The organism is Collinsella sp. CLA-ER-H9, assembly GCF_040092295.1.
Lineage (GTDB): Bacteria > Actinomycetota > Coriobacteriia > Coriobacteriales > Coriobacteriaceae > Collinsella.
In genome coordinates, this window is the sequence record NZ_JBBNLV010000018.1 from 1 (window position 1) to 41,058 (window position 41,058).

Sequence of the window (41,058 nt, forward strand, 5' to 3'; positions counted from 1 at the left end):
CTCCCTCCATCGCGGGCCGGGGGATTCCGGCCCCTCTGGGGTTGCCTACCCGGATTCGCGACTCAGGACTCAGCGCAACGCGTTGCGCTGAGTCCTGAGGCTGTTGCAATGAAGATGAGAATCAAGGCGCCGACACTCGCGAAAATTTTTCCAAAATTGTCCTTGCATCGTGGTCCGAGTTCCCGTATAGTACTTCTTCGCACGGGGGCGTAGCTCAGCTGGGAGAGCGCTTGACTGGCAGTCAAGAGGTCAGGGGTTCGATCCCCCTCGTCTCCACCCGAGCATTGAATGAGGCTCCAACGCAAGTTGGGGCCTTTTTTCATATAGGCACACAAGGTCAAAGGCGGCAGCATGATCCTCCTGGTCGACAAGATCGAAAAAAGCTTCGGCGCGCGCGTCCTCTTTAGCGGCGCGTCCTTCCAGATCAACCCCGGCGAGCGCTTCGCGCTCGTGGGCCCTAACGGCGCCGGCAAAACCACCATGCTCAAAATCATCATGGGCATCGACAGCCCCGACGCCGGCCAGGTCCAGTACGCCAAGGACTGCCAGGTGGGCTACCTAGAGCAGGAAACTAATCTGGAGCACAAGGACACCACCATCCTTGCCGAGGTCATGGCCGCCGCCAAGGAAATCCGCCGCATGGGCGAGCGCGCTAACGAGCTGCAGGCCCAGATCACCGAGCTCTCCGAGCAGGGCAAGGACGTCGACGCACTCCTTAACGAGTACGGCCAGGTCCAGGACCGCTTTGAGCACCTGGGCGGCTACGAGCTCGAGAGCAACGCCCGCAAAATCCTTTCCGGCCTGGGCTTTAAGGTCACCGACTTTGAGCGCCCGTGCTCCGAGTTCTCGGGCGGCTGGCAGATGCGCATCGCGCTCGCCAAGCTCTTCCTGCGCCACCCCGACCTGCTGCTGCTGGACGAGCCCACCAACCACCTGGACCTCGAAAGCGTCCAGTGGCTGCGCGGCTTTATCGCCAACTACGACGGCGCCGTCCTCATCGTCAGCCACGACCGCGCCTTCATGGACGCCTGCGTCGACCACGTCGCCGCCCTCGAGAACCGCCGCGTGACCACCTACACCGGCAACTACAGCAGCTACCTCAAGCAGCGCGAGGACAACCTGGAGCAGATGCGCGCCAAGCGCGCCGCCCAGGAGCGCGACATCGCCCACATGCAGGTCTTCGTCGACAAGTTCCGCTACAAGCCCACCAAGGCAGCCCAGGCCCAGGAGCGCATCCGCAAGATCGAGCAGATCAAAAAGGAGCTTGTCATCCTACCCGAGGGCCACAAGCACATCGACTTTAAGTTCCCCGACCCGCCGCGCTCTGGCGACATGGTCGTGGGCCTGGAGGGCGTCTCCAAGTCCTACGGCAACAAGCACATCTACAGCGACATCGACCTCAAGCTCTACCGCGGCGAGCACGTGGCGCTCGTCGGCCCCAACGGCGCTGGCAAGTCCACGCTCATGAAGATCCTCGCCGGCCTGGAGCCGCCCACCACCGGCACCCGGGACCTGGGCACCAACGTGGGCGTGGCCTACTACGCCCAGCACGCGCTCGAGGGCATGACCGAGTCCAACACCGTCTTGCAAGAGATCGACACCGTCACGCCCAAGTGGACCGTGCCGCAGCAGCGTAGCCTGCTGGGCGCCTTCCTGTTTAGCGACAACGACGCAATTGAAAAGCAGGTCCGCGTGCTCTCCGGCGGCGAAAAGGCGCGTTTGGCCCTGGCCAAGATGCTCGTGGCCCCCGAGGCGCTCCTGTGCCTGGACGAGCCCACCAACCACCTGGATATCGACTCGGTGGACATGCTCGAAAACGCCCTGCAAAACTTCCCCGGCACCATCGTGCTGATCAGCCACGACGAGCACCTGGTGCGCGCCGTGGCGAACCGCGTGATCGACATCCGTGACGGCAAGGTCACGGTCTACGACGGCGACTACGACTACTACCTCTTCAAGCGCGAGGACCTCGCAGCCCGAGCCGCCGCCGAGGCGGCAGGGGAGAGCGCGCCGGCGGCGAGCAAGACAACCAAAGCCAACGACGCCCAGACCAGCAGTCCCGCCGCGGCCCCCAAGCCGGCCGAGGGCAAAAAGACCAAGGAGCAAAAGCGCGCCGAGGCCCAGGCTCGCGCCGCGCTCAACAAAAAGCTCAAGGGCGTGCGCAACCAGCTCAAGAAGATCGAGACCGAGCTTGACAAAAAGCGCGCCCGCTATGACGAGCTTATGGAATTGATGGCAAGCGAAGAGCTTTATGCCGATCAGGACAAGTTCAACGCCGCGCTGGGGGAATATAACGGGCTTAAGCAAGAGCTGCCCAAGCTCGAGGACGAATGGCTCGAGCTTTCCACCCAGATCGAAGAGGAGACCGCGCGTGAACTCTCGTAAGGCCGCTGCCGTGGCGATGAGCATCATCGCCATCGCCTGTCGCATCTGCGGCGTCTTTATGAGCGCGATGACCGTGCTACTGTGCTTTAGTGGCCTCACCGCCAAGCTGCAGATCGTGGGCTTTGTCGTCGAGCTCTCGCGCGCCCTGCCGAGCGCCATTGCCGGCTACGGCGTCATCACGTCGCCTTTTGGCGGTGTGTTCCGTCTGGATTACGCCATCGTGGCCGTCATTTTGTTTGTGGCCGATTACCTGCTCACGCGCGCCTCGCGCCGCGTCCGCTAGGGGAGCGCCATGTCCAGCAGCCACCTCATAAACCTGCTTGCCAGCGCCATTGCCGTCATCGTGGGTATTGTCATCCACGAGAGTGCGCACGCTGCCGCGGCCTGGGCACTCGGAGACAAGACGGCCCGCTCCCGTGGCCGCGTCTCGCTGAACCCGCTCAACCATATCGACCCGTTTGGCACCATCATCCTGCCGCTGCTCATGCTTGCCGCCGGCGGCCCGGTATTCGCCTTCGCCAAGCCGGTGCCCGTCTACCTCAACAACCTCAAGCACCCCAAGCGCGACGAGGTCCTGGTGAGCGCAGCCGGCCCTGCATCGAACATCGCACTCGCGTGTCTCGCGGCCGCCCTCATGCACGCGACATACGGCAATCTCTACACCAGCATGTCCTTTGCCGTGGCGTCCCAAATCATGAACTTTGGCGCCACGTTTATCGTGGTCAACCTGTCGCTCGCGTTCTTTAATCTCATCCCGATCCCGCCGCTCGACGGCTCGTCGATTATCGTCCCATTCCTCAAGGGAAAGGCGCTCGCCAACTACTACCGCCTGCAGCAATACGCCATGCCCATCCTTATCATCGTGCTGTACTTGCTGCCCATGTGGACCGGCATCGACGTGATCGGCCGCTATTTCGACGTTACCGTGTATCCGCTGGCTGAGCGGCTGCTCGACTTCGCAATCGCCGGCATCTAAGGTAAACTTACAGGTCGACCGTGCAAAACGGTCGCAACATGCACCCAAACCGCGCCGCGAAGGCGCCGTCAAAGGAGGTCGAAGATGTCGTATCGCGTGTCGACGCAGGTCTACAGCGGACCGTTCGACCTGCTGCTGCAGCTGGTAACCCGCCAAAAAGTTGATATCGGCGCCATCTCAATCAGCGAGGTGGCCGAGCAATACCTTGCCGAGGTCGAGCGCATCGAGGCGCTGGACCTGAACGTGGCGAGCGACTTTTTGCTGGTCGCTGCAACCCTTTTGGACATCAAGGCCGCCTCGCTGGTGCCCCAGGAGGCCCCGAGCAAAACCGTCGACGATGACGAGGACGACGATGACCTCGAGGAACTCAGTGCGCTCGACGGCGACGCCCTGCGCGAGGTCCTGATCCAGCGCCTGATCGCTTACAAGCAGTTTAAGGGTGCGGCGGCGGCCCTTGGCGCGCGCATGCAGGCTGAAAGCCGCATGCATCCGCGCGTGGCCGGCCCCGACCCCGAGTTTCTGGGCCTTATGCCCGACTACCTGGCTGGCATCACTCTGCGCGGCCTCGCCGTCATCTGCGCCGACCTGGACGGCAAGCGCCAGACCTTCCTGTTGGAGGCCGAGCACGTGGCACCGCATCGCGTGCCGCTCGACCTGACGGTGGCCTCGGTCGACCGCTTTACCATGGCGCACCAAAGCTGCACCTTCCGCGAGCTGCTGGACGGCGACGCCACCACCGAGCAGCTCGTCGTTACCTTCCTGGCCATGCTCGAGCTCACCAAGCGCGGCTCGCTCACGCTGAGCCAGGACGAGATCTTCGGAACCATTCAAATCAACCGCTTCGAGAGCGCCGAGGCATACGTGCCCGGCGAGGGCCCCGAGCTCACCGAATAGGAGCGCCAACCATGTCAACCCTTTCCACGCTGGAGGCAAACAGCCTCAAAGGCGCCCTCGAGGCGCTGCTGCTGGTGTCGAGCGACCCCGTGAGCGCACCCGCGCTGGCAGGTGCGCTGGATATCGCCCCGGGCGAGTGCGCGTCGCTTTTGGCCGAGCTCAAGGTTGAGTACGAGGAAGCCAACCGCGGCTTTCAGCTGCGCGAGGTCGCCGGTGGCTGGCGCCTGTTTACACACCCCGCCTACCACGACGTGGTCGAGGCCTATGTGCTGAGCTGGGACACGCAAAAGCTGTCGCAGGCGGCGCTCGAGACCCTGGCCGTCATCGCCTATCACCAGCCCGTCACGCGCGAGGTGGTCAAGGGCATCCGCGGCGTCAACTCCGACGGCGTCATCGCGTCGCTCGTGGACAAAGGCCTAGTGCGCGAGCTCGGCCGCGACCCCGAGCGCGGTCAGGCCATCATCTACGGCACGACCAACGCCTTCTTGGAAAAGTTCGGCCTGCGCTCCACTCGCGACCTGCCCGATCTGGAGCAGTTTGCTCCCGACGAGCAGTCGCGCCAGTTTATCCGCGAGCGTCTGAGCGGCCGCAGCATTCAGTCCACGCTCGAGGAGCAGGCCGAAGATCTGGACGAAGAGCGCGAACTGATCGATACCGATGTTGAGGACACCGATGGCGATGAGCTTCTGCCCACCGGTGACACCTCGGAGGATATGCATGACGAGGACTAACGAAGCAGGGGAGGCGCGCACCGCAAGTGCCACGGGCGCCACAACGCCCGTAGGCGACGCCCAGCCTGTCTACCCGCACACCATGCGTCTGCAGCGCTTTTTGGCGCGCGCGGGCGTGGCGAGCCGCCGCGGCTCTGAGGACCTGATGACCGCCGGCCGCGTGACCGTCAACGGCCAGGTCGCGACCGAGCTGGGTACCAAGGTCGACGTCGACCGCGACCATATCGAGGTCGACGGCATGCCCGTTAAGCTCAACCAGGGCGCCGTGTACCTGATGCTCTACAAGCCGTCCGGCTACCTCACCACTATGAGTGATCCGCAGGAGCGCCCTTGTGTGGCCGACCTGGTTCCCCGCGACCGTTTTCCGGGCCTGTTCCCGGTGGGCCGTTTGGACCGCGACACCACGGGCCTATTGCTCTTTACCACCGACGGCGACCTGTCGCAGGACCTGCTGCATCCCAGCAAGCACGTCTACAAGACCTACCAGGCACTCGTGGACGGCTACCTGACCGATCGCGACTTGGAACCACTCCGCCGCGGCATCGAGCTCGACGATGGCCTGTGCCAGCCGGCGATCTGCCGCATCATCAACGCGCGCGAGGCCGAGGCCGTGGCCCCGCAGGGCATCAAGCCCGGCACCACCGCCGTGGAGGTCATCATCCGCGAGGGACGCAAGAACCAGGTCAAGCGCATGCTGAGCAAGATCCACCATCCGGTGATCCGCCTGCACCGCTGCAACTTTGCCGGCCTGGAGCTCAAAGACGTGGTCAAGGGCTCATGGCGCGAGCTCACCGACCGCGAAGTGCAGATCCTGAAGGCCGGCGGTATCCCGCCCAAGCAGGCCGGCTCCAAGCGCGGCGCCGCGCCGGCGACTAACACCGCGAGTCGCACGCGTCACCACGGCAGCCACGGCTCCGCGCCCAAGCGCAACACCTACCGCGAGCGCTACACGAGCTAGGCAACCCGCCAAGCCCCAGCGCCCGCGTCCCATACCAGAACGTCAACCACCGAAAGGAAGCATTGCATGATCGTTGCCATCGACGGCCCCGCCGGTTCCGGCAAGTCCACCATCGCCAAGGAGATCGCCCGCCAGCTGGGCTTTAACAAGCTCGACACGGGCGCCATGTATCGCGCCGTCACCTTCGCCGCGCTCGACCGCGGCATCGACCTGGACGACGAGGCGGCCATCGAAGCCCTCGCCGAGCAGATCGAGATTCGCTTTACCAACGGCACCGGCGAGGACACGCGCCTGACCATCGACGGTGCGGACGCCTCGGCTGCCATCCGCACCCCGCAGGTCGACGCCAACGTGTCCAAGGTCTCGGCCTACCCAGGCGTGCGCGCCGCCATGCTCATCCACCAGCGCCGCGCCGCCGAGGACCGCGACATCGTCGCCGAGGGCCGTGACATCGGCACCGTCGTGTTCCCCAATGCGCAGGTCAAGGTGTTCCTGACCGCCGACCCGCGCGAGCGCGCCCGTCGCCGCGTGCTGCAGCGCCACCAAAACAACGCCCAGCCGCTCACCGAAGAGCAGCTCGAGGCCGAGGTCGACGAGACCCTCGACGCCCTCAAGCAGCGCGATAAGCTTGACAGTAGCCGCGAGGTCGCACCGCTCGTTCCCGCCGAGGACGCGGTACATGTCGACTCCACCGCTCACACCATCGACGAGGTCGTCTCGATCATCGAGGACCTCATCAACCAAAGGAGGTAGCCCATGCGCCTGTTTAAGCAGACGCCCGAGGATTACTACAACGCCCCCTACGACGAGTTTCCGGCGCTCATCCGCGGCGCCGTCGCCGTGGTCATGGGCATCCTGTGGGTCTTCTCCAAGCTCATGTGGCGCTGGAAGGTCGAGGACAGCGACCTGCTGTTTGAGCGCCAGGAAGGCCGCGGCAGTGTGGTCATCTGCAACCACACCTCAATGGCCGAGTTGCTGGCCGTGGAGACGGCGTTGTTCTTTGGCGGCCGCCGCATCCGCCCGATCTTTAAATCCGAGTTTGCCAAGACCAAGATTGTGCGCTGGGCCTTTAGCCGCGTGGGCGGCATTCCCGTCGAGCGTGGCACTGCAGACATGAAGTGTCTGCGTGCCGCCCAGCATGCGCTGCAGCGCGGCGAGGACGTCTTGATCTTCCCCGAGGGCACGCGCATCCGCTCGCGCGAGATCAAACCCGAAGTCCACGGCGGCTTTGCGCTCATCGCTCAGATGGGCAAGGCGCCCGTCAACCCACTCGCCATTTGTGGTTGGTCCGATATTACGCCTAAGGGCAAAAAGCTCATGCGCCCCAAAAAATGCTGGATCCGTGCCGGCAAGGCCATCTCGCTTTCCGATGCTCCGGCCGAGCTCAAGCGCAAGGAACGCCTGGCATGGTTTGAGTCCGAAGCCATGAGTCGCGTCTACGCCATGCGCGATGACCTGTGCGCCGAGCACCCGGGAAGGTTCTAGCCATGGGCGAGTATGTCATGAACACTGCCGAGGCTGTGACCGGCAAGGCAGACGCCCCCACCATCGAAATCGCCGCCCACGCTGGCACCTGCTACGGCGTGCAGCGTGCGCTCGATATGGCCCTGGCGGCCGCCCCGCAGGCGGGGGAGAACGCTCAGGTCCACACCCTGGGCCCGCTCATCCATAATCCCATCGTGGTGCGCGAGCTTTCCGAGGCAGGCGTCGGTCTGGCCGAGACCCTAGACGACGCCGCATCGGGCACCGTGATCATCCGCGCGCACGGCGTGGTGCCGCAGGTGATCGAGGCCGCTCGCGAGCGCGGTCTCGACGTGGTCGATGCCACCTGCCCCTACGTGAAAAAAGTCCACGTGGCGGCGGAGCGCCTGGTACGCGAGGGCTACCGCGTGATCGTCGTGGGCGAGCCGGGCCACCCCGAGGTTGAGGGCATCCTGGGCCATGCCGGCGATGACGCTCAAGTCGTGAGCTGCGCCGCCGATGCGGACGCGCTGCCGCTCAAGGGCAAGGTTGGGCTCGTCGTGCAGACCACCCAGACCGCGCAGAACCTGGCCGAGGTCGTGGCTGCCATCACGCCGCGCGTGCAGGAACTGCGCGTGATCAACACCATCTGCGCCGCCACGAGTGAGCGTCAACAGGCAGCAGCCGCACTTGCCAACCGCTGCGACTGCATGGTCGTGGTGGGCGGCAAGAACTCGGGCAACACCCGCCGCCTGGCGCAGATTTGCGCAAACGCCTGCGAGCGTACGTATCACATCGAGGAAGCTTCCGAGCTTCAGGCCGCGTGGTTTACCGACGCTCACCACATCGGCATCACCGCCGGAGCCTCCACCCCGCAAGAACACATCGAACGCGCCGTCGAGCGCATCAAGGAGCTTTGCCGCTAATCATGGACCAGACCGTACCCGCATACGCCGCTGAGGTGGCCGATTACGGGCGCAGCCGCGACCCCGAGCCGGGTGAGGGCGCGCTCGTTAAAAACGTGCGCCCCGAATCGCCCGCATGGGATGTGGGTATCGAGCCGGGCATGCGCGTGCTCACGGTCAACGGCGAGCAACTGACCGATATGATCGTGTGGCTCTGGGAGGCAGATGACGACACTGTCGAGCTGGAGGTATTCGACCCGCGCGACGACACCGTCACCCCCGTCGAGCTTGACCGCTTTCCCGGCGAGGACTGGGGTCTGGAGTTCGATGGCCCTATCTTCGATGGCATGCGTACCTGCGTAAATGCCTGCGTGTTCTGCTTTATGACCATGCTGCCCAAGGGCGGTCGCTCCACGCTCTACATTCGCGATGATGACTACCGCTTGAGCTTTTTGCAGGGCAACTTTGTCACGCTCACGAACCTCACCGACGAAGATGTTCAAAACGTCATCCAACGCAACATGAGCCCCATGAACGTGTCGGTCCACGCCGTGAGCCCCGACATCCGTCGCCGCATGATGGGCCGCAACGCCCAGCGCGGCATGGACGTGCTCGAGGCCATCATGGCCGCCGGCATCGAGATTCACGCGCAGATCGTGCTGTGCCCCGGCATGAACGACGGCGAGGAGCTGGAAAAGACTCTGCGCTTTTGCGAGGAGCACGAGCAAATCACGAGCCTGGGCATTGTGCCGCTTGGATTTACCAAGCATCAGAACCGTTTTAGCTGGTCCTACAGTGACAAGCCCGAGCTGGCGCGCGAGACTATCGCCATGATCCGGCCCTTCCAGGACCGTGCCTTCGAGCGCTTTGGCCGCCATACCTTCCAGATGAGCGACGAGTTCTACCTGGATGCCGGCATCGAGCCGCCTGAGGCGGACTTTTACGACGGCTACCCGCAGTACTACGACGGCATCGGTATGATTCGCTCCTATCTGGACGAGACCGACAACGTGCTCGCCGCCGATGCCGAGCGCCTGCGCCGCGTTCGCGAGGCAATCGCCGCCCGTGACCAGCGCCTGCTGTGCCTTTCGGGCGCCAGCGCGCGCGATACGGTAGCGCGTTTTGTGGAATCGCCGCAGGGCCTTGCCGGTACCGTCACGGCCATCAAAAACCGCTACTTTGGCGGCAACGTGGACGTGACCGGCCTCATCGTCGCCTGCGACATCTTGGAGCAACTGCCACAGGACCTATCGGGGGTTATGCTCTTTGTGCCTAAGCTCATGTTCAACGCCGACGGCATGACCCTTGACGAGTATCATCGTGACGAATTACTCGCAAGCCTTACCGGTCGCGGCGCCGAGGTTCATGTGGTATCGACCATGCCGCACGAGCTGCTCGATACCCTGGAGCACATCCTTGGCATAACGCCCGCCAATTCAACTATTCCCGCTGACCCTACCCATTAAAGGAGAGCAGATGAAACCTATCGTCGCCGTCGTCGGACGCCCCAACGTGGGCAAGTCCACGCTCGTCAACCGCCTGGCCCAGACCTCGGACGCCATCGTCCACGAGTCCCGCGGCGTCACGCGCGACCGCTCGTATCACACGGCCGATTGGAACGGCCGCGAGTTCACCATCGTCGACACGGGTGGCATCGAGCCGCTCAAGAGCGATGACGTCTTTGCCACGTCCATCCGCGACCAGGCCCTTGCTGCCGCCGAGGAAGCAGCCGTCATTCTGTTTGTGGTCGATGGCCGCACCGGCGTCACCGAGGAGGACGAGTCGGTCGCCCGCATGCTCAAGCGCTGCGATAAGCCGGTCTTTCTGCTGGTGAACAAGCTTGACAACCCCGACCGCGAAAACGACAACATTTGGGAGTTCTATTCGCTCGGCATCGGTGAGCCCACGCCGCTCTCGGCCCTGCATGGCCACGGCACGGGCGACCTGCTCGACGACATCGTGGCCCTGTTGCCCGAGGAGGAGGACGAGGTCGCCGACGAGTTCCCCGATGCGCTGAACGTGGCTATCATCGGCCGCCCCAACGCCGGTAAGTCCTCGCTGTTCAACCGCATCCTGGGCGCCGATCGCTCCATCGTGTCCAACATCGCCGGCACCACGCGCGATGCCATCGACACCGTCGTCGAGCGCGACGGCAAGCACTACCGCATGGTCGACACCGCGGGCATTCGCAAGAAGAGCACCGTGTACGAGAATATCGAGTACTACTCCATGGTCCGCGGCCTGCGCGCCATCGACCGCGCCGACGTGGCGCTGCTCGTCGTCGACGCCTCCGTGGGCGTCACCGAGCAGGATCAGAAGGTTATGGGCTTGGCCATCGAGCGCGGCTGCGCCATCGTGGTTCTGCTCAACAAGTGGGATCTGCTCGACGATGACCGCAAGCGCGAGGCCTGCATGGAGACCGTCGACCGCCGTCTGGGCGTTATGGCTCCCTGGGCCCAGTACCTGCGCATCTCGGCCCTGACCGGCCGTAGCGTCGAGAAGATCTGGGCGATGGTCGACGCAGCCGAGAAGACGCGCTCGCAAAAGATCACCACCTCGCGCCTCAACACCTTCCTCACCGACCTGCGCGAGTTTGGCCACACCGTGGTGGACGGCAAGCGTCGCCTGCGCATGCACTACGTGACCCAGACGGGCGTCAACCCGCCGACGTTTACGTTCTTCGTCAACCACAGCGACCTGGTCAACGACACCTACCAGCGCTACGTGGAGAACCGCATGCGCTCGACCTTCGATTTTTCCGGCACGCCCATTCGACTCTTCTTTAGGAAGAAGGAGCAAAAGGATGCATAATCCGATTCTGCTGACCGCCAGCTGCGCCGTGGTCTCGTTCTTTATCGGAGCGATTCCGTTTGGCTTGATCCTGGGCCGCGTGTTCAACCACACCGACATTCGCAAGGCGGGCTCCGGCAACATCGGCACCACCAACGCCCTGCGCGTGGCCGGCCCCAAGGTGGCCGCGCTCACGCTGCTGCTCGACTGCCTTAAGGGCGCCATCTGCGTCCTTATCGCCCGTCCGCTTATCGCGGGCGTTGGCTATGGCTTCCCTGTGAGCATCATGGCGCCTGGAGCTCCCGGCGACTGGATGCTCGGCGTCATCTGCCTGGCAGCGGTATGGGGTCACATCTTCTCGCCGTACCTCAACTTCCACGGCGGCAAGGGCATTGCCGTGGGCTTGGGCGTCATCCTCGCCTGGTACTGGCCCATCGGACTTTCGCTGCTGGGCATGTTTATCGTGGCCGTTGCCATCACCAAGTTTGTGTCGGTGGGCTCGCTTGCCGCGGCCATCGGTCTTCCCATCGCCGTCTGTGCGGTCTTTCCGTACAGCAGCCTGGGTCTCAAGTTTTGCATGGCGATGATCGGTATCACCGTGGTGTGGGCCCATCGTGCGAACATCAAAAAGCTCATGACGGGCAAGGAGTCCAAGCTCTCGTTTACCAAGCGCGTCACCGAACCCGACGATAAGTAGGAGAGAGTCATGAATGTTGCGCTGATTGGCTCCGGCTCCTGGGGAACCGCCGTCGCCGGCCTTGCCGCCGCGCGAGCCGAGCACGTGACCATGTGGGCCCATAGTGAGCAGACGGCCGCCGGCATCAATGGCGAGCATCGTAACCCCCGCTATCTGGTGGACTACGAGCTGCCCAGCAACGTCGTTGCCACGACGGACCTGACGCAGACGCTCGACGGTGCCGAGGCCATTATCTTTGCCGTGCCCTCCACGCACCTGCGCAGCGTATGCCATCAGGCAGCACCCTTCATCGCCGCCGACACCCCGGTACTCTGCCTCACCAAGGGTATTGAGCCCGATTCCGGCCTGCTCATGAGCGAGGTCATCGCCAGCGAGATTGGCAACGAGGCGCGCGTGGCGGCGCTCTCCGGCCCCAACCATGCCGAGGAGATTTGCCGCGGCGGACTTTCTGCCGCCGTCATCGCTAGCAAAGATCCGCAGGTAGGGGAGACCTTTAAGGACCTGCTCCTATCTACGGCCTTCCGCATCTACCTGTCGCAGGACATGACCGGCGTCGAGGTATGCGGCGCCATGAAAAACGTCATCGCTATCGTGTGCGGCATTTCCGCCGGCTCCGGCGCGGGCGATAACACGCTCGCCCTTATCATGACGCGCGGCCTGGCCGAGATCAGCCGCCTGGTGCACGCCCGCGGCGGACAGGCCATGACCTGTATGGGACTTGCCGGCATGGGCGACCTCATCGCCACCTGTACCTCGGAGCATTCGCGCAACCGCACCTTTGGCTACGAGTTTGCCCACGGCGTGTCACTCGACGAGTACCAGGCACGCACGCACATGGTGGTCGAGGGTGCCGTTGCGGCCCGCAGCGTCAGCGAACTCGCCCGTTCACTGGGCGTAGACATTCCGCTCACCTTTGCCGTGGAGCAAACGCTCTACAACGGTGTTACTTTGGATAGGGCGCTCGAGATTCTTACCGACCGCGTCCCCTCTCAAGAGTTCTACGGACTCACTGACTAGCACAGAAAGGCTACTACCATGGGTTCCATCAAAATCGCTCCGTCTGTCCTTTCGGCCGATATGGCCAACCTCAAGGGCGAGCTCGACAAGATCGCCGGCGCCGACTATGTGCACTTCGACGTCATGGACGGTCACTTTACCGGCAACCTCACCTTTGGCGTTGACATCCTCAAGGCCGTCAAGCGCTCCACCGACGTGCCGGTCGACGCGCACCTCATGGTGTCGAACCCCGACGAGACGGTCGATTGGTATGCCGACGCCGGTGCCGACATGATCACCGTGCACTACGAGGCCTCCACGCACCTGCACCGCACGCTCACGCATCTGCAGCAGCGCGGCGTCAAGGCCGGCGTGGTACTCAACCCCGCCACCCCCGTCTGCGTGCTCGAGAGCATCATCGACGTTGTCGACATGGTGCTGCTCATGAGCGTGAACCCCGGCTTTGGCGGCCAGAGCTTTATCCCCGGTACCATTGCTAAACTCCACGAGCTTAAGGCCATGTGCGAGCGCCACGGCGTGTCGCCCATGATCGAGGTCGACGGCGGCATTTCTTCCAAAAACATCGCCGAGGTCGTCAAGGCCGGTGCCAACGTGCTCGTAGCCGGCTCCGCCGTATTTAAGTCCGAAGATCCCGCCGCCGAGGTTGCGCTGCTGCAGAAGCTGGGCAACGAGGCCGCACAGGAGGCATAAACCCCTATGACCGCAGGTCAAAACCGCATACCCGTGAATCTTGACTATGCTGCCTCGACGCCCATGCGCGCCGAGGCGCTCCATGCGCAGCGCGAGTACGACGATAGCGAGCTTGCCGGCGTCAACCCCAACTCGCTGCATTCGCTCGGCCGCAAGGCCGCTGCGCGCCTGGAAGTGGCGCGTCGCGAGATCGCCCGCAGCTTTGGCGCGCGCGTCCGCCCGTCCGAGATTATCTTGACCAATGGCGGCACCGAGGCAAACCAGCTGGCGCTCCTCGGACTTGCCGAGGGCGCCCGTCAGCGCGACCGCAAGCGCAACCGCGTGATCGTGTCGGCGATTGAGCACGATTCGATCCTTGACAACCTGCCGCTGCTGCGCGCCGCCGGCTTTACCGTCGATCTGGTGCAGCCCTGCCGTGCGGGCTACATCGAGACCGCCGCGCTGAACGACTTGCTCGGCGACGACGTCGCACTCGTGAGCATCATGGCAGCCAACAACGAGACCGGTGTGGTGCAGCCCATCCGCGAGCTGGCCGCGGCCGCGCATACCGTGGGCGCCCTGTTCCACACCGATGCCATCCAGGGCTACTTGCATATTCCGCTCGATGTCACCGAGCTGGGCGTCGATGCCATGACCGTTGCCGCGCACAAGATTGGCGGCCCTGTGGCATCCGGCGCGCTCTACCTTAAGAACCGCACGCCGCTGCGTCCGCGCATCTTTGGCGGTGGACAGGAAGCCGGCCGTCGCGCCGGTACGCAGGACCTGCGCACGCAGCTGGCTTTTGCCGCTGCCACCCGCACGCTGGCGCCCCATGTGGCCCAGGAGCGTGCGACGCTGCAAGCCCTTTCCGACAAGCTCTACGCCACGCTTACGGCCCATCCGCGCATTCACGCCACCATGGGCGACTATGCGCATGCCGACCGTCTGCCCGGCATGGTATCGATCTACATTGACGGCATGGACTCCGAGGAGCTCATCATCAAGCTCGACGCCGCCGGTTTTGAGGTGTCGGCAGGCTCTGCCTGCTCGAGCGGCAGCATGGATCCCAGCCACGTTCTGAGCGCGATGGGCATCGGTCGCGAGCAAGCATTGGGCGCATTGCGCATCTCCTTCGATGACCGCGTGAATCCGGGAGATCTGGACGACTTTGCCCAGACGCTGCTCTCGATCGTAGGTGCCGCATGATCGTCGCCGAGCTCGAGCGTGCGCTGCTGGCACGCTATCCCAAGACGGACGCCGAGCCCTGGGACCACGCAGGCTTATCCGTAGGCGACCCCGATGACGAAATCCGTGGCGTAGCCTGTGCGCTTGACGCTACCAGGGACAACGTGCAGCGTGCCTTGGAAGCTGGATCCAATGTGTTGCTCACGCATCATCCCATCTATATCAAGGCGCCCGAGGCCTTTTGCCCGCCCAGCGCGACGCGTCCCCAGTGCAGTGCGGCGCTCTACGAGGCTGCCCGCTGCGGGGTGAGCATTATCTCGCTCCACACCAACCTGGACCGCTCGCACGAGGCACGCGTTCGCCTGAGTGAGTTACTGGGCGCTGAGCCCATGAGCTCGCTGGAGCATGTGAACGAGCCTGAGCTCACCGGTCTGGGTGCACTCGCGACCCTCCACGACTTCTGCAACCTGCGCAACCTTGCCGTGCGCGCCGCCACGGCCTTCGGCAGCGACCCACGCGTTTGGGGCGAGGCCGATCACCCGTGCCGCACCGCCGCCATTTTGGGCGGCTCCTTGGGCGACTTTGGAGAGCTCGCCATCGCCTCAGGCGCAGATGTCATCGTGACGGGCGAGGCGGGCTACCATGTGGCGCAAGACCTTGCCTTGCGCGGGCTACCGGTGATCCTGCTCGGCCATGACCGCTCCGAGGAGCCGTTCGTTGATATATTGATGAACTCTGCAGTTGACGCCGGGGTCGACCCCCGTCATGCGATTAAAATACTGGACCCTTGCCAATGGTGGACTGTGACAAAAGGAGAGAACTTATGAGCGCCGGCGCTACGCTACTCAAGCTGCAACAGATCGATTTGGAGCTCGCCCGCAACAAGAGCGAACTTGCCAATATGCCGGAGCTCAAGGAGCTCGCTTCCAAGCGCAAGACCTACGTTAAGCTCAAGGCCGAGATGACCAAGCTCTACGCCCAGCGCAAGGACCTGGATATTGAGCTCGACGATCTCAACACCACCGAGATCCAGACCAATAACGCCATCGAGGCCGCCAAGAAGCGCCACGTTGACGGATCTGACTACCGCGAGGTTCAGGACCTGGAGAACGAGCTCGCCACCCTGGCCAAGCGTCTGGACAAGATCGAGCATACCCGCAAGGACGTCGTCATCGCCCATAAGGAGGCGCTCGACCGCGAGGCTCGCGCGCAGGCCATCATCGCCAAGTTCGAGGAAGGCGTGAAGGCCGACACCAAGGCCGCCCGCGCCAAGGCCGCCGACCTCCAGGCACAGATTGACGCCGCCACCAAGGAGCGCACTGCGCTGGCTGCCACGCTGCCGACCGACGTGCTCACCGACTACGAGCGCCTGCTCAAGCAGTTCCGCGGCCTGGCCGTCGAGACCATCAAGGGCAACATTCCCACCATCTGCCACACCGCGCTGCAGGCGTCGTCCATGAGCGACCTCAACCACGACGGTAGCGAGATCGCGCACTGCCCGTATTGCCACCGTCTGCTGGTGCTTCCCAGCAAGGAAGCCTAACGATGACGGCGGCACCCGACAATTCAATGCAACTTGAGGGAAAGACGATCCTGCTGGGCATTACCGGCGGAATCGCCGCCTATAAGTCGTGCAATGTCGTGCGCCTGCTGCAAAAGCGCGGCGCGCGTGTCAAGGTCGTTATGAGCGAGCATGCCACCGAGTTTGTGGGCCCGCTCACCTTCCGTGCGCTCACCAACGAGCCCGTTGCCGTGGGCCTATTCGACGATCCCTCCGACCCCATCCACCACATTTCGCTGGCGCAGGAGCCCGATCTGGTGGTCGTGGCGCCCGCGACGGCCAATATCATCGCCAAGATGGCAAACGGTATCGCCGATGACCTCATCTCCACCACGCTGCTTGCCACGCCGCGACCCATCGTGATCGCACCCGCTATGAACAACGGCATGTGGAAGGCGCCGGCGACGCAGGCCAACATGGCCACATTGCGCGACCGTGGCGTCCATGTGGTGGGACCCGGCAGCGGCTACCTTGCCTGCGGCGACGTGGACACGGGACGCATGAGCGAGCCCGAGGACATCGTCGAGGCCGCCTGCGAGGTGCTGAACCCCGTCCCGCAAGACCTGGCGGGCAAGCGCATCGTAATCACCGCCGGCCCAACGCACGAGCCGATCGACCCTGTGCGCTTCATCGGCAACCGGTCGTCGGGCAAGATGGGCATCGCCCTGGCGGGGGAGGCCGCTCGCCGCGGCGCTGCGGTCACGCTTGTGCTGGGGCCGACATCGCTCGATGTCCCCAGCGGCGTGGAATGCGTACGCGTGCAAACCGCCGCTGAAATGCTGCAGGCGGCTCTGGGCGCCTTTCAGACGGCCGATGCGGCCATTTGTGCCGCAGCCGTCGCCGACTACACCCCCGCAGCCCCCGCCGACCATAAGCTCAAAAAGGCTAACGAGCGTCTGGATCGCATCGAACTGGTCGAGACGGTCGATATCTTGGCCGAGCTCTCGCGCCAAAAGGAAGAGCGGTGTGTGATCGGCTTTGCGGCCGAGACCGATAACGTCGTGGAGTACGCGCAGCGCAAGCTCGCCCGCAAGGGTTGCGATGCCATTATCGCCAACGATGTCTCGCGTGCCGATTCGGGTTTTGGAACCGATACCAACAAGGCCTGGATCGTGAGCACAGCGGGTACGCAAGAACTTCCCGTACTAACAAAACCCCAGCTCGCGGATACAATTTTGGACTTGCTTCAAAATTTGTAAAAAAGTTCTTGCGCAAGGGCAAAGTTTCGGGTTAATATACTCCCTGTTGCGAGCGAGAGCAGAGCAACAAACAAAAGCTTCGGGACGTGGCGCAGCTTGGTAGCGCACTTGACTGGGGGTCAAGGGGTCGCTGGTTCGAATCCAGTCGTCCCGACCAGAAGTTTGTAGGTCAGGCACCTAGTGCCTGACCTTTTTTGTTTTAAGCAATTGCTTAATTTTGATTAAGCAACAGGGTGCCAAAAATCTACCTGCGCGATAATCACCTTTTGCGGCTACTTGAGCGTTTTACACGCGCTTGAGTCGATTTATTTACGCGCTATGAATCTACATACGCGTAGCTGGTATACAGCCGAGTATAGGCTGTATTTATCGCGGCGATTTACACAGAAATAGCGACTGTAACGAACAAGCGTGTCGCAGTATTTATTCCAGCAGTTCATTTGATCGGTGGACAAGTGGGCTGTTGCAACGAAATGCCAAGCAGGATGGGCTCTATACGAGGACGCCGCAGGGGTAATGGCGGGGGAGTGCGGCAGACGCTCTGAGAGCCGCTGTACGACCCCATTTCTCCTCAACCCGATAACTATGCTTCAAGACGAGAATCGTTCGTTTGTTTGCCAAATGAAAAGCCCGCGCAGAATCGCACGGGCTTTTCATTGGTTGCAGATGAGGCTAAAAGCAGAAGGCGGGGAACACGCAGTAGATGTTCGTCGCGCTGTAGTAGTCATAGCTGCCGTTGCTGTGGACACAGCGGAAGGACGCGGAGTTGCTCGGATGCACGGAGCGAGTCCAGTGATAGCTGCTCGACGAAGCACTGGAATAGTTCGATGTTGTCACGCCCTTGGATTTATAGTACTCGTACTGGGCGCCGTCAGACTGGAGGTCACCGTAGACTTCAGTCATCGAGAGCAGGAAGACCTTGTCAGTCGTGGCCGAGGGGGTGCCTGCCTCGCCGTCGCCCAGGTTGTCGGTCATCTTCGTGACGGACTTCACCTTGGACTGGAGTTCGCAAGGCAAAAGCGACCAGAGGTCGCCGGTATTGAGGAGGCCGCGGAGTTCGGACTTCTCCCAGCCGCCGGCGTGCGTGTTCGCGGCGTTTATTCTCTGTAGGGCCAGGGCATTGTTGGTCGCCTCGAACGTAAGTCCCGCCTTGCCTGAGCCATCAGCAAAAATTAAGATAAGACCGTGTATGACCAATATGAACTTGAGCATATTTCGTCCGTATTCATACTGGATGATCAAGGAAACATCATCGGCCCATCCGAAGGAGAGGAAGAACCTCTTGCCTTATTAAAGAAATACGCCGAATACAACGGATATAAAGCGGAAGGAGGCGACATCGAGTAACTATCAAAGGCCAGATTAAGGAGCCCGCCATGAAGAAATGTCTACCCTCCATCGTCTCAGCAACTCTTTGCCTCTCCCTTGTCATGACACCATTTGTACCCGTTGCGGCAGCCTATGCCGACGAGGGATCTCCCGCCGAGAGCAGTGAGATCTACGTCGGAGACAACTACGACGAAAATTACAATATATCCCCCTTTGAGCGCGGGCGCTGCACGGATTCATATTCCAAGGCGTGGTGCGATTCTCACGGATTTGCAAATAACCGCCCTGTCCCTCACAAGGTCAAGCTGATCCCGAAGGAGGAGGCTTGCCTGCGCGATCTCTACGTTGCTGGCACCGCTGGTGTGATCGCCGGTTACGTGACAAAAGGTCCTGGCGGCGCCTTGTATGCAACCGCAAGGGCAGCGTACCAACTTTTCACTTGCCTGTTCTGAAAGGCAGTTGCCATGCTGTCGCAAAATCAATCGAGATACTTGGTCCCAATCGGCTTTACCCTGCTCGCAGCACTCTTTGCTAGCGACCTTTTGCTGAAACCGCCCAAGGAACTCGTTTTGCTTGCCATAGACTGCCTTTCCGCCCTTTACTTTACGGCAACCCTATTCGTTGGACTACAGGAGAGGAAAAAAGGCGCAGTCGCCGCATCCGCCGTATGCTTGATCATAACCATTGCATCATTCTTTATCTGACACATTGGTGATTTAGGGGCGATATCGTAGGAATACGACCGGGAGATCCGGGGCCAGATTGCCCGGGTCGCCCGGTCGGCTCGCGCGACGGCGCGGCAGTTCCACAGAAAGATCTCCGGACTTCACGCCGTTTCTGATCGCATTGTAGACAGCCATCTCGTCTTCGCAGTCGGCGAGCACGCGGTGTGCGTCGTCGTTTTGGATGTCCAGTAAATCTCGAAGGTCCTCCATGCACCAGCGTCCGAGATCTGGCCATGCGCGTTGCGCGAGCTGATAAGTGTCTATTGCGATGTTGTAGTTAAAGTCCAGGCCAAAGCCGTCCCAGGCAGAACGGTATTGTTTCCTTGATTATCAACTTCATCCGGACACTTCCCGCATTCATCCGTGTGTGTACGGATGAATGCGGGGTTCGATACCCTGGCGGCCTGATCGGCAGACCGCCAGGAATTCTCACTCCTCGATAAAAGCCGGCACTCGGTTAGTCCTGCGCATCTTGAAATCGCCAGTCTCGTGGGAGACGTAGAGAATGCCGTCCATCCCGTCTCGTGATGCATACGACAGGTGAACTGAACCGCAATCCGATCCATCATTGTCGAGAAGATCAAACGAATTCGGATCGCTCGTTGCGGCCAAACGACCACTCATACAAGAGCCATCGTCATTACAGATTTGCCATTCCATATCTTCGCCTGCAAGAATCGCCATAGACGGCTTGGTCGCGCCATCGTTGACATACATCCCGTCTATGCCAAACCCATTTTCAGCGCCATCGATGAACGACTGCTCGGACCTATACCTCGCAAATGATGCACATAGCACCATTGCAAGACAAAGTACAAAGCCAACAATCGCTATCTTTGCATAGCTCTTGCCTATCATGTCATTCACCTCCCTCGTATGTATCGAGGTATTCCTGCTTGAGCGCCTGCGAGGACGACTTGATCTTTTCCACGAGCGTGCCGGCCTCGATGAAGTAGAACGAGTTGGTGAGGTCTGCCAGGTCGTCGAGTAGATGGCTTGAAATGAGCACGCTGCGTCCCCGCGCCACTTCGCTGCGCATCGCGTCGCAGGAGGTTTTCCGTTTTCCCGGATCGAGGCCGTTCAGCGGTTCATCGAGGATGAGGTACGGGCAATCGGTCGCTATCGCCATGGCAAGCTTTACCTGCTGCTTCATTCCTGTCGAGAGTTTACGGGTCGGCTTGTCGAGATATGGGGAGATTCCGAGGGAGTCGCAGAGCGAGTCGATGTCGGCGGCCGATTTCCACGCCTCCCTAACGAAAGCAAGGTGCTCGATGGCCGATAGCGTGGGATAGAGATCCGCGCTGCCCGAAGAGCTCAGGTAGACGAGTTCTGCAAATTCGGCTGATCGACGTTGGCAGATTCCGTCTGCCGCCAGGCTTCCCGAGCGGATGCGGGTGGGAAATTGGCCCGACAGCGCTTCAAGAAGGGTGGTTTTCCCCGAGCCGTTGGGAGCAACGAGGCCCGCCGCCGTTCCCGGGCTCAGGAAAAGCGACCCGATTGAAAGTATCGTCGTGCTTCCGTATCCCACGCTCGCGTCTAGAAGCTCGAGCCCATGGTGCTTTTTCGCGGGTCCAGGCTGTTTGGGGGAACGTGTCGCAACGGCGCCGACCGTAAAAAAGACCGCGACGTATGCCAGGGCCACGGCAAGCATCGATGCGCTGCCTGAACCGGAGCCAATGAATTCTGTCGGGAAGCATCCTACGTAACCCGTTGCCTCGATAGGCGAGAATACGGGCAGCGGCAGGAGATTGAGCGCGGCGTTATGCTCCAGTGCCGAATCGGACAGTAACGGGAATGCCGGGGCCGCGACAAGCAGCGCGGAGGTAAGGGGGCCCGCGAGGACGCGCCTCGTTGCGGTCGATAGGACGGCGGAGCAAACGGATATCAAAGTTCCGCCCGCAAGCAGCGCGAGAAGCAGGGCTGCGAAGACGTTTCCCGCAGTCGTGGTGGTAAGCGCGCCGTCATGGAAGAAGACGATCGGGTACCCAATTTGCCCGAAGCCGTTTAGGGCCAAGGCGTAAATGCCCCCGGGTGCAAGGCCGGCGAGGAGCATCGCGGTCCCCGCGGCGATTATCGAAAACACGGTCTGGATAAGGCGCCGGAATTTGGGCACGGGCGCCTTCGCCGCCAGGGTCGCAGGCCTTGTGGCCCCGAGCAGGAGTATCGACGAGAGAAGGAAGGGAATGAAGGGAAGGAAAGACGGCACCATGGCAATGGCGTAAGGCAGGAAGGAAAGGAATGGCAGATCGCTTGCGGAGGCTGGAATGTGCGTGATGCCGGAACTGCTCAGAGCACGGCAATATGCGAGCGCCGCGTCATTGGTCTCTCGGTCTCCCACGATGGATCCGGATTGGAAGCCTTCGTCCATGAGCGCGTAGTAGCTCTCGGCAGAATCGAGAAAGGCGGCGTCGGTTTGAGCGGCAAGAGCGGCGTTCGCGTATCTTGCAAGCTCCGCGTCGACTTGCTGCTCTGGCGATAGGTCTATGCCGTTGGCTTGGGGTGCGCGCGTATTGAATGCGTCGACAAAGCCCTGCATGCCCTGCTTCATAAAGAAGGGGCCGTAAATTGGTGAATTGAACGCAATGGGGATGGAGAAGGCTGCGGCAAGAACGAGCGTAGAGATCCATACGGCCCTGTCTCTTAGGATTAGTTTGAGAAGAAGTCGACAGTACATTTAGAAGCACCTACATTTCTCAAAGCATCGTTAGATTAATAATGACAGACCGAATGAAGATGCGTGCGATGGGGGCGAGGCGAATGGCTGAGCGGTATCGATATGCGGGTTCAACGGTATTATATTGACCACATAGATTATTAACTTGCATTTCTAACAGTTAAGGAGACGGGTGCTTTCCAGCACACTCCTTCGATGATGCCTTCCGTTAGTTGCTATGCCGGTTTCAGCCAACAAAGAATGTGCCCGGGCGCTCAGGTTCACCGTTAGCGTTGGCAACATATGAGATGGGCCAGACCCTTGCCGCGCGCCGATTGCGCGAGAGGTGTCGGGCTCCATGTTTATTCCACCTGCTTGTTATCAACCAGCTTCGTTCAACGTCAGACATTCAAGATGTCAGACGTTGAACCTGCGCCAAAGACGCAGCTGGGGCTACTAGATGCCTACAATCGCTCGCGAAGCTCGCCTGTTCGTGCGTGAATGTCTGACAGCTCCGTCAGACATTGTCGGACATTTGATTGTTCGACAAATGCGCACGTGGTCGCGTTCGCAAAGATTACTGAACGGTCGATGGGTGCGTTGAGACCGGAGCAAACGGCGGATGCCAGAAAAATGGCCTCACAGAATCGCACCCATGGTTGATAAAATTGACCGCCCGGGCGCAAATACCCGGGCGGTCAATTCATCCCCTCGTTCGCGATCCTGTGGGGGTTGGGGCTTTGACATGTTGTTGACGGATGGATCAGCCGTACAGCTTGATCTCCCGGGGTTCCATGCGGTCGTCCCCCAATAAGACGTCCCTGATGTAGCTCTGCGGCAGGAACTCGACGGGCAGCACTGGGTCGTCGACGTAGCCGGGCACTGGGAGTAGGCGTGGCCTTTGGACATAGCGTGGCCGCCTGCCGGCGGTCGGACTGCCACTTCAGCCAAAAGCTCAGGCGCGCGCATTAAAATAATGGATATATCGCTTGATGGGCTTTTGACCAAGCATGAACATCGCAGGTAAATCCGTGTACCAATTTTTGGTACACGGATTTACCTGCGGTTTGTTGAAAGCTCTGACATGCGCTGTAGACTTCATTAAAATCGATTGCCGATCAAGTCTTCCTATATATGCGAGCCCCAAGAAACTGCGCTGTGAACCTGAGTCCTCTATCGATCGGCCCGGTGCACCGGGCCGCTGTCCTCGAGCCGGCAACAGCTTGCCGGTCTCAAAACGTATACTTGATTTAAGGCGGAGTGGAATGTGGGCGCGCAAGGAGATGCGGAATCGATGAGAGCCTCAAAAAAAATTACTGCAGTGTTATCATCTTTCATCCTCTCTATTCTTCCATTTCTGATTCTATGGGCGGCTTGGTCAGTCCTCCCTGATACAATTCCCGCTCATTGGAGTGGGGGTGTGGTTGATCGATGGGGTAATAAGCTTGAATTGCTGGTTGTTCCGCTGTTTTCTCTGATTGGTTCTATTGCAATTTCGGTGTACCTTATTGTTTCCACGCGGCGAAGAGAGTTCGCGGATTTCTCTGTTCGAATGCGACGGGACTTTGTTGCGTGCTATATTTCTAGTCTTCTTTTATCGACAACCTGCTCAGTGATAATTGCCGTTTGGGTTCAGTTGATTCTTACGCAAAACACTGCGGTTGATGGGGGGCTTGGACTATCGATCCTGTATTCCCTTCCCGGGCTATATGTGATCTTGTGCGCTTTGCCGCCTTTTTATGCGAGCGGCGAGAGCAAAAAGGCAGAGCGCCTGATAACAGTTCTTATTGGCGGCGCGGAGATTGTTCTTTGTGGAATAGTGCTTGAAGGTTCGGCTGCCTCTTATGCGATGATTGGACTGATGATTCTGTTCTGTGCGTTTGAGATTGTGTCACAGGTAAGGGATAGCCGGTCCTTATGAGTTGAATTACGCGCGTGCGGATATAAAGGGTGGCATGTTAAATTTGTTGAAAACTCTGACATGCGCTGCCGACTTCATTAAAATCGATTGCCAATCAAGTCTTCCTATATATGCGAGCCCTGAGAAACTGCGCTGTGAACCTGAGACCGCTATCGATCGGCCCGGTGCACCGGGCCGCTGTCCTCGAGCCGGCATCAGCTTGCCGGTCTCAAAACGTATGCCGTCCGGTACGACCAACAGCCGAGTCTTGCGCCCAGTTCGAGCAGCGCCAGAGCCCCGTGCCGGAACCCACGCAGCCGATGGCAGGGGAATTCAGCCGCGGCCATCGAGGAGCCGGCCTGGGGACGGCGCCCTCAGTCCTCAAAGGATTTCCACCGCCCCTTGCAGGCCTGGATTGATTTAACGGTTGATTTAATCCGGCTGAACAAGCCGAGCACGGCCCGGTTGACATAATGTAAGGTAAAAAAGCAGATGCGGCCGTACGCCGATGCGGGGTTCGGGTGATGTGATAGAAAGTAATACACGTATTACATCTAACCGGGAGGTGCGTCATGGCAACCGCCACCGCAGCCCAGAGAATCCCCGAGGACCTCGCGAACAGGTACGACCGCCTGGCGAAGTCGACGGGCCGCACGAAAACCTTCTACATGACGGAGGCGCTTGCCGCAGAGATAGGCAGGCTCGAATACGAGTACGGCCTCATGAATTATCCGGGAAGCGTTTGATTGCGAGGCACGCCGGTGTGCGGGCCTGAGTCGTCAGGCCCGCACAGGGGGACCGCGATGGTGGCCACCGCGCCGCCCGAGGGGCTGTTGGCGAGCGAGACGGAGCCCCCGTGGGCGCTCGCGGCCTCGGAGGCGGCGTGGAGGCCGAGCCCGTAGTGGCGGCCTCCGTCGCGCGAGGAGCGGGAGGAGTCGTCTGTGAAGAGGCGCTCGCAGCCGCGTTCGAGGGCGGCGGGAGAGAAGCCCGGTCCGTCGTCGGCCACCTCGATGACGAGGTGGCCGCCCTCGACGTCGCAGGAGACCGCCACGCGCGAGCGCGCGTGCTCGGCGGCGTTGACCACAAGGTTCGCGGCGGCTCGCGCCAGGGCGGTTCGGTCGAGCGGGGCCTCGGGCGCGCCCGCGACAGCGGGGCCCGTGGCCGCGTCGAGCGTCACGCCTCGCGCCCGGGCGATCTGGGCGGCCTCGGCGAGGACCTGCTCGCAGAGCTCGGCCGGCCGCATGGGGGCCCTCTCCGCCCCGCCGGACCCGCGCGAGGTCTCGATGAGCAGGCGCACGTAGCCGTCGAGCCTTTCGACACCGCCGGCTATGTCGCGCGCGGCGGCCGCGAGGTCGGCGTCTTTCTCGTCTTCCAGCTCCTCCGCCACGAAGTCGGCGTTGGCGCGCAGCACGGTGAGCGGCGTCTTGAGGTCGTGGGCGAGCGACGCCACCTGCTCGCGCTGCCCCCGCTCCGCGGCCCAGCGGGCCTCGAGCGACTCGGCGAGGGAGGCCCGCATGGCGTCCATCGCGGCGAGGACGTCGTTCACCTCGCGCACGTTGGTGCTGCCGACCGCGAAGTCGAGCTCCCCCGCGCCGACGCGCCCCGCCGCCTCCGCGAGCGGCGCCATCTTGCGCGAGATCACGCGGCTCGCGCGGCGCGCCACGAGCGCGAGCGCGAGCGCGCTTCCCGCAGCGGCGCCGACGAGCATGAGGCTCTGCGGGTTGGGAAGCAGGCCGGCGAGGTCGCGCGAGACCCACTGCGGCAGGTACTCGCTGGCGAGTGCGCAGGCCCCGCCGCCCTTGAGCGGGAACGCGGCGTAGGTGAGGCCCGAGCCCCCGCCCTCGATCTCCACTGTGCCCGGATCCGCGGCGAGTGCCGCACGGGCCATTTCCGTCGCGTCCTCGAGCCGCGTGCCCTCGAGGTCTGTCATCAGCACGTATCCGTCCTTGTTCAGGATGAGGTAGCGGTACGCCGTCGGCACGTCCTGCTGCCCGCAGACGCCGTCGCGTGCCAGGCCCTCCGCGACCTCGCGCGCATTGGCCGGCCCCCAGCTTGCCTCGTAGACGAAGCCCGCGTTGATCGCCGCGGAGAGCGCCATGAACGAGGCGAGCCACGCCGTGGCGACCGCCGCGAACGCGTAGGCGAAGTAGCGCGCGATGACGAAGGAGAGCGGCATGCCCCCGCGACCTCGCGCCCCGGTCCTCAGAGCTGCCACTTGTACCCCATCCCCCAGACGGTCGCGATCGGATCGGCGCCGGCCTCGGAGAGTTTCCTCCGGGCGCGGCTGACCTGCATGGATATGGCCGCGTCGTCGGCGTCGCTCTCCCAGCCGAGCACCGCCTCGCGGATCTGCGCGCGGCTCATGACCTGCCTGGGGTGGCGGGCGAGGTACTCGCAGATGGCGTACTCGGTGGGCGTGAGCGGTACGGCCTCGCCGCCCACGGCGAGGCCGCGCGCCCCGAGGTCGATCCGCACCTCCCCGAAGGAGAGGGCGTGCGAGCGCGGCCGGCGCTCACGGCGTAGATGGGCCGCGACCTTGGCGCGCAGCTCCGCGGCCCCGAAGGGCTTGCGGACGTAGTCGTCGGCGCCCAGGCCGTAGCCGGCCACGGCGTCCTCCTCGGCCACGCGCGCGGTCAGGAATATGATGGGCCCGTCGAAGTCCGGGCGGATCTGCCGCACGAGCTCGAAGCCGTCGAGCCCCGGCATCATGACGTCGCAGAGCACGAGGTCGAAGCGCGAGAGGTCCATCCCCGGGACCGCCGTCGGGTCCGCCGCCTTGACGACCTCATGGCCGTCGCGGCCGAGGACGCGCGCGAGCGCGTCGAGGATCGCCCGCTCATCATCCACTGCCAGTATCCTCGCCATATTCGACCTCCTGAAACTCCCGTTGCATTGTACTTGCGCCGCGCTCAGCGGTCTAGAGCCCCGCGCGCAGCCGCGGGCGCCTCGGCCGCATCGCACGCGCGGTAGCGCACGCCCGAGCCGCCGCGCGCCTCGATCTCGAGCCAGCCCTCGCCGTCCGACTCCCGTCCGAAGAAGATGAGCTGGAGCTCTCGGACATTGCCCCTGTCGTCCGCCGCGTCCACCAGGTAGACGTAGTTCGCCCCCGCCCCGGTGGCGTCGGCGTAGGAGCTCGCGTGGCTGCCGGGCTCGGGCGCGGGTGCCCACATGGTGATCTCAGGGTTGGGCAGCACGCGGTCGGCGATCGAGCGCAGCGCCGACCCCCAGCCGGCGTCGAGCAGGGCATTCCCGCCCAGGATGAGCGCTGCGGAGAGGAGGGCGAGCACGGCGGCGAGCGGCTTCCTACTCATCTGCCCTCCCGTCCTCGAAGCGGCAGAACCAGGCCAGAAGGACGGCGGCGGCTGCCAGGGCGAGCACGAGGCCAGCGAGCGCAGTCGTGAGGAGAGGGCCCGCCGCGCGTGCGGCGTCGATGAAGGCCTCCACCCCGAGCGACCCCAGGCGCGCGGGCCAGGCGAGCGGCACCCAGCTCAGGGGCGTCGCCAGGGCACCGGTGAGCTCGCCGGTCATGAGGCCGTGCGCAAGTCCGCCCACCGAGAAGAACGCGAGGAGCATCCCCGCCGCGCCGGCGCCGATGGCGGCGTTGCGGCCGAGGCGCAGGGCCACGCCGAGCCCCAGCGCGTAGAGGGGCAGGCTGCCCAGCACGATGCCCGCCCAGGCGGCCGCAAGCGGAGCGGGCCCGAGCGGCAGGCGCCCGGCGACGGCGAGCACGGCCCCGAACACGCCGAGCGCCACGGCCAGCGCGCCCGCGCCGAGCGCCGCAAGGGCGAGCAGCTTCGCCGCGACGGCGCGCCCGCGCGAGGGGACCGCCGTGAGGTTGGCGAGGCGCCCGGCAGCGCGCTCCTCGTCCACGGCGAGCCCGCAGACGATGGCGGACATGAGCGGCATGAGGGCGCCGAGGAACTGGGCGTAGGCGTCCGCGCCCAGCGCCGGGTCCCATCGGGTAACGGAGAAGTACTCGCCGCAGGCAAGACCGGCTGCCAGGCCGCAGACGAGGTGCACCGCCGTGAGCGGGGAGCGCGCCAGGCGCAGGGCCTCGGAGAGCAGGGCCCGCGGGAGAGTCATGCGCGGCGTCGGGTCGGGGAGTCGTGTCATGGCCATCACCTCTCCTCGGAGCGCGCGAACCAGGCCGCGCCCGCCGCCGTGAGCGCGGCGAACGCGAGCGCGCAGACCGCAAGGCCCGCCAGTGTGAGCATGCCGTCCGCCGTGAGCGCCCCGCCGAGCGCCATGTCCGCCGCGAGTGGCTCGCCGCTCGGCAGCACGGGGATGAAGCTCGTGGGGATGACCATGCTCGCCGACGGCGGAAAGAGCTGCGGCAGCGGCACCAGCGACCAGGCGAAACCACCCACGAGCTGCGCGGCGAGCGGGCAGAAGATGCCCGCGAGCATGCCGAGCCGCGCCGTGAGGAAGAGCCCTGCGGGGATCATCCACGCCGCGGTCACCGTGTTGGCGAGCGCGCAGAGGAGCATCGTGAGCGTGCCCGCGGCCGTGAGGCCCTGCGAGGAGAACGCCGATCCCGCGAGGTAGATGCCGAAGACCACGAGGTTCGAGAGCGCGCAGAGCGCGAGGCACCAGAGCGCCTTGGCCCACCAGGCGCGCCTGAGCGGGAAGCCCAGGCCCAGAAGCCCCCGCATCCGCGTGCGCGCGTCCGCCCGCGCGACGCACGCCACCACGAGCGAGAGAGCCACGGGCAGGAAGAGCGCGTACCAGTAGTTCCACGCGCTGAAGATCTGCACGCCCCGGTAGGGCATCGCGCCGAGCAGCGGCATCGGCAGCGCCATGAGCACGGCCAGGCGAACCGGTGCCGCGTGGCGCGACTTCAGGGCCTCGGCGCGCAGGCCCGCGAGCAGGCCGCCTTTCTCGCCCGTCATGCCGCCACCTCCCCGCGCGCTCGACGCCCCTCCCGGCAGACGCTCATGAAGAGTTCCTCGAGGTCCTGCCCGGGCCGAAGCGCATCCTCGTAGGCGAGGCGCCCCCCGTAGATGATGCCGATGGTGTCAGCCATCTGCTGCACCTCGGAGAGGATGTGGCTCGAGACGATCACCGTCGTGCCCGCCGCCGCGAAGCCGCGGATCTGGTCGCGCAGCTCCTCGATGCCGATGGGGTCGAGGCCGTTGGTGGGCTCGTCGAGCACGAGCAGGCGTGGCCGAGCGATCAGCGCCAGCGCGAGCCCCAGGCGCTGCCGCATGCCCATCGAGAAGCGCCCGGCGCGCTTCTTCCCGGTGTCCGCGAGGTCCACGGCGGCGAGCACCTCATCTACGCGGCTCTCGGGAAGGCCCAGCAGCGTGGTGCGCACGCGCAGGTTCTCGCGCGCGGTGAGGTTGGGGTAGAGCGGCGCCTCCTCGATGAGGCTGCCGATTGCGTAGAGGTCCTCGCGGCGCCAGGCGTGCCCGGCAAAGAGGATCTCCCCGGCCGTCGGCCGCAGCATCCCGCAGATCATCTTGAGCGTTGTCGACTTGCCGGCGCCGTTGGGGCCGAGCAGCCCGTACACCTCGCCCTCGCGGATATGAAGGCTCACGTCGGCCACGGCATCCTGCGCCTGGTCGCCGCGGCCGAAGCGCTTGGTGAGCGCGCGCGTCTCGAGCATGTAGCCCATGGGTTCGTCCTTTCTCTTCCGGGCGCGCGGGCCGAGTCGCCGTGCCCGCGCGCCTTGCCTTTCGGGTTCACCATCCATGGTGGGGCGCGTTTCTAACGAAGCTGTAACGGCCGTTGGGCTCTTTTGGCGCCAGCCCTTCACGACCCGTACGCCACTCATGGTATGTTTATCGCGATAACAAGGACGGAGGTGCCCATGGCGCGCACTTAGTGCCTGACTTTTTTGTTTAAAAATCAATTACTTAAAGCAACGAAGAATCAACGACTTTCCCCCTTAATTCGTCTGCGCAACAAAAACCTGTACACCAGCCTCCAAAAAAGACATGTTTGGTATGTTTGGTGGCTGATGTACACAAAAGCGATAGACATCCCGTCCGATACCGTCCTCATGTCTGGACTCTCTATGCTCGCGCTGGATAGACATCGCTAGAACGGGTATAGTATCGAAAGTTTTGTCGTTTACCAGCGGGGGAGTCCTGTGGGCATCAAAAAGAAGATCAAAAAGGAGCTTATCGGCACTTCCGATTACCCGTCGAATAAGATCTTCACGATCTCCAATTTCATTACCTTCACGCGTCTGATCCTCACGCTGGTCTTCCTGTACCTGTTTGTGACGGACAACAACCGTGTCGTCGCCATCGTCATCTATGCCATCGCGGCCTCCACCGACTGGATGGACGGCCAGATTGCCCGCATGACCAAAACGGTCTCGTGGCTCGGCAAGGTTATGGATCCCATCTGCGACCGTGCGCTGCTATTTACCGGCGTACTGGGCCTGGTGGTCCGCGGCGAGCTTCCCATCTGGGTCTGCGTGCTCATCATTGGTCGCGATATCTACCTTGGTATCGGCACGCTCATCGTGCGCCACTATCACCGCCGCCCCATCGACGTCGTCTTTCCCGGCAAGATTGCGACGGCGCTGCTCATGACCGGCTTCTCGCTCATGCTGTTAGGCTTTCCCACTGTGGATGGCTGGCATCTGCTGCCCGCCACGTTCACGGCCTTCCCGGGCCTCAACGGCAGCCCGGTACCGCTTGGCATCTTCTTTGTGTACGGCGGCGTCATCTTCTCCATGCTCACCGCCGTCATCTATTCCATTAAGGGTGGAGCGGCCATTAAACAAGCCGTGGCGCATCCCGAGGACGAAGACATCGACTTTCTTAACCCCGAAATCGAAGACTAAGTCGTTGGGGTATGATTACGTACAGTTCATTCTTTGCGGCATGTCCGCGTTAAGTTAGGGGTTGTCATGGACAACATGGTTAACAATATGCCTCAGAACGATAAGGCCTCAGACGCCACCTGCGTTTTCCGCGTTCCTTCGAGCGATGTCACCGTTCCCGACCTCATGGCCAACGTGCACATCACCGCGCCCGTCTTATCTATCGTCAAAGGCCCTCAAACCGGTGCAGCCTTTGAGCTCGAGGATAATGTGACCACCATCGGCCGCGATCCCGCTAACGGCATCTTCCTCAACGACATGACCGTGTCGCGTAGCCATGCGCGCATTATTCGCGAGGGTCTGGGTGCCCGCATCGAGGACCTGGGCTCGCTCAACGGTACGTGGGTTGATGGCGCCATCGTCAACGGTGCACCGCTGCACGATGGTTCTTCCGTCCAGATCGGTACGTTTACGCTCATCTACCACGAGAGCACGCCGGAGCGCATCGAAACCGGTGAGTAGGGCATGGCCGAACGCAACTATCTGAGTATCGGCCAGGTCGTCAATCTACTTCGAGGCGCATACCCCGATCTTTCGAACTCAAAAATTAGATTTCTCGAAGATGAGGGGCTCATCACCCCTCATCGCACGCCTAAGGGCTATCGTCAGTACTCCAAGGAGGACGTTGACCGCCTTGAGGTCATTCTGCACCTCCAGAAGACTCGCTACATGCCGCTCAATGTGATCAAGCAGCGCCTGGAAAACGCCACGGACCTGTCTACGCTCGCCTACGAGGTGGGTCTGCTGTCCGATGTTCCGCTCAAGACGGAACCCAAAGAGACTAAGCAAAAGCTGCATCCCATCGAGACCATCCCCGATATGCTTGGCGTCGAGATCTCGTTTATCCGCTCCCTGGCCGAAAACGACCTTATTCGCATCATCAAGAGCCCGCAGAATCGCGAGCTTGTCGATGGCCGCGATTTCCCGATCATCCGCTATTGCTCCGAGCTTTCGCGCTTCCATATCGAGCCGCGCAACCTGCGCCAGTACGTATCGTCCGCAAACCGCGAGTCCTCGATGTTTGAGCAGGTGCTCGTAAGCATGCTCGGTATGGATACTTCCGACGACGAGCGCGATGCCAAGCTCGAGCGTGCATTTAAGAAGCTGCATGACCTCACCGAGGGCGTCCATACCGCTCTGCTCAAGAACCGTGTATTTGAGTCACTCAACGCCGTGGTGGAGGATGCCGATATCGATGCCCTCGACGAGGAGATCGCACGCTCCGAGTCAACCAAGGCCAAAAGCGAAGAGGCATCTACCTCCGCGGTCCCCGTGCGTGAGGAATCCCTCGTGCAGCCGCTCAAGGTTGTCACCCCCTCACGCGCCGGCACCGCCAGCGCGGCCAAATAGACGCTGCTACAAACCAGCCTCCCCTGAAAGGTCATGCCATGTACGACTTCGAATCTCACATCGTCGACATCCCCGACTATCCCGAGCCCGGAGTCATCTTTAAGGACATCACGCCGCTCTTTGGTAATCCCGAGGCGCTAAAGGCCATGGTTGATGCCCTGGCTGAGCATTTTGCCGGCATGGGCATCACCAAGGTCGTGGGTCCCGAGGCCCGCGGCTTTATGGTCGGCGTGCCCGTGGCCGTCGCCCTGGGCGCTGGCTTTGTGCCCGCACGCAAGCCGGGCAAGCTGCCGCGCAAGACGGTAAGCGAGAGCTACGAGCTCGAATATGGCACCGACTCTATCGAGATCCACGCCGATGCCATTACCTCTAAAGATACCGTGTTGATTCTGGATGACTTGGTCGCGACGGGCGGAACCGTCGAGGCAACAGGTAAACTGGTGCGAGATATGGGCGCAAAGCTTGTGGGTTACGGTTGTATCCTCGAGCTTGCGTTTCTCAACCCGCGCGAGAAGCTCACGCCTTCCAACGAGGACGTTGAGCTCTTTAGCCTGGTAACGGTGGACTAGACGTTACCCTTAGATACCGGAAAGGAAGCTCCATGCGCACAGCAAACACGCATAAAAACATGGCACGCTGCGCTGCTACGGCAACCCTCGCTTGTGTTTTGGGCCTGGGCCTCGCGGCTCCTGCCTATGCCGATACCGCATCCGACCTTGCCGCCGCTCGTACCAAACTCGAGCAGATCGGCACGCAAACCCAGCAAATTCATGAAGAACTCTCCGCACAGACGCAGGAGCTTGATCAGACTGCAGGCGAGATCACGCAAAAGCAGCAAGAGATTGCCGAGGGCCAGGCAAAGCTTTCGAGCTACGTTGCCGGTGAGTACAAGACCGGCGGTCTGAGTCTCCTTCAGGTTCTGACGGGCGTCGACGATCTGGGCGACATGCTCAACCGTCTGTTCTATTACGGCAAGGTTTCCGACAAGCAGGCCCAGACCATTCAGGATGTCAAGGACCTTAAGCAGCAGCTCACCGATAAGCAGGCCGAGCAGGAGAAGAACGTCGCCGCGACGCAGAAGAAGGTCGACGAGCTCAACGCCCAGCAGGCTGAGGCCCAGAGTGTCGTGAGCTCCCTGGACTCCCAGCTGCAGGCCGAGCTTGCCGCCGAGGCTGAAGCCAACGCAGCACTTCAGGCCGGCATTAACGCCAGCACCGCCGAGAAGGCTACGGTGAGCAACGACACCGCCGGTACGACTGAGAACACCAACGATGGCGGCAATACGCCCGCGCCCACTCCTACGCCCGCTCCGGCCCCTACGCCGCAGCCCGCCCCGGCTCCGGCTCCGGCTCCGACGCCTTCCGCACCGAACCAGTCTGTTGACGGCGGCTCCGTTGTTTCGCGTGCCTACAGCAAGCTGGGTTGCGCTTATTCCTGGGGCGGCATTGGACCGGACAGCTTTGACTGCTCCGGTTTTGTAAGCTACTGTCTCACGGGCCGCTACTGCCGTCTGGGCACCACCGGCACCTTCATGGGTTGGACCCGCGTGTCCGACCCGCAACCGGGCGATGTCGTGGTTAACTCCTACCATACTGGCATCTATATCGGTAATGGTCAGATGATCCATGCTTCCGACTACAAGACGGGCGTCATCATCAGCTCCGTCGCAGCCGGCATGAACAACAACTACATTTTCGTGCGCTACTAAGTCACTCTGTATAGCAAACGAATGTGAACCTCGTGGCCTTTGGGCTGCGAGGTTCATTTATTTGTGACCGTGCTCCATACATGACCCCAATGAGCTAGTTTTCAATACTAGATGCACGTTTCAAAGGTAAGCAAGATGGCTATAATAAATGAGAAACATCTAGAAAGGACCCTCTATGAGCTGGGCACTTATCTCCGATTCGAGCTGCAACCTCCGCGATTGGCAACCGACCGCGCCCCATACCACCTTTGCATTTGCACCCCTCAAAATTCGAGTGGGGGAGCGCGAGTTCGTCGATGACCTCACGCTCGATGTTCACGAACTCAATTGCGCCGTGCAGGCGGAGTCGAGCGCTTCTTCGAGCGCCTGTCCGAGCGTAGGCGAGTGGACCGAACTCTTTAGGCTTGCCGACAAGACGATTTGCATGCCCATCTCCGAGGGAGTCTCGGGAAGCTACAATGCCGCGGCCACCGCACGTGACATGGTGCTTGCCGAGGAGCCGGACCGTCAGATTCATTTGGTTAACTCGCGAGCCGCAGGTGGCAAAATGGATTTGATCTTCCTGCTGTTCGACCGCTATCTTGCAAGCAACCCAGATACCTCCTTTGAGGACGCCTGCGCCTATTTCGATAGCTTGGAGCAGAACAGCAAGATCCTCTTTAGTTTGTGCAATTACGAAAACCTTGCGAAGGCCGGACGTATCCCTAAGGCGGCCGGCGTTATTGCTAACAAGCTCAATATCCGCATTTTGGGCACGGCGAGCGAAGCGGGCAAAATTGAACTCGTTGGTCACACCCGCGGCGAAAAGAAGATGCTCACCAAGATTGTCGACACCATGGAGGCCGAAGGCTTTACTGGCGGCGAGGTCGTTATCGACCACGTCGAGAATGAGGTAGGCGCCCAGGCACTTGCCAGCCGAATTGCGGAGCGCTGGCCAGGCTCCAAGACTATCATCATGCCCTGTAACGGGCTAGATTCATACTATGCCGAGATGCACGGCCTCATCATCGGCTACGGCATGGGCGTGGCTTCGGGCCGATAATTTCCAACTAGACAAACGCACGGGCGGGATAAGGGGCCAATGGCTCTTTATCCCGCCCGTCTTATGCCTCGATTAGCTATTAAACCCATTAAACTTAAGGTAGCTCATCAGGTATGCCTTCGAAACGAAGGACGATACCGCACTGCGCACGAGCAGCGACTCGCGCGTGACCTGATGGGCGGTATCGGGCACGGGAGTCTGCTCGACGGAAAACGCCGCACGAATCGATGCCTCAAGTTGATCGACTACATAATCGAAAGCAGTCGGAGCGTCGTAACTCAAGCGCTGAATATTAAAGAGTGCCTGAACCGCAGCGATGGGCAGCACCTGCTTAAAGATACAAATGGCGATGAGACGCGCAATCTGCTCACGGCCATACTGCTTTTTAACCGGAGCAGGAACGAGACCGACCTTCACGTAGTTATTGATCATCGATGGTGTGATAACGGGCTGCTCTACGCAAATCGAAAGCGGCTCCATCCACAGCGCAACATATTCAATAACCTGATCGCGATAGAGCGTTACGTTGGGCAGCTGGTCATAGCGTGGCAGGCTCAAAGCGTTGAGCTTACCCACCATATCGGACTGAATAAATGCATCCGGCAGCACCGTCGGCTGAATATCCTCCGGCTTAATGCTGACCGATGTATCGGACATTGGGATAACATGTTTGACGTGGTTCATAAGGATCCTCCGTTCGTTATCTATATTGTATTCTAGGTCATCTAGTTTTGCATATCACATAGCCGCTAAGTAAAAGTGGTTTGACAGCACATTGATGCACTGCCCAACCACTTTGTTTGAAGATAACAACCTTACATAAGATATATTATCGTACTTATCCGTGTAGGAAAGCGTATGCGCTGGTAGCCGCTATGGCTCCGTCCGAAACGGCGGTCACAACTTGGCGTAAACGCTTGGAACGGATATCGCCGGCAGCAAATAAGCCAGGCGTGCGGGTGGCCATCGATTCGTCGGTCACAATACCGCCGTCGGGCGCCAGATCCACCAGATGCTCTACAAGCTCGGTATGGGGCTGCGTGCCAGCAAAGACAAATATGCCAAACGAACCAGGATCAAAGGACTCAGCGTGCATTTCACTAGTCGCATTGTCCTTAAACGTGATTGTCGTGGGCATCGCCTCACCAGAAAGCTCAACAATACTAGTTTGGTACCTAACTAAAATATTATCTTTTGCGAGCACCTTTTGAACCACGCCATCGGGGGCACGGAACTGATCGCGGCGCAAGACGATGGTCACGCTGCTGGCGATTTCTGACAAGAACAGGGCTTCCTCACAGGCAGCATTACCGCCACCGATGACAAAGACCTGTTTACCGCGAAAGAACATGCCATCGCACGTCGCGCAATAAGAAACGCCACGACCGCGATACGTATCCTCGCCAACAAAACCAGCAGATCGCGGCGTGGCACCCATGCAAGCGATAACGCTCGAGGCCAGCGTAACGCCCATATCGTGATGCACCGTAAACAGCGCCGCATCCGCATCGTAATCGATACCTGTAACCATGCTCCATGCAACCTGTGCCCCCAGGCCCTCTGCATGTTGCTGAAACCGCTCGCCGAGTTCGGCGCCACTCAAGAGCGGAATGCCCGGATAGTTCTCGACCTCATTGGTTGTGGCGATCTGTCCTCCCGACATACCTTGCTCTATCACGGTCGTCGTTAGGTTGGCGCGCGCCGCGTAAATGGCTGCAGCATAGCCCGCAGGCCCGCCGCCGATAATCGCAACATCGATCGGCTGATGAGTAGTCATGAAGAGACCTCCTGTCGAAAGATTGGCGTTCTTTGCGCTCATACCCAAATTTATGCGAACGTGACACTCATGCACTACAATGATTCTCTGTGAAACAAAGATGAAGGGGAGATATCGATGGATCAGACGCAGACGAGCGACGACGCTCCCCTGCCCACGCACAGCACTCCCCAATCGGAACAAACCACGCTCTTGGCTCAGCAAAAACCTCTCGTGACTATCGTGCACGCCTCGGTCGGCTCGGGCCACAAGGCCGCCGCAAATGCAATTGCGCAGGCATTCGACCTCATCCGCGGCACCAATGGCATCCCAGAGGATATTGAGATTGAAGTGCTCGATATCCTTGATTTTGGACGCATAAAATTCGACGGCAACAAAACGGCCGCCTCGTTTACCGGCGCCACGCGCCCAATCTATGACTTGACCTGGCGTTATACCCTTACCGGACACCTGCTTTGGGGCGGTGGCACGGCATGGTCGCGCATCATGTTCCCCGCATTTAACGAATACGTTCGAACTCGCAGGCCCATTGCCGTGGTAGCCACACATATCACGGCAGCCAACGTCGCCGTCGGCGCGCGCGTCATTACGGGAATCGACTATCCCGTCATTTGCGTACCGACCGATTACGAGGTCGAGGGTTGGTGGCCCCATAAGGACGCCGACCTATTCTGCGTGGCAAACGAGTTTATGGCCGAAACACTCCGACCCCGTAAGGTTCCCGAGGCAAAGATCCGCATTACGGGCATCCCCATTCGCGCCGGGTTTGATACGGACTATAACCGCGAGGAAGAACTCGAGAAGTTCAATCTCCCCACAGACAAGCTCGTTGTGCTGGTGATGGCCGGCGCCAGTTTGCCTCAACCGTACGTTCGCTTTCGCGCGGAGATGGACCGCACCCTCCCCTTCCTGCGCAGCTTCGAGGACATGCACTTTGTCTTTTTGCCGGGCAAGGATGCCGAATATGCCACCCGTCTCAAAACGCTTTTCGATGCCATGAAACTCGAGAACGTCACGGTTCTTGACTACGTCGATGACATGGCAGCGCTTATGCACGGCTGTGACCTAGCAATTCTCAAATCGGGCGGACTCACTGTTACCGAATGCCTGTGCGCACACCTGCCGATGATTCTGCTGGGCAAGTCCTACGGCCAGGAAAAGGCCAACACCACCATGCTCACCGGCATGGGCGCCAGCATGCATGTCACGACCGCACGCGAGCTCATCGTGACACTGCGCCATCTCCACGATCATCCCGAATCGCTCAAGGCACTACTCATTAACGGCGAAGTGCTGCGCCGTCCACGCGCAGCCGAGGATATCGCCATCGCAACCATGGAGCTTGCAGGCAAACCCCAAAAACGTAAACGTGCCTTCTGCCGCTTCTACTGGGGCGGGAAGCCCGCGCATATCCGCTAGCTTCGGACTGTCCGCTTGCCTGTGGGGGGGCATATATATCATCCCGTGCTCAAACATTCTCGCTTCGCTGCGAAACTGCGCGCGGGACGATATATATGCCCCCCCACAGGCAAGCTGCGTTTACGTACTAGCACCTACACTAGATTCCCCTCCAGTAGAACCAACAAAGGCGAGACCGGAAAAGATAAATACAGTTAGCCGACGCGACAAAGAGACTAGTCCTTTGTCGCGTCGGCTAACTAGAATGTAAATATTTTTTCAAGCGAGTAGCCGCCCGCCTGCCTCTCTCGCATATCGTTCCACGCGCAGTTTCGCAGCGAGCGAAGCGAAGCGAGAATGTTTGAGCATGGAATGATATGTGTGAGAGGCAGGCGGGAGGGATACGAGTGCCCCACGAGAATGTTTGAGCACGGGCTGATATATAGGGCCCTCCCACGGGTGAGCGAACAGAAGCAACTAGGCGACGCCGCTGGAGCCGAAGCCTCCGTTGCCTCTGTCGGTTTTATCTAGTTCGTCTACCTCTACGAGATTGACTGTAGGGACTTCTTGGATGACGAGTTGGGCGATGCGGTCGCCTTTGCTGATCTGGATATTGTTGGTGGGATCCAGGTTGATGAGGATGACCTTAAGCTCGCCTCGATAGTGGGCGTCGATGAGACCGGGCGTGTTGACTATAGACAGGCCCTGCTTAATGGCTAGACCGCTGCGGGGCTGGACAAAGCCGGCGTAGCCATCGGGCAGCGCAATGGCCAAGCCAGTGGAGACCAAGCGGCGCTCAAAGGGCTTGAGGGTGCAGTCTTCGTTGGCACGGAGGTCAAGGCCGGCATCCGTGGGATGTGCGTATTTGGGAAGCTCGACCGTGGGATCGAGACGCTTAATGTTAACGGTAATGTTGGACATGAAATCACCTTAGCTTGTCGAGCTCTTGCAAAAACTCGTCGACGTCTTTGAAATCGCGATAGACCGAGGCAAAGCGAATGTAGGCCACCTTGTCGATCTTGGCCAGGCGCTTGAGCACCATATCGCCCAGTTCGTGGGACGTAACAGCCGTCAGCGTACGCGAACGCAACTCCACCTCGATATCATCGATGATCTCGTTGAGCTTTTTCGTGTCGATATCGCGCTTAATCGTGGCGCGCATCAGGCCGACCAGCAGCTTGTTGCGATCGAACCGCTGCTTAGACCCGTCGGATTTGATAACCTCGATGGGATCTTCGCAGCGCTCGAACGTCGTAAAACGATAATTGCACGAACAGCATTCGCGACGACGCTTGATAGTGTTGTTCGACTCCTGCATGCGGGAATCGACAACGCGGGTATGTGCCTTGCCGCATTTGGGACAGCGCATGGTACCTCCTCCTAAACGATAACAAGGGTACCATGCGACCGAGCGGAAATCTTACGAACGAGCCGGAACTTTCAGAACTGCACCGGCATCAAGGGAGCCGCGATCGAGGTGATTGACACTACGAATCATGTCGGAAGTCTCCTGCGTGGAAAGGCCATCGATGGGATGCTCCTGGGCAAGCGACCACAGGGAATCGCCGGACTGCACACGAACCGTCTCGTAGGTGACGTTGGCTACGGAATCGGCATACGATGCTTGACGAGCAGAAAAAACTGACGTGGCGAGCACAAAGAACAGGGTGAATGCTACAGCAACAGCAACAATCGTCGAAGCCTTCAGGGCAACAGGAGCCGAAGCAGCGGCTGCACGCTGGGTGCGAACAGGTTTAGTGGCCACGGCCTGAAAATGAGAGCGTCCACCCTTCACGACCGTGAAGGCAGGCGAGGCAGGCGCCTCGAGCTTAAGGGCAAGGTTTCCCTGGACCATATCCGCTGCGTTCATTCTGTTCCCCTCTCGTTTGTTTTGACGAGAACTGTTTTATCAAGCCGCGGGGACAAAAAAGTCTAGCGCGGGAACGAGTGTTCGGTTATTATTATCTTCGAACAGTTGTTCCTGTCAAGCAATAATAGAACATTTGTTTGGTATGGGTAGAGAGGAATCCCTGATGGCTCGCAAAATTACCAAGCGTCAGCAGCAAATTTACGACTTCATCAAGGAATATCAGCAGGAAAAGGGCTATCCGCCCAGTGTGCGCGAGATGGCTTCGGCTGTGGGCCTTTCCTCCCCCAGCACCGTACATGCGCATCTCTCCGCACTCGAAGCGCGAGGCTTGCTCAAGCGTGACGCCACCAAGCCTCGCGCCCTCGAGCTCTTTGACGAGGACGGATCTTCCGTATCCATCTCAAAGTCCGATGAGCCCACGGCGCCTCGCGGCACCGTATCGCTGCCTCTCGTAGGCCGTGTCGCTGCAGGGATTCCTATTCTTGCCGAGCAGAATATCGAGGACACCTTTACCATCCCAACCGAGATCGCAACGGACCAGGGGTCCTTTATCCTCGAGGTCCACGGCAATTCGATGATTAACGTCGGTATCTATAACGGCGACTACATCATCGTCCGCGAGCAGAAGAGCGCCATGAATGGCGAGATTGTCGTGGCCATGATCGATGGTTCCGCAACAGTCAAAACGTTCTATAAGGAACAGGGACGCGTTCGCCTGCAGCCCGAAAACGACACTATGGAGCCTATCTATGCGACAAATCCCACAATCCTGGGCAAGGTCGTCGGCTTGATGCGCCGGTTCTCGTAATGCAAAAACGCATCACGGTCTTTGATACCATTCGCGGGTTTACCATGCTGTCGATGGCGGGATTTCATGCCTGCTACGACCTTGCCTACCTATATGGTTGGAAGATGCCCCTTGATTCTCATCTTCATTGCAACAGCCTCAGGACTCAGCGCAACGCGTTGCGCTGAGTCCTGAGTCGCGAATCCGGGTAGGCAACCCCAGAGGGGCCGGAATCCCCCGGCCCGCGATGGAGGGA

The 41,058-nt window shown here is 61.1% G+C and carries 45 protein-coding genes and 2 tRNA genes; 32 read left to right on the top strand and 15 right to left on the bottom strand.

Translation table 11 applies throughout. The features are described from left to right. The first annotated feature begins 203 nt into the window (after positions 1-203). The 20 genes from AAAX73_RS08595 to AAAX73_RS08690 all read left to right on the top strand — a co-directional run bounded on the left by AAAX73_RS08595 (position 204) and on the right by AAAX73_RS08690 (position 17,585). Positions 204-276: transfer RNA gene (locus AAAX73_RS08595), tRNA-Ala, on the top strand. A 75-nt stretch (positions 277-351) separates the two neighbouring features. Next, complete coding sequence (locus AAAX73_RS08600) at positions 352-2,385, top strand: ABC-F family ATP-binding cassette domain-containing protein (protein WP_349125632.1); 2,034 nt, start codon at positions 352-354, stop codon at positions 2,383-2,385. Then, positions 2,372-2,668, top strand: coding sequence for a hypothetical protein (locus tag AAAX73_RS08605; RefSeq protein ID WP_349125633.1), 297 nt, complete (start codon positions 2,372-2,374; stop codon positions 2,666-2,668). The genes AAAX73_RS08600 and AAAX73_RS08605 overlap by 14 nt, the downstream gene beginning before the upstream one ends. Positions 2,669-2,677: 9 nt before the next feature. Further along, a complete protein-coding gene (locus tag AAAX73_RS08610) occupies positions 2,678-3,361 on the top strand; it encodes a site-2 protease family protein (RefSeq protein WP_349125634.1) in 684 nt (227 codons plus the stop codon). Between the two features lie 84 nt (positions 3,362-3,445). Next, positions 3,446-4,255, top strand: a complete 810-nt coding sequence (locus tag AAAX73_RS08615; RefSeq protein ID WP_349125635.1) for a ScpA family protein — start codon at positions 3,446-3,448, stop codon at positions 4,253-4,255. 11 nt (positions 4,256-4,266) lie between these two features. Next, the gene (gene scpB, locus AAAX73_RS08620; protein ID WP_349125636.1) at positions 4,267-4,986 is read left to right on the top strand and encodes an SMC-Scp complex subunit ScpB; all 720 of its coding nucleotides are present in this window, start codon (positions 4,267-4,269) and stop codon (positions 4,984-4,986) included. Beyond that, positions 4,973-5,944: a pseudouridine synthase gene (locus tag AAAX73_RS08625; protein ID WP_349125637.1), complete on the top strand. Its 972-nt coding sequence runs from the start codon at positions 4,973-4,975 to the stop codon at positions 5,942-5,944. Before scpB ends, AAAX73_RS08625 begins: the two co-directional genes overlap by 14 nt. Before the next feature lie 66 nt (positions 5,945-6,010). Next, complete coding sequence (gene cmk / locus AAAX73_RS08630) at positions 6,011-6,697, top strand: (d)CMP kinase (protein ID WP_349125638.1); 687 nt, start codon at positions 6,011-6,013, stop codon at positions 6,695-6,697. 3 nt (positions 6,698-6,700) lie between these two features. After that, positions 6,701-7,429 (top strand): lysophospholipid acyltransferase family protein, encoded by a 729-nt coding sequence (locus tag AAAX73_RS08635; RefSeq protein ID WP_349125639.1) that lies wholly within the window; start codon positions 6,701-6,703, stop codon positions 7,427-7,429. Positions 7,430-7,431: 2 nt separating this feature from the next. Continuing rightward, entirely contained in the window at positions 7,432-8,331 is a 900-nt protein-coding gene (locus AAAX73_RS08640) for a 4-hydroxy-3-methylbut-2-enyl diphosphate reductase (RefSeq protein WP_233514980.1), read from the top strand. Positions 8,332-8,333: 2 nt separating this feature from the next. Then, the gene (locus AAAX73_RS08645) at positions 8,334-9,776 is read left to right on the top strand and encodes a DUF512 domain-containing protein (protein WP_349125640.1); all 1,443 of its coding nucleotides are present in this window, start codon (positions 8,334-8,336) and stop codon (positions 9,774-9,776) included. 10 nt (positions 9,777-9,786) lie between these two features. Further along, positions 9,787-11,121, top strand: a complete 1,335-nt coding sequence (der, locus tag AAAX73_RS08650) for a ribosome biogenesis GTPase Der (protein ID WP_349125641.1) — start codon at positions 9,787-9,789, stop codon at positions 11,119-11,121. Continuing rightward, positions 11,114-11,797: a glycerol-3-phosphate 1-O-acyltransferase PlsY gene (plsY, locus tag AAAX73_RS08655; protein ID WP_349125642.1), complete on the top strand. Its 684-nt coding sequence runs from the start codon at positions 11,114-11,116 to the stop codon at positions 11,795-11,797. Before der ends, plsY begins: the two co-directional genes overlap by 8 nt. 9 nt (positions 11,798-11,806) lie before the next feature. Further along, positions 11,807-12,814 carry an NAD(P)H-dependent glycerol-3-phosphate dehydrogenase gene (locus tag AAAX73_RS08660; protein ID WP_349125643.1) on the top strand — a complete coding sequence of 336 codons (1,008 nt, stop codon included), beginning with the start codon at positions 11,807-11,809 and terminating at the stop codon, positions 12,812-12,814. A gap of 18 nt (positions 12,815-12,832) precedes the next feature. Further along, positions 12,833-13,504 (top strand): ribulose-phosphate 3-epimerase, encoded by a 672-nt coding sequence (rpe, locus tag AAAX73_RS08665; protein ID WP_196031248.1) that lies wholly within the window; start codon positions 12,833-12,835, stop codon positions 13,502-13,504. A gap of 6 nt (positions 13,505-13,510) precedes the next feature. After that, entirely contained in the window at positions 13,511-14,689 is a 1,179-nt protein-coding gene (locus tag AAAX73_RS08670) for a cysteine desulfurase family protein (protein WP_349125644.1), read from the top strand. Next, positions 14,686-15,495, top strand: coding sequence for a Nif3-like dinuclear metal center hexameric protein (locus AAAX73_RS08675; protein WP_349125645.1), 810 nt, complete (start codon positions 14,686-14,688; stop codon positions 15,493-15,495). Before AAAX73_RS08670 ends, AAAX73_RS08675 begins: the two co-directional genes overlap by 4 nt. After that, a complete protein-coding gene (locus AAAX73_RS08680; protein WP_349125646.1) occupies positions 15,492-16,211 on the top strand; it encodes a hypothetical protein in 720 nt (239 codons plus the stop codon). Before AAAX73_RS08675 ends, AAAX73_RS08680 begins: the two co-directional genes overlap by 4 nt. 2 nt (positions 16,212-16,213) lie before the next feature. Continuing rightward, positions 16,214-17,428, top strand: coding sequence for a bifunctional phosphopantothenoylcysteine decarboxylase/phosphopantothenate--cysteine ligase CoaBC (gene coaBC / locus AAAX73_RS08685; RefSeq protein WP_349125647.1), 1,215 nt, complete (start codon positions 16,214-16,216; stop codon positions 17,426-17,428). 80 nt (positions 17,429-17,508) lie between these two features. Beyond that, positions 17,509-17,585: transfer RNA gene (locus AAAX73_RS08690), tRNA-Pro, on the top strand. Between the two features lie 515 nt (positions 17,586-18,100). On the opposite strand, the gene AAAX73_RS08695 is transcribed toward AAAX73_RS08690, so the two are convergent. Next, on the bottom strand, positions 18,101-18,640 hold the full coding sequence (locus AAAX73_RS08695; protein ID WP_349125648.1) for a DUF6273 domain-containing protein: 540 nt from the start codon (positions 18,638-18,640) through the stop codon (positions 18,101-18,103). Positions 18,641-18,804: 164 nt separating this feature from the next. Between AAAX73_RS08695 and AAAX73_RS08700 the strand changes: the two genes are divergently transcribed. Continuing rightward, the gene (locus AAAX73_RS08700) at positions 18,805-19,209 is read left to right on the top strand and encodes a hypothetical protein (protein WP_349125649.1); all 405 of its coding nucleotides are present in this window, start codon (positions 18,805-18,807) and stop codon (positions 19,207-19,209) included. A 264-nt stretch (positions 19,210-19,473) separates the two neighbouring features. Here AAAX73_RS08700 and AAAX73_RS08705 read toward each other — a convergent pair whose 3' ends face one another. The 3 genes from AAAX73_RS08705 to AAAX73_RS08715 form a co-directional block, all read right to left on the bottom strand. Then, positions 19,474-19,692, bottom strand: a complete 219-nt coding sequence (locus AAAX73_RS08705; RefSeq protein WP_349125650.1) for a hypothetical protein — start codon at positions 19,690-19,692, stop codon at positions 19,474-19,476. A 219-nt stretch (positions 19,693-19,911) separates the two neighbouring features. Beyond that, positions 19,912-20,340, bottom strand: a complete 429-nt coding sequence (locus tag AAAX73_RS08710) for a hypothetical protein (RefSeq protein WP_349125651.1) — start codon at positions 20,338-20,340, stop codon at positions 19,912-19,914. A 1-nt stretch (position 20,341) separates the two neighbouring features. Beyond that, complete coding sequence (locus AAAX73_RS08715) at positions 20,342-22,156, bottom strand: ABC transporter ATP-binding protein (RefSeq protein ID WP_349125652.1); 1,815 nt, start codon at positions 22,154-22,156, stop codon at positions 20,342-20,344. A gap of 1,246 nt (positions 22,157-23,402) precedes the next feature. Between AAAX73_RS08715 and AAAX73_RS08720 the strand changes: the two genes are divergently transcribed. After that, entirely contained in the window at positions 23,403-24,056 is a 654-nt protein-coding gene (locus tag AAAX73_RS08720) for a DUF1648 domain-containing protein (RefSeq protein WP_349076881.1), read from the top strand. A gap of 551 nt (positions 24,057-24,607) precedes the next feature. Further along, positions 24,608-24,781 (top strand): ribbon-helix-helix domain-containing protein, encoded by a 174-nt coding sequence (locus AAAX73_RS08725; protein WP_349125653.1) that lies wholly within the window; start codon positions 24,608-24,610, stop codon positions 24,779-24,781. Here the strand turns inward: AAAX73_RS08725 and AAAX73_RS08730 are convergent. From AAAX73_RS08730 to AAAX73_RS08755, 6 genes are read right to left on the bottom strand one after another with little or no spacing between them, the layout of a single operon-like run. After that, complete coding sequence (locus AAAX73_RS08730; protein WP_349125654.1) at positions 24,763-26,211, bottom strand: HAMP domain-containing sensor histidine kinase; 1,449 nt, start codon at positions 26,209-26,211, stop codon at positions 24,763-24,765. The genes AAAX73_RS08725 and AAAX73_RS08730 overlap by 19 nt on opposite strands. 26 nt (positions 26,212-26,237) lie before the next feature. Beyond that, positions 26,238-26,900: a response regulator transcription factor gene (locus AAAX73_RS08735; protein WP_349125655.1), complete on the bottom strand. Its 663-nt coding sequence runs from the start codon at positions 26,898-26,900 to the stop codon at positions 26,238-26,240. Positions 26,901-26,944: 44 nt separating this feature from the next. Continuing rightward, on the bottom strand, positions 26,945-27,346 hold the full coding sequence (locus AAAX73_RS08740) for a hypothetical protein (protein WP_349125656.1): 402 nt from the start codon (positions 27,344-27,346) through the stop codon (positions 26,945-26,947). After that, entirely contained in the window at positions 27,339-28,154 is an 816-nt protein-coding gene (locus AAAX73_RS08745) for a lantibiotic ABC transporter permease (RefSeq protein ID WP_349125657.1), read from the bottom strand. Before AAAX73_RS08745 ends, AAAX73_RS08740 begins: the two co-directional genes overlap by 8 nt. Then, positions 28,154-28,924 carry a hypothetical protein gene (locus AAAX73_RS08750; RefSeq protein ID WP_349125658.1) on the bottom strand — a complete coding sequence of 257 codons (771 nt, stop codon included), beginning with the start codon at positions 28,922-28,924 and terminating at the stop codon, positions 28,154-28,156. Before AAAX73_RS08750 ends, AAAX73_RS08745 begins: the two co-directional genes overlap by 1 nt. Next, positions 28,921-29,649, bottom strand: coding sequence for a lantibiotic protection ABC transporter ATP-binding protein (locus tag AAAX73_RS08755; protein WP_349125659.1), 729 nt, complete (start codon positions 29,647-29,649; stop codon positions 28,921-28,923). The genes AAAX73_RS08750 and AAAX73_RS08755 overlap by 4 nt, the downstream gene beginning before the upstream one ends. Before the next feature lie 477 nt (positions 29,650-30,126). Here AAAX73_RS08755 and AAAX73_RS08760 point away from each other — a divergent pair, with 477 nt between their 5' ends. The 6 genes from AAAX73_RS08760 to AAAX73_RS08785 all read left to right on the top strand — a co-directional run bounded on the left by AAAX73_RS08760 (position 30,127) and on the right by AAAX73_RS08785 (position 34,970). Next, positions 30,127-30,831, top strand: a complete 705-nt coding sequence (locus AAAX73_RS08760; protein WP_349125660.1) for a CDP-alcohol phosphatidyltransferase family protein — start codon at positions 30,127-30,129, stop codon at positions 30,829-30,831. A 66-nt stretch (positions 30,832-30,897) separates the two neighbouring features. Continuing rightward, positions 30,898-31,332, top strand: a complete 435-nt coding sequence (locus AAAX73_RS08765) for an FHA domain-containing protein (protein ID WP_022094516.1) — start codon at positions 30,898-30,900, stop codon at positions 31,330-31,332. Positions 31,333-31,335: 3 nt separating this feature from the next. Next, positions 31,336-32,220, top strand: a complete 885-nt coding sequence (locus AAAX73_RS08770) for a MerR family transcriptional regulator (protein ID WP_349125661.1) — start codon at positions 31,336-31,338, stop codon at positions 32,218-32,220. A 38-nt stretch (positions 32,221-32,258) separates the two neighbouring features. Further along, positions 32,259-32,789, top strand: a complete 531-nt coding sequence (locus tag AAAX73_RS08775) for an adenine phosphoribosyltransferase (protein WP_349125662.1) — start codon at positions 32,259-32,261, stop codon at positions 32,787-32,789. Positions 32,790-32,821: 32 nt separating this feature from the next. Further along, complete coding sequence (locus AAAX73_RS08780; protein ID WP_349125663.1) at positions 32,822-33,928, top strand: NlpC/P60 family protein; 1,107 nt, start codon at positions 32,822-32,824, stop codon at positions 33,926-33,928. A gap of 175 nt (positions 33,929-34,103) precedes the next feature. Then, the gene (locus AAAX73_RS08785) at positions 34,104-34,970 is read left to right on the top strand and encodes a DegV family protein (RefSeq protein ID WP_349125664.1); all 867 of its coding nucleotides are present in this window, start codon (positions 34,104-34,106) and stop codon (positions 34,968-34,970) included. A gap of 72 nt (positions 34,971-35,042) precedes the next feature. Here AAAX73_RS08785 and AAAX73_RS08790 read toward each other — a convergent pair whose 3' ends face one another. Both AAAX73_RS08790 and AAAX73_RS08795 read right to left on the bottom strand, forming a co-directional pair. Continuing rightward, on the bottom strand, positions 35,043-35,654 hold the full coding sequence (locus tag AAAX73_RS08790; RefSeq protein ID WP_199411531.1) for a DUF1836 domain-containing protein: 612 nt from the start codon (positions 35,652-35,654) through the stop codon (positions 35,043-35,045). A 154-nt stretch (positions 35,655-35,808) separates the two neighbouring features. Continuing rightward, the gene (locus AAAX73_RS08795; protein WP_349125665.1) at positions 35,809-36,747 is read right to left on the bottom strand and encodes an FAD-dependent oxidoreductase; all 939 of its coding nucleotides are present in this window, start codon (positions 36,745-36,747) and stop codon (positions 35,809-35,811) included. A 117-nt stretch (positions 36,748-36,864) separates the two neighbouring features. Between AAAX73_RS08795 and AAAX73_RS08800 the strand changes: the two genes are divergently transcribed. Continuing rightward, the gene (locus AAAX73_RS08800; RefSeq protein ID WP_349125666.1) at positions 36,865-38,166 is read left to right on the top strand and encodes a glycosyltransferase; all 1,302 of its coding nucleotides are present in this window, start codon (positions 36,865-36,867) and stop codon (positions 38,164-38,166) included. Positions 38,167-38,622: 456 nt separating this feature from the next. Here AAAX73_RS08800 and dut read toward each other — a convergent pair whose 3' ends face one another. The 3 genes from dut to AAAX73_RS08815 are packed head-to-tail and all read right to left on the bottom strand — an operon-like array spanning position 38,623 to position 40,015. Further along, a complete protein-coding gene (gene dut, locus AAAX73_RS08805) occupies positions 38,623-39,066 on the bottom strand; it encodes a dUTP diphosphatase (protein WP_349125667.1) in 444 nt (147 codons plus the stop codon). Between the two features lie 4 nt (positions 39,067-39,070). Next, entirely contained in the window at positions 39,071-39,514 is a 444-nt protein-coding gene (gene nrdR / locus AAAX73_RS08810) for a transcriptional regulator NrdR (RefSeq protein ID WP_055285168.1), read from the bottom strand. Between the two features lie 51 nt (positions 39,515-39,565). Beyond that, on the bottom strand, positions 39,566-40,015 hold the full coding sequence (locus AAAX73_RS08815; RefSeq protein ID WP_349125668.1) for a LysM peptidoglycan-binding domain-containing protein: 450 nt from the start codon (positions 40,013-40,015) through the stop codon (positions 39,566-39,568). A 163-nt stretch (positions 40,016-40,178) separates the two neighbouring features. Here AAAX73_RS08815 and lexA point away from each other — a divergent pair, with 163 nt between their 5' ends. Next, the gene (gene lexA, locus AAAX73_RS08820) at positions 40,179-40,823 is read left to right on the top strand and encodes a transcriptional repressor LexA (protein ID WP_215674789.1); all 645 of its coding nucleotides are present in this window, start codon (positions 40,179-40,181) and stop codon (positions 40,821-40,823) included. Positions 40,824-40,876: 53 nt separating this feature from the next. Next, positions 40,877-40,990, top strand: coding sequence for a hypothetical protein (locus AAAX73_RS08825; protein ID WP_349125669.1), 114 nt, complete (start codon positions 40,877-40,879; stop codon positions 40,988-40,990). Positions 40,991-41,058 lie beyond the last annotated feature (68 nt).

What these genes read in the sequence shown, in the direction of transcription:
- AAAX73_RS08660 (WP_349125643.1), top strand. Translation starts at nt 11,807, where the DNA reads ATGAATGTTGCGCTGATTGGCTCCGGCTCCTGGGGAACCGCCGTCGCC.
- scpB (WP_349125636.1), top strand. Translation starts at nt 4,267, where the DNA reads ATGTCAACCCTTTCCACGCTGGAGGCAAACAGCCTCAAAGGCGCCCTC.
- rpe (WP_196031248.1), top strand. Translation starts at nt 12,833, where the DNA reads ATGGGTTCCATCAAAATCGCTCCGTCTGTCCTTTCGGCCGATATGGCC.
- AAAX73_RS08740 (WP_349125656.1), bottom strand. Translation starts at nt 27,346, where the DNA reads ATGAGTAGGAAGCCGCTCGCCGCCGTGCTCGCCCTCCTCTCCGCAGCG.
- AAAX73_RS08615 (WP_349125635.1), top strand. Translation starts at nt 3,446, where the DNA reads ATGTCGTATCGCGTGTCGACGCAGGTCTACAGCGGACCGTTCGACCTG.
- AAAX73_RS08790 (WP_199411531.1), bottom strand. Translation starts at nt 35,654, where the DNA reads ATGAACCACGTCAAACATGTTATCCCAATGTCCGATACATCGGTCAGC.
- coaBC (WP_349125647.1), top strand. Translation starts at nt 16,214, where the DNA reads ATGACGGCGGCACCCGACAATTCAATGCAACTTGAGGGAAAGACGATC.
- AAAX73_RS08610 (WP_349125634.1), top strand. Translation starts at nt 2,678, where the DNA reads ATGTCCAGCAGCCACCTCATAAACCTGCTTGCCAGCGCCATTGCCGTC.
- AAAX73_RS08750 (WP_349125658.1), bottom strand. Translation starts at nt 28,924, where the DNA reads ATGACGGGCGAGAAAGGCGGCCTGCTCGCGGGCCTGCGCGCCGAGGCC.
- AAAX73_RS08670 (WP_349125644.1), top strand. Translation starts at nt 13,511, where the DNA reads ATGACCGCAGGTCAAAACCGCATACCCGTGAATCTTGACTATGCTGCC.
- AAAX73_RS08680 (WP_349125646.1), top strand. Translation starts at nt 15,492, where the DNA reads ATGAGCGCCGGCGCTACGCTACTCAAGCTGCAACAGATCGATTTGGAG.
- AAAX73_RS08645 (WP_349125640.1), top strand. Translation starts at nt 8,334, where the DNA reads ATGGACCAGACCGTACCCGCATACGCCGCTGAGGTGGCCGATTACGGG.
- nrdR (WP_055285168.1), bottom strand. Translation starts at nt 39,514, where the DNA reads ATGCGCTGTCCCAAATGCGGCAAGGCACATACCCGCGTTGTCGATTCC.
- dut (WP_349125667.1), bottom strand. Translation starts at nt 39,066, where the DNA reads ATGTCCAACATTACCGTTAACATTAAGCGTCTCGATCCCACGGTCGAG.
- AAAX73_RS08600 (WP_349125632.1), top strand. Translation starts at nt 352, where the DNA reads ATGATCCTCCTGGTCGACAAGATCGAAAAAAGCTTCGGCGCGCGCGTC.
- AAAX73_RS08625 (WP_349125637.1), top strand. Translation starts at nt 4,973, where the DNA reads ATGACGAGGACTAACGAAGCAGGGGAGGCGCGCACCGCAAGTGCCACG.
- AAAX73_RS08745 (WP_349125657.1), bottom strand. Translation starts at nt 28,154, where the DNA reads ATGGCCATGACACGACTCCCCGACCCGACGCCGCGCATGACTCTCCCG.
- AAAX73_RS08675 (WP_349125645.1), top strand. Translation starts at nt 14,686, where the DNA reads ATGATCGTCGCCGAGCTCGAGCGTGCGCTGCTGGCACGCTATCCCAAG.
- AAAX73_RS08700 (WP_349125649.1), top strand. Translation starts at nt 18,805, where the DNA reads ATGAAGAAATGTCTACCCTCCATCGTCTCAGCAACTCTTTGCCTCTCC.
- AAAX73_RS08725 (WP_349125653.1), top strand. Translation starts at nt 24,608, where the DNA reads ATGGCAACCGCCACCGCAGCCCAGAGAATCCCCGAGGACCTCGCGAAC.
- AAAX73_RS08640 (WP_233514980.1), top strand. Translation starts at nt 7,432, where the DNA reads ATGGGCGAGTATGTCATGAACACTGCCGAGGCTGTGACCGGCAAGGCA.
- AAAX73_RS08770 (WP_349125661.1), top strand. Translation starts at nt 31,336, where the DNA reads ATGGCCGAACGCAACTATCTGAGTATCGGCCAGGTCGTCAATCTACTT.
- AAAX73_RS08785 (WP_349125664.1), top strand. Translation starts at nt 34,104, where the DNA reads ATGAGCTGGGCACTTATCTCCGATTCGAGCTGCAACCTCCGCGATTGG.
- AAAX73_RS08735 (WP_349125655.1), bottom strand. Translation starts at nt 26,900, where the DNA reads ATGGCGAGGATACTGGCAGTGGATGATGAGCGGGCGATCCTCGACGCG.
- plsY (WP_349125642.1), top strand. Translation starts at nt 11,114, where the DNA reads ATGCATAATCCGATTCTGCTGACCGCCAGCTGCGCCGTGGTCTCGTTC.
- AAAX73_RS08775 (WP_349125662.1), top strand. Translation starts at nt 32,259, where the DNA reads ATGTACGACTTCGAATCTCACATCGTCGACATCCCCGACTATCCCGAG.
- AAAX73_RS08825 (WP_349125669.1), top strand. Translation starts at nt 40,877, where the DNA reads ATGGCGGGATTTCATGCCTGCTACGACCTTGCCTACCTATATGGTTGG.
- lexA (WP_215674789.1), top strand. Translation starts at nt 40,179, where the DNA reads ATGGCTCGCAAAATTACCAAGCGTCAGCAGCAAATTTACGACTTCATC.
- AAAX73_RS08695 (WP_349125648.1), bottom strand. Translation starts at nt 18,640, where the DNA reads ATGCTCAAGTTCATATTGGTCATACACGGTCTTATCTTAATTTTTGCT.
- AAAX73_RS08715 (WP_349125652.1), bottom strand. Translation starts at nt 22,156, where the DNA reads ATGTACTGTCGACTTCTTCTCAAACTAATCCTAAGAGACAGGGCCGTA.
- AAAX73_RS08635 (WP_349125639.1), top strand. Translation starts at nt 6,701, where the DNA reads ATGCGCCTGTTTAAGCAGACGCCCGAGGATTACTACAACGCCCCCTAC.
- AAAX73_RS08730 (WP_349125654.1), bottom strand. Translation starts at nt 26,211, where the DNA reads ATGCCGCTCTCCTTCGTCATCGCGCGCTACTTCGCCTACGCGTTCGCG.
- AAAX73_RS08795 (WP_349125665.1), bottom strand. Translation starts at nt 36,747, where the DNA reads ATGACTACTCATCAGCCGATCGATGTTGCGATTATCGGCGGCGGGCCT.
- AAAX73_RS08755 (WP_349125659.1), bottom strand. Translation starts at nt 29,649, where the DNA reads ATGGGCTACATGCTCGAGACGCGCGCGCTCACCAAGCGCTTCGGCCGC.
- AAAX73_RS08765 (WP_022094516.1), top strand. Translation starts at nt 30,898, where the DNA reads ATGGACAACATGGTTAACAATATGCCTCAGAACGATAAGGCCTCAGAC.
- AAAX73_RS08705 (WP_349125650.1), bottom strand. Translation starts at nt 19,692, where the DNA reads ATGGAGGACCTTCGAGATTTACTGGACATCCAAAACGACGACGCACAC.
- AAAX73_RS08710 (WP_349125651.1), bottom strand. Translation starts at nt 20,340, where the DNA reads ATGATAGGCAAGAGCTATGCAAAGATAGCGATTGTTGGCTTTGTACTT.
- cmk (WP_349125638.1), top strand. Translation starts at nt 6,011, where the DNA reads ATGATCGTTGCCATCGACGGCCCCGCCGGTTCCGGCAAGTCCACCATC.
- AAAX73_RS08815 (WP_349125668.1), bottom strand. Translation starts at nt 40,015, where the DNA reads ATGAACGCAGCGGATATGGTCCAGGGAAACCTTGCCCTTAAGCTCGAG.
- der (WP_349125641.1), top strand. Translation starts at nt 9,787, where the DNA reads ATGAAACCTATCGTCGCCGTCGTCGGACGCCCCAACGTGGGCAAGTCC.
- AAAX73_RS08800 (WP_349125666.1), top strand. Translation starts at nt 36,865, where the DNA reads ATGGATCAGACGCAGACGAGCGACGACGCTCCCCTGCCCACGCACAGC.
- AAAX73_RS08780 (WP_349125663.1), top strand. Translation starts at nt 32,822, where the DNA reads ATGCGCACAGCAAACACGCATAAAAACATGGCACGCTGCGCTGCTACG.